Origin of the sequence: Streptomyces sp. NRRL F-5123, assembly GCF_000721495.1 — a bacterium.
Lineage (GTDB): Bacteria > Actinomycetota > Actinomycetes > Streptomycetales > Streptomycetaceae > Actinacidiphila.
In genome coordinates this window covers 1-54094 of the sequence record NZ_JOHY01000053.1, presented here as the reverse complement: position 1 = coordinate 54094, position 54094 = coordinate 1, and the positions used below count along the sequence as shown (strand labels likewise).

50 protein-coding genes, 2 tRNA genes and 1 pseudogene are annotated in these 54094 nt (G+C 72.8%); 28 read left to right on the top strand and 25 right to left on the bottom strand.

Annotation, left to right across the window (positions count from 1 at the left end):
- The coding region (locus tag IH54_RS0130900) for a GAF and ANTAR domain-containing protein (RefSeq protein WP_234344070.1) at positions 1-871 on the top strand (871 nt) is incomplete at its 5' end.
- Positions 872-928: 57 nt separating this feature from the next.
- Here the strand turns inward: IH54_RS0130900 and IH54_RS0130895 are convergent.
- Complete coding sequence (locus tag IH54_RS0130895) at positions 929-1483, bottom strand: DUF6886 family protein (protein ID WP_031523194.1); 555 nt, start codon at positions 1481-1483, stop codon at positions 929-931.
- Between the two features lie 30 nt (positions 1484-1513).
- On the bottom strand, positions 1514-2668 hold the full coding sequence (locus IH54_RS0130890; protein ID WP_052398058.1) for a PP2C family protein-serine/threonine phosphatase: 1155 nt from the start codon (positions 2666-2668) through the stop codon (positions 1514-1516).
- A 267-nt stretch (positions 2669-2935) separates the two neighbouring features.
- Between IH54_RS0130890 and IH54_RS0130885 the strand changes: the two genes are divergently transcribed.
- Together IH54_RS0130885 and IH54_RS0130880 are read left to right on the top strand one after the other, a co-directional pair.
- The gene (locus IH54_RS0130885) at positions 2936-4345 is read left to right on the top strand and encodes a M1 family aminopeptidase (RefSeq protein WP_031523190.1); all 1410 of its coding nucleotides are present in this window, start codon (positions 2936-2938) and stop codon (positions 4343-4345) included.
- A gap of 428 nt (positions 4346-4773) precedes the next feature.
- A complete protein-coding gene (locus tag IH54_RS0130880; protein WP_031523188.1) occupies positions 4774-5601 on the top strand; it encodes a pentapeptide repeat-containing protein in 828 nt (275 codons plus the stop codon).
- A 74-nt stretch (positions 5602-5675) separates the two neighbouring features.
- Here IH54_RS0130880 and IH54_RS0130875 read toward each other — a convergent pair.
- Positions 5676-5752, bottom strand: a tRNA-Lys gene (locus IH54_RS0130875).
- Between the two features lie 70 nt (positions 5753-5822).
- Positions 5823-6581 carry an IclR family transcriptional regulator gene (locus IH54_RS0130870; protein ID WP_031523186.1) on the bottom strand — a complete coding sequence of 253 codons (759 nt, stop codon included), beginning with the start codon at positions 6579-6581 and terminating at the stop codon, positions 5823-5825.
- Positions 6582-7032: 451 nt separating this feature from the next.
- Between IH54_RS0130870 and IH54_RS0130865 the strand changes: the two genes are divergently transcribed.
- Entirely contained in the window at positions 7033-8118 is a 1086-nt protein-coding gene (locus IH54_RS0130865) for an LLM class flavin-dependent oxidoreductase (RefSeq protein ID WP_031523184.1), read from the top strand.
- A gap of 179 nt (positions 8119-8297) precedes the next feature.
- A pseudogene (locus IH54_RS0130860) lies at positions 8298-9788 on the top strand (glycoside hydrolase family 18 protein); the annotation flags it as partial.
- Here IH54_RS0130860 and IH54_RS48165 read toward each other — a convergent pair.
- Both IH54_RS48165 and IH54_RS0130855 read right to left on the bottom strand, forming a co-directional pair.
- Positions 9755-9955, bottom strand: coding sequence for a hypothetical protein (locus tag IH54_RS48165; protein ID WP_420711810.1), 201 nt, complete (start codon positions 9953-9955; stop codon positions 9755-9757). The pseudogene IH54_RS0130860 and the gene IH54_RS48165 sit on opposite strands and share 34 nt — an antisense overlap.
- Before the next feature lie 358 nt (positions 9956-10313).
- On the bottom strand, positions 10314-12095 hold the full coding sequence (locus IH54_RS0130855) for a putative bifunctional diguanylate cyclase/phosphodiesterase (protein WP_031523179.1): 1782 nt from the start codon (positions 12093-12095) through the stop codon (positions 10314-10316).
- A gap of 322 nt (positions 12096-12417) precedes the next feature.
- Here IH54_RS0130855 and IH54_RS0130850 point away from each other — a divergent pair, with 322 nt between their 5' ends.
- Positions 12418-13761, top strand: a complete 1344-nt coding sequence (locus IH54_RS0130850) for a M6 family metalloprotease domain-containing protein (RefSeq protein WP_078862656.1) — start codon at positions 12418-12420, stop codon at positions 13759-13761.
- The gene (locus IH54_RS0130845) at positions 13754-15070 is read left to right on the top strand and encodes a M6 family metalloprotease domain-containing protein (protein WP_234344068.1); all 1317 of its coding nucleotides are present in this window, start codon (positions 13754-13756) and stop codon (positions 15068-15070) included. Before IH54_RS0130850 ends, IH54_RS0130845 begins: the two co-directional genes overlap by 8 nt.
- 9 nt (positions 15071-15079) lie before the next feature.
- Here the strand turns inward: IH54_RS0130845 and IH54_RS0130840 are convergent, their stop codons facing one another.
- From IH54_RS0130840 to IH54_RS0130830, 3 genes are all read right to left on the bottom strand, one after another.
- A complete protein-coding gene (locus IH54_RS0130840; protein ID WP_031523176.1) occupies positions 15080-15508 on the bottom strand; it encodes an OsmC family protein in 429 nt (142 codons plus the stop codon).
- A 128-nt stretch (positions 15509-15636) separates the two neighbouring features.
- Positions 15637-16230 (bottom strand): histidine phosphatase family protein, encoded by a 594-nt coding sequence (locus IH54_RS0130835; protein ID WP_031523175.1) that lies wholly within the window; start codon positions 16228-16230, stop codon positions 15637-15639.
- 173 nt (positions 16231-16403) lie between these two features.
- Complete coding sequence (locus IH54_RS0130830) at positions 16404-17093, bottom strand: TetR/AcrR family transcriptional regulator (RefSeq protein WP_031523174.1); 690 nt, start codon at positions 17091-17093, stop codon at positions 16404-16406.
- A 267-nt stretch (positions 17094-17360) separates the two neighbouring features.
- Between IH54_RS0130830 and IH54_RS40485 the strand changes: the two genes are divergently transcribed.
- From IH54_RS40485 to IH54_RS0130790, 8 genes are all read left to right on the top strand, one after another.
- Positions 17361-18365: a phosphatase PAP2 family protein gene (locus tag IH54_RS40485; RefSeq protein WP_052398057.1), complete on the top strand. Its 1005-nt coding sequence runs from the start codon at positions 17361-17363 to the stop codon at positions 18363-18365.
- 254 nt (positions 18366-18619) lie between these two features.
- Positions 18620-19696 carry a hypothetical protein gene (locus IH54_RS0130820; protein WP_234344065.1) on the top strand — a complete coding sequence of 359 codons (1077 nt, stop codon included), beginning with the start codon at positions 18620-18622 and terminating at the stop codon, positions 19694-19696.
- A 118-nt stretch (positions 19697-19814) separates the two neighbouring features.
- On the top strand, positions 19815-21431 hold the full coding sequence (locus tag IH54_RS0130815; RefSeq protein ID WP_031523171.1) for a hypothetical protein: 1617 nt from the start codon (positions 19815-19817) through the stop codon (positions 21429-21431).
- Positions 21428-22798, top strand: a complete 1371-nt coding sequence (locus IH54_RS0130810) for an AAA family ATPase (RefSeq protein ID WP_031523169.1) — start codon at positions 21428-21430, stop codon at positions 22796-22798. The genes IH54_RS0130815 and IH54_RS0130810 overlap by 4 nt, the downstream gene beginning before the upstream one ends.
- 230 nt (positions 22799-23028) lie before the next feature.
- Positions 23029-23421 carry a hypothetical protein gene (locus tag IH54_RS0130805; protein WP_031523167.1) on the top strand — a complete coding sequence of 131 codons (393 nt, stop codon included), beginning with the start codon at positions 23029-23031 and terminating at the stop codon, positions 23419-23421.
- Positions 23422-23532: 111 nt separating this feature from the next.
- Positions 23533-24165: a bifunctional DNA primase/polymerase gene (locus IH54_RS0130800; RefSeq protein WP_078862655.1), complete on the top strand. Its 633-nt coding sequence runs from the start codon at positions 23533-23535 to the stop codon at positions 24163-24165.
- Positions 24166-24221: 56 nt separating this feature from the next.
- Positions 24222-24295 (top strand) — tRNA-Lys (locus IH54_RS0130795).
- Positions 24296-24402: 107 nt separating this feature from the next.
- Complete coding sequence (locus IH54_RS0130790) at positions 24403-26886, top strand: phosphatidylglycerol lysyltransferase domain-containing protein (RefSeq protein ID WP_031523163.1); 2484 nt, start codon at positions 24403-24405, stop codon at positions 26884-26886.
- 19 nt (positions 26887-26905) lie between these two features.
- Here the strand turns inward: IH54_RS0130790 and IH54_RS0130785 are convergent, their stop codons facing one another.
- A complete protein-coding gene (locus IH54_RS0130785) occupies positions 26906-28441 on the bottom strand; it encodes an alpha/beta hydrolase (RefSeq protein ID WP_031523161.1) in 1536 nt (511 codons plus the stop codon).
- Positions 28442-28949: 508 nt separating this feature from the next.
- On the opposite strand from IH54_RS0130785, the gene IH54_RS0130780 reads away from it, so the two are divergent.
- The 3 genes from IH54_RS0130780 (at position 28950) to IH54_RS0130770 (ending at position 31098) form a co-directional block, all read left to right on the top strand.
- Positions 28950-29336, top strand: a complete 387-nt coding sequence (locus IH54_RS0130780) for a hypothetical protein (RefSeq protein WP_234344062.1) — start codon at positions 28950-28952, stop codon at positions 29334-29336.
- A 24-nt stretch (positions 29337-29360) separates the two neighbouring features.
- Complete coding sequence (locus tag IH54_RS0130775; RefSeq protein WP_031523155.1) at positions 29361-30230, top strand: spermidine synthase; 870 nt, start codon at positions 29361-29363, stop codon at positions 30228-30230.
- A 181-nt stretch (positions 30231-30411) separates the two neighbouring features.
- Positions 30412-31098 carry a response regulator transcription factor gene (locus tag IH54_RS0130770; protein WP_031523153.1) on the top strand — a complete coding sequence of 229 codons (687 nt, stop codon included), beginning with the start codon at positions 30412-30414 and terminating at the stop codon, positions 31096-31098.
- Between the two features lie 79 nt (positions 31099-31177).
- Here the strand turns inward: IH54_RS0130770 and IH54_RS0130765 are convergent, their stop codons facing one another.
- The 4 genes from IH54_RS0130765 to IH54_RS0130750 form a co-directional block, all read right to left on the bottom strand.
- Positions 31178-32659, bottom strand: coding sequence for a glycoside hydrolase family 1 protein (locus IH54_RS0130765; RefSeq protein ID WP_031523150.1), 1482 nt, complete (start codon positions 32657-32659; stop codon positions 31178-31180).
- A gap of 97 nt (positions 32660-32756) precedes the next feature.
- The gene (locus IH54_RS0130760) at positions 32757-33677 is read right to left on the bottom strand and encodes a carbohydrate ABC transporter permease (RefSeq protein WP_031523149.1); all 921 of its coding nucleotides are present in this window, start codon (positions 33675-33677) and stop codon (positions 32757-32759) included.
- Between the two features lie 3 nt (positions 33678-33680).
- Positions 33681-34682: a carbohydrate ABC transporter permease gene (locus IH54_RS0130755; RefSeq protein WP_031523148.1), complete on the bottom strand. Its 1002-nt coding sequence runs from the start codon at positions 34680-34682 to the stop codon at positions 33681-33683.
- Positions 34683-34845: 163 nt separating this feature from the next.
- On the bottom strand, positions 34846-36195 hold the full coding sequence (locus IH54_RS0130750) for an ABC transporter substrate-binding protein (RefSeq protein WP_031523146.1): 1350 nt from the start codon (positions 36193-36195) through the stop codon (positions 34846-34848).
- A 306-nt stretch (positions 36196-36501) separates the two neighbouring features.
- Here IH54_RS0130750 and IH54_RS0130745 point away from each other — a divergent pair, with 306 nt between their 5' ends.
- On the top strand, positions 36502-37524 hold the full coding sequence (locus IH54_RS0130745) for a LacI family DNA-binding transcriptional regulator (RefSeq protein ID WP_031523144.1): 1023 nt from the start codon (positions 36502-36504) through the stop codon (positions 37522-37524).
- A gap of 246 nt (positions 37525-37770) precedes the next feature.
- On the opposite strand, the gene IH54_RS47985 is transcribed toward IH54_RS0130745, so the two are convergent.
- Together IH54_RS47985 and IH54_RS0130735 are read right to left on the bottom strand one after the other, a co-directional pair.
- The gene (locus IH54_RS47985) at positions 37771-39591 is read right to left on the bottom strand and encodes a discoidin domain-containing protein (protein ID WP_078862651.1); all 1821 of its coding nucleotides are present in this window, start codon (positions 39589-39591) and stop codon (positions 37771-37773) included.
- A 347-nt stretch (positions 39592-39938) separates the two neighbouring features.
- Positions 39939-41495 (bottom strand): cellulose binding domain-containing protein, encoded by a 1557-nt coding sequence (locus IH54_RS0130735; RefSeq protein ID WP_031523139.1) that lies wholly within the window; start codon positions 41493-41495, stop codon positions 39939-39941.
- Between the two features lie 345 nt (positions 41496-41840).
- Here IH54_RS0130735 and IH54_RS0130730 point away from each other — a divergent pair, with 345 nt between their 5' ends.
- Positions 41841-44777, top strand: a complete 2937-nt coding sequence (locus tag IH54_RS0130730; protein WP_031523137.1) for a glycoside hydrolase family 48 protein — start codon at positions 41841-41843, stop codon at positions 44775-44777.
- A gap of 262 nt (positions 44778-45039) precedes the next feature.
- Here IH54_RS0130730 and IH54_RS0130725 read toward each other — a convergent pair whose 3' ends face one another.
- Positions 45040-45666 carry an NADPH-dependent F420 reductase gene (locus IH54_RS0130725; protein ID WP_031523135.1) on the bottom strand — a complete coding sequence of 209 codons (627 nt, stop codon included), beginning with the start codon at positions 45664-45666 and terminating at the stop codon, positions 45040-45042.
- Between the two features lie 114 nt (positions 45667-45780).
- Between IH54_RS0130725 and IH54_RS0130720 the strand changes: the two genes are divergently transcribed.
- Positions 45781-46281, top strand: coding sequence for a winged helix-turn-helix transcriptional regulator (locus IH54_RS0130720; RefSeq protein WP_078862650.1), 501 nt, complete (start codon positions 45781-45783; stop codon positions 46279-46281).
- Between the two features lie 6 nt (positions 46282-46287).
- Here the strand turns inward: IH54_RS0130720 and IH54_RS0130715 are convergent, their stop codons facing one another.
- The gene (locus tag IH54_RS0130715; RefSeq protein WP_031523131.1) at positions 46288-46671 is read right to left on the bottom strand and encodes an NUDIX hydrolase; all 384 of its coding nucleotides are present in this window, start codon (positions 46669-46671) and stop codon (positions 46288-46290) included.
- An 87-nt stretch (positions 46672-46758) separates the two neighbouring features.
- Positions 46759-46905: a hypothetical protein gene (locus IH54_RS45835; protein WP_159012182.1), complete on the bottom strand. Its 147-nt coding sequence runs from the start codon at positions 46903-46905 to the stop codon at positions 46759-46761.
- 902 nt (positions 46906-47807) lie between these two features.
- Here IH54_RS45835 and IH54_RS0130705 point away from each other — a divergent pair.
- A complete protein-coding gene (locus IH54_RS0130705) occupies positions 47808-48044 on the top strand; it encodes a helix-turn-helix domain-containing protein (RefSeq protein ID WP_052398059.1) in 237 nt (78 codons plus the stop codon).
- Between the two features lie 639 nt (positions 48045-48683).
- On the opposite strand, the gene IH54_RS0130695 is transcribed toward IH54_RS0130705, so the two are convergent.
- From IH54_RS0130695 to IH54_RS0130675, 4 genes are all read right to left on the bottom strand, one after another.
- Positions 48684-48980, bottom strand: coding sequence for a hypothetical protein (locus tag IH54_RS0130695; RefSeq protein ID WP_031523125.1), 297 nt, complete (start codon positions 48978-48980; stop codon positions 48684-48686).
- A 332-nt stretch (positions 48981-49312) separates the two neighbouring features.
- Positions 49313-50161 carry a helix-turn-helix domain-containing protein gene (locus IH54_RS0130685; protein WP_031523123.1) on the bottom strand — a complete coding sequence of 283 codons (849 nt, stop codon included), beginning with the start codon at positions 50159-50161 and terminating at the stop codon, positions 49313-49315.
- A 16-nt stretch (positions 50162-50177) separates the two neighbouring features.
- A complete protein-coding gene (locus IH54_RS0130680; protein WP_052398056.1) occupies positions 50178-50627 on the bottom strand; it encodes a DUF6879 family protein in 450 nt (149 codons plus the stop codon).
- 22 nt (positions 50628-50649) lie between these two features.
- On the bottom strand, positions 50650-50898 hold the full coding sequence (locus tag IH54_RS0130675) for a hypothetical protein (RefSeq protein WP_031523118.1): 249 nt from the start codon (positions 50896-50898) through the stop codon (positions 50650-50652).
- Positions 50899-51020: 122 nt separating this feature from the next.
- Here IH54_RS0130675 and IH54_RS0130670 point away from each other — a divergent pair, with 122 nt between their 5' ends.
- Genes IH54_RS0130670 through IH54_RS0130660 form a run of 3 tightly spaced genes read left to right on the top strand, consistent with a single transcriptional unit; the run spans position 51021 to position 52002 of the window.
- On the top strand, positions 51021-51200 hold the full coding sequence (locus tag IH54_RS0130670; RefSeq protein WP_159012180.1) for a hypothetical protein: 180 nt from the start codon (positions 51021-51023) through the stop codon (positions 51198-51200).
- 50 nt (positions 51201-51250) lie between these two features.
- Positions 51251-51556 (top strand): hypothetical protein, encoded by a 306-nt coding sequence (locus IH54_RS0130665; protein WP_159012177.1) that lies wholly within the window; start codon positions 51251-51253, stop codon positions 51554-51556.
- 53 nt (positions 51557-51609) lie between these two features.
- On the top strand, positions 51610-52002 hold the full coding sequence (locus tag IH54_RS0130660; RefSeq protein ID WP_031523112.1) for a hypothetical protein: 393 nt from the start codon (positions 51610-51612) through the stop codon (positions 52000-52002).
- A 115-nt stretch (positions 52003-52117) separates the two neighbouring features.
- Here the strand turns inward: IH54_RS0130660 and IH54_RS0130655 are convergent, their stop codons facing one another.
- Both IH54_RS0130655 and IH54_RS0130650 read right to left on the bottom strand, forming a co-directional pair.
- Positions 52118-52459, bottom strand: a complete 342-nt coding sequence (locus IH54_RS0130655) for a hypothetical protein (protein WP_031523110.1) — start codon at positions 52457-52459, stop codon at positions 52118-52120.
- A gap of 3 nt (positions 52460-52462) precedes the next feature.
- A complete protein-coding gene (locus tag IH54_RS0130650; protein WP_031523108.1) occupies positions 52463-52669 on the bottom strand; it encodes a hypothetical protein in 207 nt (68 codons plus the stop codon).
- Positions 52670-52790: 121 nt separating this feature from the next.
- Here IH54_RS0130650 and IH54_RS42060 point away from each other — a divergent pair, with 121 nt between their 5' ends.
- The 3 genes from IH54_RS42060 to IH54_RS0130635 all read left to right on the top strand — a co-directional run.
- Positions 52791-53213: a hypothetical protein gene (locus IH54_RS42060; protein WP_031523106.1), complete on the top strand. Its 423-nt coding sequence runs from the start codon at positions 52791-52793 to the stop codon at positions 53211-53213.
- Between the two features lie 11 nt (positions 53214-53224).
- Entirely contained in the window at positions 53225-53533 is a 309-nt protein-coding gene (locus IH54_RS0130640) for a hypothetical protein (protein ID WP_052398055.1), read from the top strand.
- 164 nt (positions 53534-53697) lie between these two features.
- The coding region (locus tag IH54_RS0130635) for a WYL domain-containing protein (protein WP_031523102.1) at positions 53698-54094 on the top strand (397 nt) is incomplete at its 3' end.

The window sequence follows — 54094 nt, the reverse complement described above, 5'->3', positions numbered from 1 at the left end:
GCAGAAGACGGCATACGATATTTCTGCCTGTCTCGTGGGCTCGGAGATGTGTATAAGAGACAGGGCGGGTACGGGCCAGGTCCCGGCCGCCGGGTTGCCGGAAGCGCGGGCGGGGGACGGCGCGGGCGCGGGCCCGGGGGGTGCCGCGCGGGGCGGGGCCGCCGACGGGGGGCAGCGGGAGCGGTTGCTGGCCGGCACGCTCCTCGGGCTCGGGGACGGCCTCGACGACGAGGCCGAGGACGACGCGCCGCTGCGGGAGCTGGCCGCCCGGCTGCCCCGGCTGGCCCGCGTCGCCGCGGCGGGCGTGCTGCTGGCCGGGGAGGACGGTGAGCTGCGGGTGGTGGGAGCGTCCTGCGAGCCCGCGCGGCTCCTCGCCGGGCAGGGGCCAGGGCCCGGCAGCTACCACGAGGGCGCGGAGACCGGGGCGCCCGACCTGGACCGCGGGCCCGGCGCCCTCCCGCCCGACTACGCCCGGCGGGCGCTCCGCGCCGGTTACCGCGCGGTCTTCGCCCTGCCGCTGCGGCACCGCAAGGAGACGGTGGGCGCGCTCGTCCTCTTCCGGGCGGCGCCCGGACCGCTGGACACGGACCGCGCGGACGTCGTCCGCGCCCTCGCCGACGCCGCCGCGCTCGGCGTCCTCCAGCGCCGGACCCGCCGCCACCACGCCCGGCTCGCCGCCCAGCTCCAGACCGCCCTGGACACCCGGGTGCCGGTCGAGCAGGCGAAGGGGCTGCTGGCCGAGCGGTTCCAGGTGTCCGTGGACGTCGCCTTCGACCTCCTGCGCACCCACGCCCGCGCCCAGCGCCTGAAGGTGGCCGACCTGGCGGCCGGCCTCCTCGACGGGACGGTGTCCGTGCCGGGGCCGTCGTAGGGCCCACGCCCGCGCGGCCCGACCCGTCGGGCCCGGGGGTGGCAGGACGTGGGGGTTCTACACGCTTCCGTTCGGGACCGGCGTCCCGGACGCGTTGTGCATGCGGATCGCGCTGAAGCCGAGTGTCGTGGCCGTCACCGCCGCCCAGAAGGCGTGCAGGGTGGGCAGGACGCGGAGCTGGATCCCGGCGGCCTCGTGGAGGCGGAGGAGGTCGCCGACGGGCTCCGCGGGGCCGAGGGGTTCGACGGGGGTGGTGGCGACATGGGCGTGCGGGACGGGTGAGCCGAAGGGGCGGAAGGCGGCGGCGGGGAGGCGGTAGGCGTAGAGCCGGACGGCCAGGAGGCGCGGGAGCCAGGCGTGCTCGACGGCGTGCACCCGCTCGCCGCCGCCCGGGCCGAGGACGAGGTCCCGGTCGGCGGGGGTGGTCGTCGGGAGCGTCCAGGCCATCGCGCGCGGGCACTGGCGGGGGAACCAGTAGTCGGGGCACCTGGCGTCGTCCACGGCCCAGACGTACGCCTCGGGCTGCTGGGCGGTGGCCGCGACGTGCGGGCGGAACACGGTGATCGTGGGGTCTTCCGAGAAGTGCAGGACTTCTCCGGGGCGAGGGCGCATGGCACCGTTCTACCGCGCGGGCGCGCCGCCTCACCCCGGCAGCGGCGGATCCGGGGGGTGGACCGGCAGGGCGCGGGGCTGGGGGGCCAGCAGCAGGAGGACGACGTCGTCGGAGAGGGAGCCGCCCGCGTGGCGGAGGAGGTCGGCGAAGACGTGCTCGACCGCGGCGTCGAGGTCGTGGTCGGCCGCGGCGACGATGGGGCCCACCCGCTCCGCCAGCGGGTAGAACGTGCCGTCGAGCGGGCTGCGCGCCTCGATCACGCCGTCCGTGCAGAGCACCAGGACGTCCCCCAGGACGAGCGGCACCCGCCAGGCGACGGGCCCGGCGTCGCCGGGGACGAGGTCGGCGAGGCCGAGCGGGGCCCAGGGATCGGGCGGGTCGAGCGTCTCGACCGCCCCGTCGCGGGCGACCCGCAGCGGCGCCACGTGCCCGTAGTGCAGCAGCTCGACCGAGCCGGGCGTGTCGAACTGCGCGAAGAGCGCGGTGATGAAGTCCCCGGTGCTGACATGCCGCCCCACGCTGGTGTCGACCCGCCGGGCGACGGTGTCGAGCCCGCCCTCGTCGAACGCGGCCTCGCGGAAGGCGCCGAGCACGACCGCCGAGGTCTGCACCGCGGCGAGGCCCTTGCCGCGCACGTCGCCGATGAGGGCCCGCACCCCGTGCGGGGTTTCGAGCACCGCGTAGAGGTCGCCGCCGATCTGCGCGGCGTCCGCGGCGGACACGTACCGTACGGCGAGCCGGACCGGGCCGACCCGCGGGGCGGGCGGGCGCATCAGGGCGTGCTGCGCGGCCTCGGCGACGGACGCGATCGCGGTGAAGGCCTTCGCGCCCGTCTCCCGCCGCCACGCGATGTAGACGCTGAAGAGGCTGACGAGCGCGTACGCGAAGGCCTGGCCGAAGAAGACGTCGTGGTCGGGGATGTCGGTGATGCCGTCGTACGGGGCGAGCGCGGCCTGCACGAACAGGCCGAGCACGCCGACGAAGGCCGTCTTGCGCCAGCTGACGGTGATCGCGGCGAGCGGCGGGGCGACCACGATGCCGGGGGTGAGGAAGTGGTCCCGGCCGGCGACCAGGTCCGCGACGACGACCACCGCGATGGAGGCGAGCGGCAGCGAAAGGCCCAGGCGGGCCAGGTACTCGCCCTCCAGCCGCAGGAGGGCCTTCCTCAACCAGACAATCTTCACATGGTGAACCTATCCGCCCGTACCCGTGGCGTCGGTGTTACGCCCGGGTGATCGACACCGCCCCACCCCGGAACGGCCCGGACGGCGGTGGGGTTCCCGCGCCGCGCGGTTGACGGCCCGTCACCTGCGGCCGATGCGGCGCCATGTGTTGCGCCGGGTGAAGTTTCTGCGACAGATGGGGGCGACGGGGTGGCAGGGAACGGGTCCACCTCCCTACGGTCGACGTGTCCCTGTCAGCCCATCACGTCCCGCACGGGAGGACACTCGGTGCGAAAGAGCATGCTCGCGACCGCCACCGCCGCCGTACTCGGCTACCTGCTGGTGATCCCCGCGTCCGCCGCGTCCGCCGGACCCGGCGCCACCGGCATCGGCGACCCGTACTACCCCACGTACGGAAACGGCGGCTACGACGTCTCCCACTACGACCTCGACCTGCGCTACCAGCCCGCGACCGACACCCTCTCCGGCACCGCCACGATCCGGGCCACCGCCACCCAGGGCCTCACCTCCTTCGACCTGGACTTCGCCCTTACGGTCGGCAAGGTCACCGTCGACGGCCGCCCCGCGCGCTTCGCGACCAGCGGCGAGCAGGAACTCGTCGTCACCCCCGCGCGCACCCTCCCGCGCGGCAAGCCCTTCACCGTCACCGTCACGTACTCCGGCGTGCCGTCCGGCGTGCAGCGCTACGGCTTCACGTCCTGGCAGCGCACCGCGGACGGCGGGGTCGCCGCCAACGAGCCCGAGTCGGCCTGGTGGTGGTTCCCCAGCAACGACCACCCGCTGGACAAGGCCACCTACGACGTGACCGTCCGCGTCCCCGAGGGCGAGCAGGCCGTCAGCAACGGCCTGCTCGTGTCGCAGCGCACCGCGGACGGCTGGACCGGCTACCACTGGCGGCAGGACGCGCCCCAGGCCACCTACCTCGCCACGCTCGCCGTCGGCCACTTCGACATCACGCACAGCCGCACCCGCACCGGCGTACCGGTCGTCAACGCGTACAGCACCGCGCTGCCCGCCACCACCGCGGCCAACGCGCGCAAGGGCGTCGAGCAGACCGCGGACATCATCGACTTCCTCAGCACCTGGTTCGGGCCCTACCCCTTCGACGCGGCCGGCGGCTACGTCCCCGACGTCCCGTCGCACTTCTCCCTCGAAGCGCAGACCCGGGTCTTCTACAGCCCCGCGGTCTTCGCGACCGCCGACGGCAACGGCACGGTCGCGCACGAGCTGTCGCACCAGTGGTGGGGCGACGACGTCTCGCTGGAGCGGTGGTCCGACATCTGGCTCAACGAGGGCTTCGCCACGTACGGCAGTTGGCTGTGGTCCGAGCACCAGGGTGTCGCGACGACGCAGCAGATCGCCCGGGAGACGTACGACTCCTACCCGGCGGACGACCCCTTCTGGACGGTGGAGCCCGGGGATCCGGGGCCCGACAAGCAGTTCGACGACGCCGTCTACGACCGCGGCGCCGTCGCCATCCAGGCGCTCCGCACCACGATCGGCGACCCCGCCTTCCGCGCGCTGCTGCGGGCGTGGCCCGCGCAGCACCGCTACGGCAACGGCACGATCGCGCAATTCCGCGCGCTCGCGGAGCAGCTCTCCGGCCGCGACCTCGGCGCCTTCTTCACGACCTGGCTCTACACGCCGTCCAAGCCCAGCGCCCTCCCGGGCGCGTAACACGCCGTCCAAGCCCAGCGCCCTCCCGGGCGCGTAACACGCCGTCCAAGCCCAGCGCCCTCCCGGGCGCACTCCGGGCTGCCCCTGCGGTGGGCGTCGCGACCTTCCCCGGTGCTGGGTTGCGCGCGCAGTTCTCCCCCAGAGCTTCGCCTGGGAGGGACCCCCACGCGCCCCTTTTCGCCCCGGGCTGCCCCTTGAGGTGGCGCTCGCGATCTTCTGCCGGTGGTGGGCCGGTCGCGCAGTTCTCCCCTCGGCCTCGCCCGGGAGGTGCCCCCACGTGCCGCTGGTGCGTGCCCTCTGCACGCAGGGTGAGCGTTTTTGGGGGCGCGGGGAACTGCGCGACCGAGCACGCACCGGGGGAAGGTCCCGCGGCAAGGGACGGGGCAGCCCGTGGGGCAGCGGTCAGCAGACCGCACGGGTGCGGGACCATGGGGGTCGGGCGACGGAAGGGGCCGGGGACGGTGGACGAGCTGCAGGCGGACTGCGCGAAGTGCTTCGGGCTGTGCTGCGTCGCCCTCGCGTTCACACGCTCCGCGGACTTCCCGCGGGACAAGGCCCCCGGCGAGGCGTGCGAACACCTCGACGGCTCGCACCGGTGCGGCATCCACGACCGGCTGCGGGACCGCGGCTACGCCGGCTGCACCGCCTACGACTGCTTCGGGGCCGGGCAGAAGATCTCCCGGCACACCTTCGGCGGGCGCGGCTGGCGCGACGCCGAGGACGGCGGGCGGGCCATGTTCGCCGTGCTGCCGGTGGTGCGGCAGCTGCACGAGCTGCTGCGCTACCTCGCCGACGTCCGCGCCCTGCCCGCCGCCGAGCGGCTGCACCCGGCCGCCGCGGCGGCGGCCGAGCGGGTCGAGGCACTGAGCCTCGGCGGCGCGGACGAGCTGCTCGCGCTGGACGTCGCGGCCGAGCGCGCCCGGGTCGTCCCGGTGCTGCGCGAGGCCTCGGCGCTCGCCCGCGCCCGCTTCCCGCGGGCGCGGGCCCTCGGGGGCGCCGACCTCACGGGGGCGAAGCTGCGCCGCGCCGACCTGCGCGGCGCGGAACTGCGCGGGGCCCTCCTGATGGGCGCGGACCTGCGGGGCGCGGACCTGAGGTCCGCCGACCTCATCGGCGCCGACGTCCGCGGCGCCGACCTGCGCGCGGCGGACCTGCGCGGCGCGCTCTTCGTCACCGCCACCCAGCTCGGCGCGGCCGCCGGCGACGCCGCGACCCGCCTGCCGCCCGGCCTGGCCCGCCCCGGCCACTGGACGTGAGAAGGACAGAGGAGGGCGGGGGAGGACGGGGAGAACGGAAAAGAGGTCCGTACGCTGCTGCGTACGGACCTCGGTGGTGCGCCGCCAGGGACTCGAACCCCGGACCCGCTGATTAAGAGTCAGCTGCTCTAACCAACTGAGCTAGCGGCGCAACGAGGTCAACTATACGTCCTCCCCAGGGGTGCCGATGACCACCCTCCCGGCGGATTGCGCGCGGCGGCTCAGATGCTCATGGAGAGCAGGACGGGCGCGGCCCGCTCGTTGAGCGTGTCGACGGCGGGGCGCAGCCGGTGGGCCTTGGCGAGCGGCATCGACAGGGCCAGGCACGCCACCGTCTTGCCGATCGTGACGGGGATCGCCGCGCACACCGTGCCGACCGCGTACTCCTGGAGGTCGAGTGTCGGGACGCTCGCGGGCTGCCGCTCCAGCTTGGTGAGCAGGGCCCGGTCGTCGATCTCGGTGCGCGAGGTGAGGCGGGCGGGGCGGTGCCGGGACAGGTGCTCCAGCCGCCCGTTGTGGTCGAGCTGCGCGAGCAGGCACTTGCCGACGGCGCTGGCGTGGGCGGCCGAGCGGAAGTCGACCCATTCGTTGACCTTGGGGGCGTCGGGGCCCGCCGCGAAGTCGATGATGTTGACCTCGCCGTCGTCGTAGCGGCTGAAATAGACCGCGGCGCCGACCTCGTCGCGCAGCTCGACGAGAACGGCCTGGAGTTTTTCGGCGAGCGCGTCGTCGTGGTTGGCGGCACCGAGCAGCATCAGGGACTCGCCGACGACGTAGCCGCCGCCGGGCAGGAATCCGAGATAACGCTCACGTCGCAGCATGGCGAGGAGTTGGTTGAGATACCCGACAGGCACCCCGATCTCCTTGGCGAGCTGGTCGGCGGTGACGCCGTGCCGGTGCGAGTCGACGGCCTCCAGCACGCGCAGGGCGTGCCGGACCGCGTAGACCGGTGCGGTCTGTCGATGCTCCTCAAGCGCCACGGTAGCCCCCTGCAGGTGTGACCGTTTGCGTCCCGGTCGTCGCTGCTGGTCACGGCTCGTGCCCGGACGTGGGTGGAGCCGGCAGTTCGACCGGATTCCACGATAGCCCCAAAGCTGTTAAGGGAAGAGGAGGTTGGCGGGTTCTTCCGGGGCCCGCAGGCGTATATGCAGGAAGGGGCCTGTCTGGCATATGCCGACGGCATTGCCCGATTTCCGGGTACGGCGATTTCCGGCCGGGAACAACCCCGCGGGTACTCCGGTTGTGCTTTCCCGGGGTATTCCGCGCGCCCGGCGCGCGGTCGGACGGCAAGTCGAGAGCGACGAGGAGGCACCGGCTGTGGGTGACGAGCAGGCCCGGGCGGACGGCGGTACGAGTGGCGGGACGGACGGCCGTGCGGGCAGTGGCCCGGGCGGCGGCAGGCAGCGGGAGCGCCGCCCCGCCGGGCACGGGATCCGCGGGGTGGCCCGCGGCAGCGCGCCCGTCGTGCTGTCGGTGCTGGACCTCGCGGGGGTCGGGGCCGGGTTCACGGCCGGCGACGCGTTGCGCACCAGCGTGGAGATCGCCAGAACCGCGGAGGCGCGCGGCTACCACCGGATGTGGGTGGCCGAGCACCACTCGATGCCCGGCGTGGCCAGCTCCTCGCCCGCGGTCATCCTGGCCCATCTCGCGGCCCACACCCGCACGCTGCGGCTGGGCTCCGGCGGGGTGATGCTGCCCAACCACGCGCCGCTGGTCATCGCCGAGCAGTTCGGCACCCTGGAGGCGCTCGCGCCCGGGCGGATCGACCTGGGCCTTGGCCGCGCGCCCGGCACGGACGGGGCGACGGCGGCGGCGCTGCGCCGTACCGAGGGACTGCACGAGGGCGCCGACGACTTCCCGCAGCAGCTCGCCGAGCTGACCCGCTTCCTGGACGACGACTTCCCGCCCGGCCACCGCTTCGCGCGGATCCACGCGGTGCCGGGCCCGGTGCAGGGCAGCGCGGAGGGCGGGGTGCAGTCGCCGGACCGGCCGAGCATCTGGCTGCTGGGCTCGTCCGGTTTCAGCGCACAGCTCGCCGGCGCTTTGGGGCTGCCGTTCTCCTTCGCGCACCACTTCTCCGCGCACAACACGATCCCGGCGCTCGCGCTCTACCGCGAGTCCTTCCGGCCCTCGGAGGTGCTGGACCGCCCGTACGCCTCGATCGGGGTGTCGGCGCTGGCGACCGAGGACCCGGAGGAGGCCCGCCGCCAGGTGATGGCCGGCGCGCTGGCGATGCTGCGGCTGCGGACGGGGCGGCCGGGGCTGGTCCCGACGCCGGAGGAGGCGGCGGCGTACCCGTTCAGCCCCATGGAGGAGGAGTTCCTGGGGACCTGGACCGGCAACGTCATCCACGGCGACCCGCAGACGGTGCGGACCGGGCTCGACGAGCTGGCCGCGCGGACCGGCGCGGACGAGCTGGTGATCACCGCGAACGCGCACACGCCGGACGTCCGGCTGCGCTCGTACGACCTCATCGCGGACGCGTACGGGTTCCCCAAGGACATCGCGGCGAGTTAATTGCCGGTTACTCGCGCCCCGGTGGTCCAACGCCGAACCGACCACGGGGCCGAACATCACGCAGGGTCAAAGCCGCTCGTCACCCGCCTGACGAGCGGCTTTGCTCATGCCGTGAACTGTCAGCGGGCCCCGCCGGGCCGGAAATTGGTCTAGTCCTGGCTTTGGTTCAGACCATTGACGTGCACTTGATCAGGGGACTATCCATACCCCGCAGCCCCCTGTTGTTCCTCCCTCTCCCCCCGGAGGTTCTTGTGCAGTCCAGGAAGAGAGCGTTCGTGGCCGCGGCCACGAGCGCCGCGCTCGCCCTCGGCGCGCTCACCGCGCTCGTCGGCGGACTCGGCACCGCCCAGGCGGAGTCGTCGTCGACGGCGGCCCAGCCCGCAGCGGCAGCTGCGGCAGCCTCGTCGACGAGTGGCGGTGTCAACATCGCCTACTACGACCAGTGGAGCATCTACGGCAACGCCTTCTACCCCAAGAACCTCGACACCGCGGGCATCGCCGGCAAGCTCGACATCCTCAACTACTCGTTCGAGAACATCGACCCGACGAACCTCACGTGTTTCGAGGCGACGAAGGCGTCCGACTCCACGAACGAGAGCAACCCCAACGCCGGTGACGGTGCGGGCGACGCGTTCGCCGACTACCAGAAGTCCTTCGGCGCGGACATCAGCGTCGACGGGGTCGCCGACACCTGGAACCAGCCGCTGGTCGGCAACTTCAACCAGCTGAAGAAGCTCAAGGCGAAGTACCCGAACCTGAAGATCGTCGCCTCGATCGGCGGCTGGACCTACTCGAAGTACTTCTCGGACGCCGCCGCGACCGACGCCAGCCGCAAGAAGCTGGTCAGCTCCTGCATCGACATGTTCATCAAGGGCAACCTCCCCGTGCAGGGCGGCTACGGCGGCACCGGCGCGGCCGCGAACATCTTCGACGGCTTCGACCTCGACTGGGAGTACCCCGGCTCGCCGAACGGCCACGTCGGCAACCACTACAGCCCGAACGACAAGGCCAACTTCACCAAGCTGGCCGCCGAGTTCCGCACCGAGCTGGACGCGTACGGCGCGGCCAACGGCGGCAGGAAGATGCTGCTCACCGCGGCGATGCCGTCCGGCCAGGACAAGATCGCGAACATCGAGACCGACAAGATCGGGCAGTACCTCGACTACGCGAACATCATGACGTACGACATGCACGGCGCCTGGGACGCCACCGGGCCCACCAACTTCCAGGACCCGCTGTACCAGTCGGCCGGCGACCCGTCCACGCCGGTCGCACCGGGCACCGAGAAGTACAGCGTCGACCACGCCGTCACGGCCTGGACGGCGGGCAACTCGGCGTACGGCATCCCCGGCGGCTTCCCCGCGAGCAAGATCACCATGGGCTACCCGACGTACTACCGCGGGTGGACCGGTGTGGCCGCGGGCAGCAACCACGGCCTCTACTCGTCGGCTTCCGGGCCGTCGCAGGCACGCGGCATCAGCCAGGTCGCGGGCACCGCGTACTACAAGGAGCTGACCGGCGTCGTCGACAACCCCGCCGACACCTTCTACGACCCGGCCACGCAGTCCAACTGGTTCTACAACGGCAACGAGTTCTGGACCGGCCTCGGCGCCCAGGCCATCCAGGCCAAGGCGGACTACGCGCACTGCCACGGGCTCGCCGGCTCGATGATGTACTCGCTGCTCGACCTGGACCCGGCGGCCACCCTCTTCAACAAGATCGTGGCGGCCACGAAGGGCTCGGCCTCGGGCTGCTCGTCCCCGACGACCCCGCCCACCACCCCGCCGACCACTCCGCCCACGACGCCGCCGACGACCCCGCCGACGACGCCGCCCACCACTCCTCCGACCACTCCGCCGGGCGGCACCTGCACCCTGCCCTCCTGGTCGGCCTCGGCCGTCTACGTCGGCGGCAACCAGGTCTCCTGGAAGAGCCACAAGTGGCAGGCCAAGTGGTGGACCACCAACGAGGAGCCCGGCACGACCGGCGAATGGGGAGTCTGGCAGGACCTCGGCGCCTGCTGACCCCTCCGGGGGCCGGCCGATGAGTGACTGACCCCCCGCCCCTCCGGGGTCCGCGTCCTCCCTCCCCCCGAGGACGTCGACCGAGTAGGCCCACTACGAGGCCGATCCGGCGCCTTGCGACGCACCGCACCGGACGCCGCAAGCTACCGGCAAACCCTCCCGGTCACAGCACTAGCGGATGAGCCCCTCGATCGCCTCCGGCGCGACGGGCCGGGAGTAGTGCCAGCCCTGGCCCGTGTCGCAGCCGATACGGCGGAGCCGTTCCGCCTGCTCCGCGTTCTCGACGCATTCCGCGGTGACCGTCAGGCCGAGGCGGTGGGCGAGTTGGACGAGGGCCTCGACGATCGTCTCGTCCGCGGGGTTGGGGTGTTCGGCGGAGCGGAAGCCCTGGACGAAGGAGCCGTCGAGCTTGAGGGCGGAGACGGGCAGGCGGCTCAGGTAGGCCAGGTTGGAGTAGCCCGTGCCGAAGTCGTCGATGGCGATGCGCACACCCATCTCGTGCAGCGCGTGCAGCGCCTGGAGCGGGCGCCCGGCGGAGCCCATGAGCGCGGACTCGGTCAGCTCCAGCTGGAGCAGCCGCGGCGGCAGGCCGGTCTCGTCGAGGATCGCGGCGACATCGGCGACCAGGTCGGAGTCCCACATCTGGCGCACCGCCACGTTGACGCTGACCGCGGGCGGCGTGTCCGGGTACGCCAGCTGCCACGCGCGCGCCTGCCGGCAGCCCTCGGCGAGCACCCAGCGGCCGAGCTGGACGATCGAGCCGTCCTCCTCGGCGAGCCCGATGAAGCGGTTCGGCGACAGCCGCCCGAAGTGCGGGTGCTCCCAGCGCACGAGCGCCTCGACACCGCGCAGCTCGCCGGTGTCGAGGGCCACCAGCGGTTGGTAGTCCAGCACGAACTCGCCGCGCTCGACGGCCTGCCGCAGGGTGCGGCTGAGCGCCTGGCGGGTCATCCGGTGCTCGTTGCGCTCGGGGTCGAAGAGCGTCCAGCGGGCCTTGCCGTCGGCCTTGGCCCAGTACAGCGTGGTGTCCGCGGCCTGCATGAGCCCGGTGGCTGAGCTTCCGGGCGCCTCGCGCTCGACGACCCCGATGCTCGCGGACACCGCGAGCCGCTGCCCGGCGACGTCGAAGGGCTGCTGGAGGGCCGTCAGCACGGATTCGGCGAGCGCTGTCGCCTGCCCGGTGCCGGTGGAGTCGCGCACCAGCAGCGCGAACTCGTCGCCGCCGAGCCGCGCGACGAGGTGCCCGCCGGTCTCGGCGCAGGTCTGCAGCCGGCGGGCGACGGCGGCGAGCAGCTCGTCGCCGACCCGGTGGCCGAGGGTGTCGTTGACGGCCTTGAAGCCGTCGAGGTCCAGGTAGCACAGGCCGATACGCCCCGTGCCGCGGCCCGCCGCGCTGTCGCACGCGTCGGTGAGGCGCTCGAAGAACAGGGCCCGGTTGGGCAGCCTGGTGACCGGGTCGTGCATCCGCAGATGCCGCAACTGCTCGCGCAGCGCGTCCCGTTCGCTGACGTCCTCGACGGTCAGCAGCAGCGGGCGGGCGCCGGTGCGGGACAGCGTGATCTCGGCCAGGAGCGCGCCGCCGTCGTCCTGCCGGGTGATCCGGCGGGTGCAGCGCAGCTTGTCGCGGCGGCCGGTCAGCACGTCGTGGAAGGCCGCCCGGGCGTGCGGGTCGCCCGCGAGGCCGAGCAGCGGGCCCGCGCCGACGGCGGCCAGCCGCTCGGGCGCGGCGCCCAGCAGGGTGGCGAGCGCCGGATTGGCGGCGAGCACGTCGCCCTCGGGGGAGAGCAGCGCCATCGCGGCCCTCGCCACGGCGAAGGCGGCCCGGTAGTCGCGCAGCTCGGCCTCGTCGCGACCTGCGGTGCCGCGCGGGTGTGGGGCAGACGTGTGACTCTGTGTGATGACCTGTGCTGTGCTGTCGGGGTCGACGCCGGGGCCGCCCGCGGGTCCGCCCATGGCCTGCTCCCCGTGTCGCGCTCGTCTCGCACGCGATCATATGGGCTGGCGGAGCAGGCGATCCAGCGTCGCCGTGGTGATTCTCCGCACGCACTCCGGCGCACCGACCGTTTCTGTGCGAATCGGTGACGGTCCTGACCGAATCACCCCGACCGTTACGGAACGTAATGTCGCTCGCCGTGCGGGTGTTCGGCTCCGGGGGCCCGTGCGCCGCCCCGCGCGCCACCCGGCCGGAGCAGCCGAACTCCGCATATCCGCGCAATAGCCCGCAGAGTGGACGAGGTGTCCCGAACGGGCTCGCGAACCCTCCCCGGAGGTCCATGTGCGGCGGTCAGGCAATCCGGCAGGCGACACGCCGGGCGGCGGCGTCGTCGGCTGCGCGCGTGCCGCGGCGGACGCGCCGGGGCGCTCACGCGGGGCGCGTGCGCTGGCCGCCGGGTCCTGCGTGCTGGGCGCGATCGTCGCCTGGACGCTCGGCACCGGCCCCGCCGCGCACGCCGCTCCCGTCGCCGCGTGCCTGCTGCCGCGTACCGCGGCGCACCACTCCGAGGGCCTGGTGGACCCCGGGGGCGCCACCTGGGCCGGCAGCGCCCCCGCGGGCTACCCGAGGGCCGACGGCGACGTGAACGCGCTCATGGTCTTCCTGTCCTTCCCCGACGCCCCGCCCGCGCTGACCCCGCATGAGGTCGCCGCCGACCACTACCCGGCGACCGCACGGTTCTGGGCCGCGGCCTCCGCCGGGCGCTTCCGGCTGCATCTGCACACCGTGGACCGCTGGCTGACGATGCCCCGCTCGGCCACGGCGTACCGCATCAACCGCGACTGGCGCGCCGCCGACCGTACGGCCTACCTGCGCGACGCGCTGACCGCCGCCGACCCGGCGGTGGACTTCCGCGGCTACGACGTCGTCTACCTCGTCGCCGACCCGGACGCGCCCGGTGTGGACTCCGACGCCACCAAGGTCGTCAACCTCGCCCGGCCCGTCACCCTCGACGGCAACCCGCTCACCCGGCTCGTGACCGTCTTCGAGCGCCACCCGCCCGACCGCAACGTGCTCGCCCACGAGACAGGCCACGTCTTCGACCTGCCCGACCTCTACGACCGCCCGCCGCCCGGCAGCACCGCCGACTGGGACACCCGGGTCGGCGACTGGGACCTGATGGGCAGCCAGTTCGGCCTGGCCCCCGAGCCCTTCGCCTGGCACAAGTGGAAGCTCGGCTGGCTGCGCCCGGAGCAGGTCGGCTGCGTCGCCGGCCCCGGCACGTCCTACTACGACCTCGCCCCAGACGAGTCGCCCGGCGGCGGCACCAAGCTGCTGGTGCTGCGGACGGGCCCGGACAGCGTGCTGGCGATCGAGGCCCGGGCGCGTACCGGCAACGACGCGGAGGCCTGCCGCACCGGCGTGCTGCTCTACCGGGTGCGCTCGGACCGCGAGTCCGGCGACGGGCCCGTCGCCGTGGTCGACGGCCACCCGGGCAGCTCGGCGTGCGCGGCCACCTCCGTCTACCCGCCGCTCGCCGACGCGCCGCTCGGGGTGGGGGAGTCCTACGCCCTGCCGGACGGCACCGCCCGCGTCACCGTCACCGGCCGCGAGCCGGACGGCGACTGGGCCGTCAAGGTCACGCAGCACACGACCGGCGCCGCGGACGCCGGCCGCGATGCCTGACGGGCCCGCCGCGGGCCTCCCGGGCTTCCCTCGCGGCCCCGGCCCTTCCGGCGAAGGGCGGCGGGCCGCGGCGCGCGGGCTGCGGCGCGGGGTGCGGCTCGCGGCGCTGGGGGCCGCGGGGATGCTCGCCGTCGGGAGTTCGGTGCCGGCCGGCGGCCGCCCGCCCGCGCTGCCCGCCTCCCCGCCCGCGGCCCGGCCGTGCGCGCTGCGGGCCGTACCCGGCGTGGCGATGTCCGAGGGCTTCCCGGACTCCACGGCCCGCGGCCCCGACGCCGAGTTCGCCCCGTCCACCGGCACCGTGCACGCCCTGACCCTGCTCATCGACTTCCCCGACACGCCCGCCCAGTACAGCGCGGCCGAGCGCTACGCCGAGTTCTTCCCGGCGGTCAAGCAGTGGTACGCCACCGCCTCGTACGGCCGGCTCGACTACGAGTCCACCCCGGTGCTGCGCTGGATACGCATGCCGCGGCCCTTCAGCGCGTACGGGATAGGCCGCGGCTACGGCTGGGACGCGCACACCGCGATGATGCGCGACCTGGTCAAGGCCGTCGGCGGGAGCATAGATTTCCGCGGCTACGACCTGGTCAACGTCCTGGTCACGCCGAACGCGGGCCCGCCCGCCGACGAGGCGGTGCTGTCGGTCACCTGGACCGGCGCCTCGGCGGCGACCACCGGCGACGGCGCCCGCCTGAACAAGGTCTCACTGATATACGGCCACGACCAGTCCGGCTCGCGCGTCCTCAGCCACGAGAACGGCCACGCCTTCGGACTGCCCGACCTCTACTCCGCCGACGACTTCCCGCGCACCGACCGGCTCGCCGGACAGTGGGACACCATGTCGCTCGACTGGGGCCTGCAGGGTGACCTCTTCGCCTGGCACAAGTGGCGGCTCGGCTGGCTGACCGACCGGCAGATCTCCTGCGTCACCTCGCGCGGCGCGGCCACTTACACGCTCAGCCCGGTGGAGACGCCCGGGGGGCGCAAGGCCGTCATCGTCCCCTACGGCCCGACCCGGGTCTTCGTGCTGGAGGCGCGGGCCGCGGCGGGCGGCGACGACGACGCCTGCCGGCAGGGGGTACTCGCCTACCGCGTGCGCACCGACATCGACTCGGGGAAGGGCCCGGTCACCGTGGTCGACGGCCATCCCGGCACCTCCGCCTGCGACTTCAGCAGCGGCGCCTTCAACTCCCTGAACGACGCGCCCTTCACCGCGGGCCAGAGCTACACCGACAGGGCGTCCGGCGTGACCTTCCGCGTGCAGCGGCGCGACGCGGCGGGTGACTGGACGATACGCGTCACCCGCCGCTGAAAGTCGTGCTCAGCCGAGCAGTTCGGCCTCAAGGGTGATGTTCACGCCCGCCAGCGCCTTGCTGACCGGGCAGTTCTCCTTGGCGTTCTGCGCGGCGGCCGCGAAGTCCTCGGCGGACAGGCCGGGCACGCGGGCCTGCACCTTCAGAACGATGCCGGTGATGCCCTCACCCGGCTGGAAGGTGACGTTCGCCTGCGTCTCCACGCTCTCCGGCGGGGTGCCCGCACCGGCCAGGCCGTGCGAGAGCGCCATCGAGTAGCAGGAGGAGTGGGCCGCGGCGATCAGCTCCTCGGGGCTGGTGTTCCCGTTCGCCTGCTCGGCGCGCGACGGCCAGTTGACATCGAACTTGCCGACGCCCGACGAGTCGAGCGAGACGGTGCCTGCGCCGCCCATCAGCGGGCCCTGCCACTGGGTGGTAGCGGTGCGGGTGGTTGCCATGATCAAGCCTCCATCGGGTACGGACGTCGGTCGCGGCTGCGCCGCCCTGTGAACGCTACCCGGTCCGGCCGGTGTTCCCCCGGCACCCCGGGCGTTCCGCGCCCGGGGGCAGGCCGCCGGCTGCCGCGTCAGCCCAAGTGGCCGGTGTCGTTCCAGCGTTCGACGGCGGGCTGCCCGTAGGCCCAGCCCAGCACCGAGAGCGACGCGGGCTCCAGCCGCAGCGACGCGCCGAAGGACGGCGGCAGGCCGAGCCAGCGCGCGCCCAGCATGCGCAGCACATGGCCGTGTGCGAAGAGCAGCACGTCGTGGTGCCCGGAGCGGACCCGGGCGATCACCTCGTCGACACGCGCGGCCACGTCGTCGGGCGACTCGCCGCCCGGCACCCCGTCGCGCCAGATGAGCCAGCCCGGCCGCAGCGCCTGGATCTCGGCGGGCTTGAGGCCCTCGTAGTCGCCGTAGTGCCACTCCAGGAGCGCGTCCCACTCCTTGGCCTCGTCCCCGAAGCCCGCGAGCTCGCACGTCTCCGACGCCCGCACCAGCGGGCTGGTGCGCACCTCGGTGCCGGGCAGGCCGTGCCAGGGCGCGCCCGCCAGCCGCTCGCCGAGCAGCCGCGCGGTGCGGCGCCCCTCGTCGGTCAGCGGGATGTCGGTGCGTCCGGTGTGGCGGCCGGACAGGGACCATTCCGTCTGGCCGTGCCGGACCAGAAGGATGCGCGCAGCCATGCGGTGCGGCCTCTCGTGTCGTGCGAAGAACGGAAAATCCCATCATCGCTCAGACGTCCGCGGCCCGCCCGCCGGGGGCCGCGGGGTGCGGCGGGGCTCCGGTCCTCGGCTTTCGCCGGGGCGCGGGGGCTCCCGGGATTCCCCGGGCCGCCGGGGGCCCGCGGAAGGGGTGGTCAGACCCGCGGGGCGCGCGGGAGCAGGCCGCAGAGCAGGCCGTCGAGGCCGTACTCGAACTGCCCCGTGCCCTCGTTGCGGTCGCACAGCAGCTCGGGCCCGAGGGCCACCAGCGCGGGGTAGGCGTCCGCGTCCAGCGCCGCGATCCTGGCCAGCACCCGGTCGCGTGCGCCCTCCTTGCCGAGCACGCGCGAGCGCCGGGTGTTCCACAGCGCCGAGCCGACCGTGTACTGCATGAGCGCCACGTGCGCGTGGGCCGCGTCCTGCCGGCTGAGTCCGGCCTGCTGGAGCAGCGCGAGCATCCGGTCGATGAGCCCGATCGCGTCGTCGCCGCGCAGCGGCCGGCCGGCCAGCAGTTCCAGTGCGGACGGATGGTCGGTGAACAGCCGATATACCCCGAGGCACACCTCGCGCAATTCACCGCGCGGATCGCCGGAACGCCCCTGCGGAAGCTCTATGGTGTCCAGCAGCCGCTGGGCGACGGCGTCACTGATCTCGTCCTTGCCCCGGAAGTGCGAGTAGACGGCCATCGTGCCGACTCCGAGCTGCTGGGCGAGGCCGCGCATGGTGAAGGCCTCGGCGCCGTCGCGGTCCAGCAGGGCGAGTGCGGCATCGAGGATACGGTCGGGGTTGAGCGAGTTGCGTGGGGCGCGGCGCCGTGGGGAGCTGACCGGCTGGGTGGCGGACATCGGCTTGTCTTTTTCACGTCCTTTGCGATCACACGGGGCAGGGAGGGCAACCCGGAACGTCCTCACCGCGTCCTCCGCGGTGCATGCATACCCCCGCCGTGGGTGGTTGAACACCGTACGAGCGCTGAACGCCGCATAAACTCGGGGTTTCATCGCTTTGGCCGGGGCGGTGTGCGTACGGTTTACCGTACGTCGTACGGTAGAGGGTACGCCACAAGTCCATGACCGCCGCACGCGGCCTTCGGAGAACCTGGAGAGACGCCCGCAATGACGATCACAGCCGCCGCGCCGCGAGCTGCCGCATACCGCGGCAGGCTGCGCTGGTGGACCGAGCTGCCGTTGATTGCCGTGGTCTACGCGCTGTACTCCGGCGCACGTCTGCTGGTGCGCGGTGACGTGGACGACGCCGTCGAGCACGGTGCGGACATCCTGCACTTCGAACAGCTGACCCATCTCGACCCCGAGCGCTGGTTCAACCGGCTCTTCACGCACCACGCCTTCCTCGGCGTCCCCGCGGACTTCATGTACGCGTCGATGCACTACATCGTCACCCCGGCGATCCTGGTCTGGCTCTGGCTGCGCCGCCCCACGCACTACCGGCAGGCCCGCACCTGGCTGATGATCTCCACGCTCATCGGCCTCGTCGGCTTCACGACCGTGCCCACCGCGCCGCCCCGGCTGCTGCCCGGGGCGCACGGCTTCATGGACACCATGGCCCAGTACGGCAGCTACGGCTGGTGGGGCACCGACGCGAGCGCGCCGCGCGGCCTCGGGCACCTCACCAACGAGTACGCCGCCATGCCCAGCCTGCACGTCGGCTGGTCGCTGTGGTGCGGCATCATGCTCTTCCGGTACGGCCGCAACAGCGTCGTCCGCGTCCTCGGCGTGCTCTACCCGCTGATCACCGCGATGGTCGTCATGGGCACCGCCAACCACTACCTGATGGACGCGGCGGCGGGCGTCGCCACGATGGGCGTCGGCTTCCTGCTCGCCAGGCCCGCGCTGCGGCTGCTGGACCGCTACCACGCCAGGGTCCGCCCGGCCGCGGCCGCCGCCGCTCCCGCGGGTGCCCCGGAGCCCGCGGCCGGGCCCGCCGCCCTCGCCGCCGGGACGGCCGTGGCGGCGAAGGTCCCGGCCCCGCGCCCGCCCGCGTCCGCGGAAGCCCCGGCCGCCCACGACGCGACGGAACCCCCGGACACCCCGGCGGAGGCCGCCGCGGCGGATCCGGACGGCACGGAGGCGCAGGGGCGCAACGAGCCCAGCAGAGCGTAGGAGGCACCTCCCGCAGGGCCCGCCGGACGGGATCGTCCGGCGGGCCCTGCGGCGTGTCCGGGGCCGCGTGTCCGGACACCGCCGCGGACCGGGCGGGTACGGCCGGCCGGTGCGGCCGGCTGCCGCCCCGCGTGTGCCGCGGCCGCGCGGACGCCGTGCCCGCAGCGCGCGGCCGGTCGCCGCACGCGGCCGCGGCGACCCGCGCGGTGCGGCACGGGGGACGGTTGTCGTAGCCGGGTGCCACACTTGCGCGGGTGAGCACTACGCACCACACACTGCGGGAGCGGCTGGCCGTGCTGCGCGGACCCGACACCGCCGCCCGGCCGCTCGACGCGCGGGCGCTCGCCGCCCTCGCCGCCAACCCCGGCTGCCGGCGTCGCTCCCTGCTGGACGCCGCGGGCGTCGACAAGGGAGCCGTCGCCGAAGCGCTGGGCGCGCCCGCGCGGTTCGGCCAGTCCCGCTTCGCCTTCTCCCGCGGCCACGCCTTCGAGGCCCGCGTCAAGGCGGACGGCTGCGCCGAGCTGCTGCGGCTGCTGGGCGCCGACGGGGAGCGCGCGGAGGTCCCCGACCTCGGCGCGGCAGGCCCCGAGGGCCGCACCGCCCGCACCCGGCTCGCCCTCGCCGAGGCCCCGCGCGGCCGCTGGACGCTGCTGGACCACCCGCTGCTCGCCCTCGACGTCGCCGGCTCCACGGTCTTCCTGGAGCCCGACGCGGTGGCCGTCGCCCCCGACGGCGCCTGGACGGTCGTCGAGATCAAGTCCTTCCCGATCCTGGACGGCGCCGCCGACGCAATGAAGGTGGGCGCGGCGGCGCGGCAGGCCGCGGTGTACGTCCTCGCGCTCGACGCGGTCGAGCCCGGCCGCACCCGCAGCGACATCCTGCTCGTCTGCCCGAAGGACTTCTCCAACCTCCCCACCGCGGACAGCGTCGACGTCCGCAAGCAGCTCGCCGTCACCCGGCGCCAGCTGACCCGTCTCACCCGGATCGAGGAGATCGCGGCGCTGCTCCCCGAGGGCACGACCTTCGACCCCGCCGCCCCCCGCCCCGCCCTCGCCGCCTCCGTCGACGCCGTCCCCGCCGCGTACGCCCCCGAGTGCCTGTCCAGCTGCGAGCTGGCCTTCCACTGCCGCGAGCGCGCCCGCGCGGCGGACTCCGTCGAGGCGCTGGGCCGCGCCCTGCGCGCCGACCTCGGAGCGCTCACCACCCTTGAGGCCGTCCGCGCCGCCGCCCTCGCCCCGCCGGGCGCGCCCACGGACGACCCCGCCGTCCTCGCCCTCCGTCGCGCCGCCGCCCTCCGCGCGGAGGCCCTCGCGACGGCGGAGGCGTCATGACCCCCTCCCCGCCCGCCGCACGTGCCGCGGGTGGCAGCCCCTCAGGGTCGCGACACGTGCCCGCACACCCGCAGGCAAGCCCCCGCCGCAAGGCGCAGCCTCCGCGCGGGGAGGCCGCGTGAGCCTCATGAACGTGCTGGCCCGGGCCGAAGCGGCGGGCAAGGGGCGCGCGGCCCCGGCCGCGACGGTACGCCACCGGCACCTGGCGCAGAGCCCCGTCGTCTTCGTGCCGCTCACGACGGCCGGCGAGGCCGGCGCGCCGCTGGGCGCGATGGTGGGCACCGACCGTGCCGAGCCGACGCTCCTCGTCGTACCGCAGCCGCTCGACCGCGAGCAGCGGTTCGCCTTCTTCGCCGGTCTCGCCGCCGCCCTCCTGCCGGTGGTGGACGCGTACGCGGACGACGTGGAGACCGAGCCCGCGACGCGCAACCGCGAGGAGACCGAGGTGTGCGCGGACGCCCCGCAGCTGATCGTGCCGAACGGCGCGGCCCTGGAGTACGTGCGGCTGCTGGGCCGGTCGACGCGCTACCTGCGCACCGTCGAGGACGCGGAGGCCCCGCACCCGGTGCCGGTCCCGGTGCCGCTGCTGGGGCGGTGGCTCACGCATTACGCGGAGCGGGCCCGTACGCCCGGCAGCGCGCTGCTCGTCGCGATGACGGACCTGCTCACCCGGCACTGGGCGACGGGCCAGAGCGCGATGGAGGACCAGCACCTGGGCGCGCTGCTCGGCTGGATCGACCCGCCCGCGGGGATGGACGGCCCGGCGGCCGCGGCCCGCGCGCAGACCGGGCGCGGTGCGGACGGCCTGCTGTTCAGTCCGCCCGCGGGCCCGGCGACGGACCCGGTGTTCGACAACCGCGTGCTCGCCCCGGCGCTGGAGCGCTACGACGCGGCGCGCGCCGCGGGCGCGACCGGCCCGATGCGGGTCGCGGAGGCGGACGTACGGCGGCTGGTCGCGTCGCAGCTGCGGCCGACGTGGGAGGACGTGTGGCGCGGCGTGGACCTGCTGCGGGCGCTCCCGGAGGGCGCGCACGTCGCCGAGCGGTGGAAGCGCGACCGCTGGTCCTTCACCGGCCACCGGGACCGGCTGCGGGCGGGGGAGCCGCCCCAGCCGCGGCGGGACGACGCGGTCACGGCCGCGCAGAAGCTCGCCGGACGGGAGACGGCCCAGGCCCGGCTGTACGCCCAGGAGGCGCTGGACGACCCGCTGGTGATGGCGGCGCGGCGGCTCGCGGGCGAGGCGTTCACCGGCACGGTGCGGGAGGTGGAGATGGCGTACTCGGAGGGGCGCCGCCCCATGCCCCGCCCCCTGGTGACGCTCACGACCTCCGACTTCCCCCAGGCGGAGCCCGGCACACGCGCTTTCCGCGCCGTCCCGGACGCCAGGTCCGCCCAGACCGCCGACCTGGTGGCCGTCACCCCGTCCCGCCCTGTCCCGGCCCCCCGCCCGGGGCCCGAGGACCCCGCCGACGCCCCGGCCCCCGGGGAGTGGCTGGTCACCGTGCGGCTCACCGGCGGCATGGGCGCGGGGAAGACGCCCCGCGAGGGCTCCGTGCCGGTTCCCGGCGACCGGGTGACCTTCACCCTCTTCGCGCACGACCCGCGCGGCGGGCCCGCGTTGCCCGAGGCGGAGGCGACGCCCTGGACGCACGGGGGGCCGCCGGGGCAGGCGGCGGGGCAGCAGGCATTGCCGGCCGAGCCGCCGGACACCGTGACCGCGGAGGACTTCCTGTGACACAGGGCTCCGGTGGCGCCGCCACCGCCGACCGCTTCGACCCCGGAGCGGAGGCCGCGGCGGCGACCGCGGCGATCCTGGCCGGCACCATGAGCGGCACCGCCCGCGGCGTGGTCGTGGACTCCCCGCCGGGCGCGGGCAAGTCCACCCTCGTGGTGCGCGCGGCCCGCGAACTGGCCGCGTCCGGCGAGCAGCTGATGATCGTCGCGCAGACGAACGCGCAGGTCGACGACCTCGCCGACCGCCTCGCGACGGCCGATCCCGAGCTTGCCGTGGGCCGGCTGCACGGCGCGGACTCAGCCCCCGACCCGGTCCTCGACCGGCACCCGCAGATCGCGAAGTCCTCCTCGGTCGCCGAGCTGCGCGACCGCGCCGTGGTGATCGCGACGGCGGCGAAGTGGGCGTACGTCAAGGACGTCGAGCCGTGGCGGCACGCCATCGTCGACGAGGCCTACCAGATGCGGTCGGACGCGCTGCTCCAGGTCGCGGGCCTGTTCGAGCACGCCCTCTTCGTCGGCGACCCGGGCCAGCTGGACCCCTTCAGCGTGGTGGGCGCCGAGCAGTGGGCCGGGCTCAGCTGGGATCCGTCCGCGAGCGCGGTCGTGACGCTGCTGGCCCACAACCCGGGCCTGCCGCAGCACCGCCTGCCGGTGTCCTGGCGGCTGCCCGCGTCGGCGGCGCCGCTGGTCTCCCGCGCGTTCTACCCGTACACCCCCTTCCGCAGCGGCACCGGCCACGGCGACCGGCGGCTGGTCTTCGGGGTGCCGGGGGAGGGCAGCGGGCCCGACCGGGTGCTGGACGAGGCCGCGGAGTCCGGCTGGGGCCTGCTGGAGCTGCCCGCCCGGCACACCCCGCGCACCGACCCGGAGGCGGTACGGGCGGTCGCCGCGGTCGTCCGCCGGCTGCTGGACCGCGGCGGCCTGACGTACTCCGAGCGCGGCCCGGAGCCCGCGCCGCTGACCGCCGACCGGATCGCGGTCGGCACCGCGCACCGCGACCAGGCCGCCGCCGTCCGCTCGGCGCTCGCCGCGGTGGGCGTCCCGGCGGGACCGTCCGGCGTGGCGGTGGACACCGCGAACCGCCTCCAGGGCCGGGAGTTCGACGTCACCGTGGTCCTCCACCCGCTGTCCGGCCGCCCCGACGCCACCGCCTTCCACCTGGAGACCGGCCGCCTGTGCGTGCTGGCCTCCCGCCACCGCCACGCCTGCATCGTCGTCTGCCGCGCGGGCGTCGCCGACCTCCTCGACGAACACCCCTCCTCGGACCCGGTCCGCCTCGGCGTGACGGTGAAGTTCCCCGACGGCTGGGAGGCGAACCATGCGGTGCTGGCGCATCTGGCGGAGCACCGGGTGGCGTGGCGGCCGTGAGGGTGGGGCGTGGTGCCGTGTTCGCCGGACGGAGTCCGGTGCGCCGCCGCCAGGTGGCAGTCGGGTTGCAGTCCGGGCGGTTGGGAGGCGAACCATGCGGTGCTGGCGCATCTGGCGGAGCACCGGGTGGCGTGGCGGCTGTGAGGGGGTACGGGGCCGGGGTCGTGGGTATGGCGCACGCGGGACAATAGGGGGTCGGCAACCGGGAACGGGTCAGCGGAGGTCAGCGTATGTCCGAGGAGCAGCAGGGGAGTTCGGGCCGGGAGGGCGACGGCGGGCGGGACGGGCGGCCGGAGCGGCCCAGGCGCCCCGCGCGGCTTCTCTTCGAGCCGGGGGCGCCCGGCGGCGACGAGGGCGGTGACCGCTTCTTCGAGCTGGAGTCGATGGACGACCCGCGGGAGCTGCTGGCGCGGGCGAGCGAGCTGGAGCAGGCCTTCCGCAGCGCGGCCGACCGGGCGGCGGAGTTCCAGGCCATCGCGGCAGCGCAGCTCACCGATCCGCGCCGCTTCGACCGGCTCGGCGCCGACGAGGTCGCCCGGCAGGTCGGCTGGTCGGAGGACTACGCCCGGAAGATGGCGGAGTGGGGCACGGCCCTGATCGCCGACGGTGGCACCACCCCGTAACGGGCCGGTCGCGCGGTGTGAGGACGGAAGGATACGCCTTCTCTCCGTCGTTGTCCCGTATTCCGCCGATTCACCGGGGCGCGGCCCGCCGGGCGCGTACCTGTAGATGACATGGATGAATGGCAGAGGAACACCCCGGCGGGAAGTGTTGTCGGCATAGTCACCGAGGCCCAGCGGCGCCGGCACACGGCCTGCGTCACCCCGGAAGGCGCCGCCTGGCTGGCCTCCGCGAGCGCCTTCCCGCGCAGCGTCGAGGCCCTGTGGTCCGCCCGGCCGGGCGCCCCGAGCGTCCTGCCGTGCGGCAGGGCCTTCGACGTGGTCAACCTCACCCCGCTGTTCGGCCGCCGGGTGCTGGAGCAGCTGTGGGCGGCGGGCCCGGGCAGCGGCCCGGTCGCCGTGCACCGAGGCCGGGTGCTGCTGCTCGTCGCCCCGGGCACCGCCCAGCGGCTGCCGGCCCTGCTCGGCTGGGAGGAGTGGGCGGGCGCGGTGCCGCCGATGCTCTGCCACGGTGCGGGCGACGCGGTGACCGTGCCGCCGCTCTACGCCTTACCCGCGGACATCGACCCGGCGGGGTCCGCGGATACGGAAGCCGGCCCCGGAATGTCACGCTGGGTCGTCGCGCCCGACACCCGCCACCCCTGGCTGCCGGGCCCGGACGTGCTGCTGTGGGCGTGTCTGCGGGCGGTCCGGGAGGCCCGCCGGGCGGCCCCGCCGGTGCTCGCCGGAGTGCCCGGGAGTGCGTGAGGCTTATCGATTTCCCAGGTCGCCGCAGGGGGTGCTAATGTCTTCCTCGTCAGCAGGCGCCGCTAGCTCAGTTGGTTAGAGCAGCTGACTCTTAATCAGCGGGTCCGGGGTTCGAGTCCCTGGCGGCGCACCTGATCCGAAGGCCCTCCGTGTTCGCGGAGGGCTTTCGGCGTTGCAAGGCATCCACGACCGGCGTGCCCGCTTGGCCGGGTATGCCCCGGAATGCACCCTGGGACGATGGGCCACTGGTCGCTGTCGGACGCCGTCCGCGTACACATCTCCGGCACCGGCGGCCGCACTCCGCTCTTCCTGCTCCTGGCCGGCCTGCTCGGCTCCTTCCTCTTCATCCGCTTCAGCGTCCGGATGATCCGCCGGGGCGTGTCCTGGTGGCCGGGCAACGTCCAGCCCGGCGGCCTGCACATCCACCATGTGGTCTTCGGTCAGGTCATGATGATCGTCGGCGGTGTCGGCTCCTTCGCCGTGCACGGCGGCCCGCTCGCGCACGACATCCTGGCCTTCGTCTTCGGCGCGGGCTGCGGCCTGGTCCTCGACGAGTTCGCGCTCGTGCTGCACCTGGAGGACGTGTACTGGCGCGAGGAGGGCCGCAGGTCGGTCGACGCGGTGATCCTCGCGGTGTGCGTCATCGGCCTGCTGCTCATCGGCCAGGCCCCGCTCGGCGGCTACGTCGGCGGCACCTCCTGGACCCCCTACCTGGCCGCCGCCGTGCTGCTCGGCTTCGTCGTGGTGTGTCTGGCCAAGGGCAAGGTGTGGACCGGGCTGCTCGGCGTCATGCTGCCCTTCCTCGCCGTCGTCGGCGCCCTGCGGCTGGCCCGCCCCGGCAGCCCCTGGGCGCGCTGGCGCTACGGCAGCAGGCCGCGCCGGATGGCCCGCTCCGAGCGCCGCGAGGAGCGCATCCACCGCCGGCTCGTCGCCTGGAAGACCCGCGCGATGGACGCGGTCGCGGGCGCGCCCAGCCCGGTGTCGCTCACCAAGACCGAGCCGCACCGGCCCACCATCGTCGACATCCCGCCCTCCCGCCTCGAAGTGCTGCTCGCCCGGGTGCTGCGCCCGCTGCGCGCGCCCGGCGCGACCGGCGCCGTCTGGTACCTGCGGCTGGCGACCGCCGTCAACGTCGTCACCGGCCTCGTCACCCCCTTCCGCCAGCGGGTGCGGGCCGCCACCGACGGCGAGTACGTCACGGCCTTCCTGGTCAGCCCCGGCTTCACCGGCGCGGTGCTCGCGCTGCTGCTCTCGGTCAGCCTGCGCCGCCGCAAGCGCGCCGCCTGGATCCTCACCACCGTGCTCGCCGCGGGCTACACGCTGATCCTGCTGGGCACCCTCGGCGCCGTGCCCGCCTCCCGCGGCCACGCCGTCAACTGGCTCGCGCTCGCCGTCACCGTCGCCTTCCTGCTCGCCCTGCTGGTCTCCCGCCCCGTCTTCAACGTGCGCGGCGAGCGCGGCAACGTCGCCCTCGGCCTGACCAGCCTGGTGATCGGCGCGGTCGTCGCCGTCGGCGTCGGCACCCTGCTGGTGCACGCCACCGACCGCAACCCGCCGCGCGAGTGGGCCGCGAGCCTGCGCTACGCCTCCGTACGCGTCCTGACCGTCTCCGGGCTGTTCGACCTGCCCGGCATCACCGTGCCCGGCTGGACCGACCTGGCGATCAACGTCCTCAGCGTCGCCCTCATGCTCGTCGTCCTGCTCGCCTTCTTCCGCTCCCCCCGCGGCCGCGCCCGCCTCCAGCCCGCCGACGAGCGCCGGCTGCGCGAGCTGTTGCGCGCGTACGGGCGGCGCGACTCCTTCGGCTACTTCGCGCTGCGCCGCGACAAGTCCGTGTGCTGGGCCCCCGACCGCGAAGCCGCCATCCTCTACCGTGTCGTCAACGGCGTCGCCCTCGCCTCCGGCGACCCCGTCGGCCCGCCCTCCGCCTGGCCCGCGGCCGTCACCGCCTGGCTCGACCTCGCCGGCGCACACGCCTGGGTCCCCGCCGTCACCAACGCCGGCACCGAAGCGGCCGCGGCCTACAAGTCGGAGGGCTTCCACGCGTATGTCTCCGGCGGCGAGGCCGTCGTCTCACCCCGCGACTTCGCCGCCGCCGAGGCCCCCTCCCTGCGCAACGCCCACGACCTGCTCTCCGGCGCGGGCTACACCGTACGGATCCGCGCCCAGCGCGACGTCCCGCCCGAGGACTGGCGCCGCCTGCGCCAGCTCGCCGACGCCTGGCGCCGCCACCCCGCGGAACGCGGCTTCGCCGTCGCCCTCGGCCGCCTCGGCGACTGCCTGCTCGCCGAATGCCTCGACCCCAACGGCCGCACCTGCGCCCTCCTGGGCTTCGTCCCCTGGGGTCCGGACGGCCTCACCCTCGACCTCGTCCGCCACGACCGCGACTCCGGCCGCGCCCCCGCGGACCTCCTCCTCACCGACCTCCTCCTCGCCGCCGCGCACGCCGCTCCCGGCCCCCTCGCCGCCGTCACCCGCGTCTCCCTCAACACCACCGCGTTCCGCTCCGCGGCCACCTCCCGCGGCCCCCTCCGCCTGCTGGCGCGGCACTGGCACATCGCCGAACGCGACCGCACGTACTCCGCCTACGCGCCCACCTGGCACCCCCGCCACCTCCTCTGCGAACGCCGCCCCGACCTCCCCCGCGTCGCCGCCGCCACCGCCGTGGCCGAGGGCTTCCTCCTGCCCGGCCGCTTCCGGCGCTTCACCGGCCGCGCCTGAGCACGCCGGGCCCGGAGCGTCAGCACACCGCGCCGGAAGCGGGAAGCGTCCCGTCCACCAGATACGCCTCCACCGAGGCGCGTACGCAATGGCTGTGCGCGAAGTACGCCCCGTGCCCGTCCCCCCGGAACGTCAGCACCCGGCTCCCGTTCCCGAGCGCCGCGGCCATGTGCGCCGCCCCCGGGTACGGCGTCGCCGGATCCGCCGTCGTGCCGACCAGCAGCGCCTGCGGAGCCGTCCGGGCGGAGACCTCGCGGGACGCCCGGTCGCCGGGCGGCCACCCGGTGCAGGCGAGGAGCGTCGCCTCGATGGAGGGCCCGAACACGCTGGACGCAGCCGTGAAGCGCCCGTCCAGGCGGTGCACGCCCGCGACCGTGCGCCGCTCCGGTGTGTCCTGGCAGTCGATCGCGAGCTTGGCCATCTCGTAGTTGTCGGGCACGGCCCAGTCGGGTCCGGTGCCCGCGCCGCCGGGGCCCAGCGGCGGGAGCCCGGCGCGGCCGAGCATGCCGTTGCCGCTCAGCTGGCCCATCTGCCCGGGGTAGGCGAGCTGCATCATGGGCTCGCCGTCACCCGTGCGCAGGGCACGCAGCGCGTCCCGCAGGTCGGACCAGTCGTCCTTCGAGTAGAGCGCGTTCTGCACGCCCTGCACGAAGCCCTCGTGGTCGAGCTGCCCGGTCACGGTGGCCAGCCCGCCCCCGTCGAGGGCGTGCCCCTGCTCCGCGATGCCCGCCACGACCTCCTTCGCCGTGTGCCCCGCGATCGGGCAGGAGCGCGCCGCGCAGTCCGCGGCGAAGTCGTTCAGCGCGTGCTGGAAGGCCGCGCTCTGCGCGAGCGCCGTCCCGACGTCGTCGAGCGTCGGGTCCGGCACCCCGTCCAGCACCATCCGCCCGGTGCGCTGCGGGAATTCGTGCGCGTAGACGGAGCCGAGCCGGCCGCCGTACGAGAACCCGAGGTAGGTCAGCCGGTCGTCGCCGAGGGCCGAACGGATGACGTCCAGGTCGTGCGCGGCGTTGCGCGTGCCGATGTACGGGAGCAGGCCGCCGGAGTGCGCGCGGCAGGCTCGGGCCACCTGGCGCGCCTGGGAGGCGGCGTCGGTGGACGTCACGCCGGCGAGGTCGCCGCAGTCCACGGGGGTGCTGCGGCCGACCCCGCGGGGGTCGAAGCCGACGAGGTCGTAGCGCTGGTTGAGCCGGGCGAGGCCGCCGTTCGCGGCCACCGCGGCGAGTTCCGGGATGCCGGGGAGGCCGGGGCCGCCGAAGTTCACCAGGAGTGAGCCGAGGCGCGGGCCGGGGCCCGTCGCCGGGATGCGGCTGATCGCGAGGTCCAGCTCACCCGCGCCGGGGCGGGCGTAGTCGCGGGGGACGCTGAGGGTGGCGCACTCCATGTGCTGCGGGGCTCCGCCCGGGCGGGGGGCGGGGACGTTGGGGCAGCCGGCCCAGGTGGCGGTCCGGTCGTACGGGGTGCGGGTGGCGGAGCCGTCCGCCGGGTGCGGGGCGCCGAGGAGGGTCGCCGTCAGGGCCGCGGCGAGGGCGGCGACGATGCGCAGGCGGGGCATGCTTTTACGCTAGGGCGGGTGGGGTTGTTGTGCCCTCCCGCCCACCCGTGCGGGTGATCGGCCGTCTGCCGGTGCCACCTGTGGGGGGGGCGGGTGCCACCCCCCGGATCGTCCCCCTCCAGCCGCGTCGGCGGCGTTCCGCGCGGTGGGGGTGGGGGAAGGACGGGCGAGTGCGGGTCAGCCCCCGACGGCGGTGCAGCCCCACAGGTGGACAGAAAGCCGACGTCCGAGTCGCACGGGTGGTGGGAGTGGGAATCCCCGCCGGAGGCGCCGCACGCCGGGCGCGGTCAGGGGTGGGGCTCACGCCGCAGGCGTACCGCACGCCGGGCGCGGGGACGTCGGGGGCTCAGCCCCGTACCCCCCAACGCCCCCGGAGGGCAGCGCATCGTACAAAACGGATATCCCACGCACCATTCGCCAGGCAACGCCACCCCTGGCGAAGCGAATCCGCGCCCGGGTCCCGCGTTGTACGGGTGTGGCACATCCCGTCGTGAGAGGAGTGTTTGCCGTGGCGGACACGAGCGGTACGCACAGGTCGGGCCCCAGCCCGGAAGGCAGCGAGTTGCCGGCACCCTGCGAGCTGGTGACGGTGCCGGCCCGGCAGGGCCTCGAAGCGGTCGACCTGCTGCGCCACGGCAGCGGAGTCGGCCCCGTGCTGCACGCCGGCGACGGGGCCAGCCTCGGCTTCCTCGTGCCGCCCGGGACGGCCGACGGCTGGGACGTGCCGGGGAGCTCGTGCACGAGCGCGGTCGCGCCCGGCGTGGACGGCGGGTGGCTGGTGCCGCCGCGCGAGGAGACCGCGGTGACGGACCCCGCGGTGCTGCGGGACGCGCTCGGCCGGGCGGCGCGCACGATCGAGCTGGCCGACGGTTACCTGGGGTTGCGCGCGAGGTAGCCGCCGGGCCCGGATAATCGGCGCATGGCAGGCAGAAGAGAGCGCGGCGGCCGTGGGCGCACCCCCGAGGCGGTGACCGCGCAGGTCGGCGGCGGGGCCGCGGCCCTCGTACCGGACCGGGAGCGCCCGCAGGCGTGGGCGCTGGTCGTGGAGGGGGCGCCGCAGTCGCATGTCGACCTCGCCGCGCCGGACCACCTGGGCTTCTCCTACCAGCGCAGGCTGGGCCACGTCATCGACCTGACCGCGCCGCCGGGCGCGCCGCTGCGGGTCGTCCACCTCGGCGGCGGGGCGCTGACGCTCGCGCGGTACACCGCGTACACCCGGCCGCGGTCGACGCAGCAGGTCATCGAGCTGGACACCGCGCTGGTGGAGCTGGTGCGGGCGCATCTGCCGTGGGAGCGCGGCTGGCGGATCAAGGTGCGCGGCGGTGATGCCCGCGCGGGCCTGGCGAAGGTACCGGACGGCTGGGCGGACCTGGTCATCGCCGACGTCTTCGGCGGCGCCCGCACCCCCGCGCACCTCACGAGCGCGGAATTCCTGGCGGACGTGCGCCGGGTGCTGCGGCCCGACGGCTCGTACGCCGCGAACCTCACGGACGGCGGCGCCCTCGCCTTCCTGCGCGGCCAGATCGCCACGGCGGGCGCCGCCTTCGCGGAGGTCTGCCTCGCCGCCGACCCCGCGGTCCTGCGGGGGAAGCGTTTCGGCAACGCGGTCCTGTGGGCCGCCGACCACCCCCTGCCCGTGGCCGATCTGACCCGCCGCGTCGCGACCGACCCGCACCCGGGCCGCGTCGAGTCCGGTTCCTCGCTGGCCGCCTTCACCGCCGGCGCCCCGGTGGTGACCGACGCGACCGCCGTCCCGTCCCCGGCACCGCCGCCACACGCTTTCGGCTGACGGCGCGTCAGTTTGTCGGGCAAGCGTTTCTCAGGGGCGCGTGGGGGTACCTCCCGGCGGATCCCGGGGGAGAACGGAGCGCCCAGCCTCCACCGGCGGAAGGTCGCCCGGCCGCCGCAAGTGGCACCCCGGAGCGTCACAACCGGCGAACCCGCGGAGCCGGACGCGCTAAGTTGCCGGGATGGCCGGTGTGCTGGTCGTCGAGGACGACACCTTTCTGCGCTCCACGGTGATCCGTCACCTGACGGACGCCTCGTACAGCGTGCGCAGCGCCGGGACCGCCCTGGAGGCGTTACGGGAAGTGGGGCGCGGGCGGTTCGACGCCGTCGTGCTGGATCTGGGGCTGCCGGATCTGGACGGCGCGGAGGTGCTGCGGATGCTGCGCGGGTTCAGCGATGTGCCGGTGCTGGTGACCGTGACGGGGCGGGAGGAGCCGCGGGCCGTGCGGCTGCTGCACTCGGGGGCGGACGACTACGTCGTCAAGCCGTACGCGGTGGAGCTGCTGACCGCCCGGCTGGCGGCGGTGTTACGGAGGGCGCGGGGGCGCGCGGTGCCGGCCGCGGAGGCAGTGGTCCGGGTCGGGGGGCTGACGATCGACGCCCGCCGCAGGCTCGCCGCGCTGGACGGGGTGGCGCTGGCGCTGAGCCGGCGGGAGTTCGATCTGCTGAGCTTCCTGGCGGAGCGGCCGGGCGTGGTGGTGGCGCGGCGGGAGCTGCTCGCGGAGGTGTGGCGGCAGTCGTACGGGGACGACCGGACGATCGACGTGCATCTGTCGTGGCTGCGCCGGAAGCTGGGGGAGTCGGCGGCGCGGCCGCGGTATCTGCACACGCTGCGCGGGGTGGGTGTCAAGCTGGAGCCGCCCCCGTGAGGGGGAAGGCGGCGGAAAGACGAAAGGAGCGGTACGGCAGCACCCTCGAACTGCCGTACCGCTCCTTTTTCCCGTCCCCTCAGGACTTCCCGTCCTCCTCCGGGAGGTCCGGAAGGACGTTTGACCGCGCCACCTGGGAGTACCAGTGGGCGCTCTGCTTCGGGATCCGGCGCTGCGTGCCGAAGTCGACGTAGATCGCGCCGAAGCGCTTGCTGTAGCCGTAGGCCCACTCGAAGTTGTCCATGAGGGACCACAGGAAGTAGCCGCGGACGTCCGCGCCGCCGGCGATGGTCTCGTGGACGGCGGCGAGGTGGCTGTGCACGTACGCGATCCGCTCGGGGTCGTTGACCTGGCCCTCGGGCGAGACGTAGTCGTCGTACGCGGCGCCGTTCTCGGTGATCATCATCGGCAGGCCCGGGTGCTCGCGGGCGATGCGGTTGATGAGGTCGCGCAGGCCGGTCGCGTCGATGGACCAGCGCATCGCGGTGGTCTCGCCGGGCGACAGGTGGAAGGCGACGTGCTCGGAGCCGGGCCACGGGGAGTATTCGCTGTCGCCGTGGCCGTCGTTGCGCGGCGCCTGGGCGCCCTCGGTGTGCGCGCGGCCGTCGGAGACCAGCGTCGGGGTGTAGTAGTTGATGCCGAGCAGATCGATCGGGCGGCCGATCTCGGCGAGGTCGCCGTCCTTGACCAGGCTCTCCCAGTCGACGATGTGGGCGGTGTCGTCGAGCAGGTCGGCGGGGTAGCCGTCGCCGAGGATCGGACCGAGGAAGACCCGGTTGCCGACCGCGTCGATGCGGCGGGCCGCGTCGAGGTCGGCGGCGGAGTCGGTGAGCGGGCGGACCTGGTGCAGGTTGAGGGTGATCGAGGTCTGCGCTGTAGCGGGGAGAACGGAACGCAGAACCCCGATCGCCCGGCCATGGGCGAGGTTGAGGTGGTGGGCGGCCTTGAGGGCGGACTCCGGCTCGGTGCGCCCGGGGGCGTGCACGCCGGAGCCGTAGCCCAGGTAGGCCGAGCACCACGGCTCGTTGAGCGTCGTCCAGTACGGCACCCGGTCGCCGAGCGCGCTCGCGACGATCTCGGCGTATTCGGCGAAGCGCTCGGTGGTGTCGCGGACGGTCCAGCCGCCGACGTCCTCCAGGTCCTGGGGCAGGTCCCAGTGGTAGAGGGTGGCGACCGGGGTGATGCCCTTGTCGAGCAGTTCGTCGGTCAGCCGGCGGTAGAAGTCCAGCCCGCGCTGGACGGCGGGGCCGCGCCCGGTGGGCTGGACCCGCGACCAGGAAACGGAGAAGCGGTACGCGCCCAGGCCCAGGTCGGACATCAGGGCGACGTCGTCGCGGTAGCGGTGGTAGTGGTCGGCGGCGATGTCACCGGTGTCCCCGTTGCGGACCCGGCCAGGCGTGTGGCTGAACGTGTCCCAGATCGAAGGCGTCCGGCCGTCCTCGGCTGCGGCGCCCTCGATCTGGTAGGCGGCCGTCGCCGACCCCCAGACGAAGCCGGGGGGGAAGCGGAGTGAGGCAGAGCCGGGGGAAAGCTCGGTGCCCTCTGAATGGACAGCTGTCATGACGGGGGACTCCAGGGGAATCAGGGGGTAGTCGGGGGAAGGGGGCTCTCACGGGCCCGTACGGCGCAGGGGGTGGTCGCCGTACGGGCGCATGAGGTCAGCTCTTGACGGCGCCCGCGGTGATACCGCCGACGATCTGCTTGCCCAGCACGGCGAAGACGATGAGCAGCGGCAGCGTCGCGACCAGGGCGGCGGTCACGACCACGGCGTGGTCCACGCTGTGGTTGCCGGAGCCGACACCGGCCAGTGCGACCTGCACCGTCGGGTTCTGCTCGCTCAGGGCGATGAGGGGCCAGAAGAAGTCGTTCCACGCCTGGACGAAGACGAGCATGCCCAGGACGGCCATCGCGGGGCGGGCGATGGGGAAGACGACGTGCCACAGGATGCGCAGGCTGTGCGCTCCGTCGACGCGGGCGGCCTCGATCAGCTCGATCGGCAGCGCCTCGGAGAGGTACTGCCGCATGAAGAACACGCCGAACGCGGCGACCAGCGAGGGCAGGATGACCGACTGCAGGTGGTTGACCCAGCCCACGTTGGTGATGATCTGGTAGAGCGGGATGACGCTGAGCTGCGGCGGGATCGTCATGGTGGCGACGACGACCGTCAGCAGCGCGTTGCGGCCGCGGAACTGCAGCTTGGCGAAGGCGAAGCCGGCCAGCGTCGCGAACAGCACGGTGCTGAGGGCCACCAGGCCCGCCACGATCGTCGAGTTGATGAGGGCCTTGGTCATGTCGACCTGGTCCCAGACGATCTTCATGTTGTCGATCAGGTGGCTGCTCGGGAGCAGCAGCGACGGGTGCGCGTCGATGATGTCCTGGTCCGTGTGGGACGCGGCGCTGACCGTCCAGTACAGCGGGAAGAGCGACACCAGCGCGGCGAAGATCAGCAGCAGGTACGCGATCGGTCCGGCGTTCTGCTGCTTGCCCGGCGCTCCGGCCTTGCCGCGGCGGCGGCGCGGGACGGCGGCGGTGGAGTGGCGCGGACCTGAGGTCCGTGCGGTCTCGGCGATCTGAGCCATGGGTCAGCCCCCCAGCTTCTTGCGGTTGGAGCGCGCGATCAGCAGGTTGGCGGCACCGATGAGCAGCAGGATCAGCAGCATGACCCAGGCCACGGCGGAGGCCCGGCCGAGCTCGCCGACGTTCCAGCCCTGGTCGTACATGTAGAGGCTGAGCGTCTGGTACTGGTGGTCGGTGCCGCCGGTGATGCCGACGCCACCGCCGTACATCATCGGCTCACCGAACAGCTGGGTCGCGCCGATGGTGGAGACGATGATCGTGAAGAGGATCGTCGGGCGGATCGACGGGATCGTGACGTTGACGAACTGCCGCCAGCGCGAGGCTCCGTCGAGCGCCGCCGCCTCGTACAGGTCGGACGGGACGGCCTGCATCGCGGCCAGGTAGATCAGCGCGTTGTAGCCGGTCCAGCGCCAGGTCACGATCGACGAGATGGCGATCTGCGCGGGCCACTTGGACGACTCCCAGTCGATGTGCGGGAAGCCGACCTTGCCCAGCACCTCGTTCACGATGCCGTAGTCGGGGTTGTACATCTGGACGAAGACCAGCGTGGCCGCGGCGACCGAGGTCGCGTACGGGGCCAGGACCGCGACCCGGAAGAAGGAGCGGCCGCGCATCTTGTAGTTGAGCAGGTGCGCGATGCCGAGCGCCATCAGCAGCTGCGGCACCGTGGAGATCACCGCGAGCGTGAAGGTGTTGCGCAGCGCCTTCCAGAAGAACGGGCTGTCCCACAGCGCGGTGTAGTTGTCGAAACCGACCCACGATCCGTGCGATCCCAGCTCGACCTGGTGCAGCGAGAGCCAGCCGGTGTAGATCAGCGGGAACAGGCCGAAGGCGGCGAAGACGATGAAGAACGGGGCGACGTAGGCGTACGGCGACGCCTTGGTGTCGATGCGGTAGAGCCTGGCGCGCCAGCCGGGAGGTCGGCTGCCGTCCTGGGATGTGGAGCGCGGGGCGGGCCTGGAAGACGGCGGGCTGCCGTCGGACGTCGCCCTGACGGAGGTGGCCACGAGTGGCGTCCTTCCCGTAGGGGTGCGGGCGGTGAACCGGGGGAGGGGGGAGGGTTGTTCAGAACTTGTAGGGGCCTCGGCCGGATGGCTTCACTACTCGCAGCCGGCCGTATGACGGGCCGCCCGGCAGGTGGGAGACACTGCCGGGCGGCCCCGCCGGGGGTTACTGAACGACCTTGTCCTTGATCTGGGAGACCACGTTCTGCCACGCCTTGTCCTTGGACGTGCCGCGCTTCTCCATGTCCATGATGCCGTTCTTGGTGATGATGTCCTTCACGTTGCCGTCCCACGGGCCGATCGGGGCCGGGGTGATGGTCTTGGCCGCCCCCGCGAAGATCTTGCCGATCGGGGTGCCCGGGAAGTACGGGTTCGTGAGGCTCTGGACCGCGGGGTCGTCAAGGGCCGCGACGTTCGAGGGGATGTTCCCGAACTTCTGGAAGACCTTGACCTCCTGCTCCTTCGCGGTCAGCCACTGGGCCAGCGCGGTGGCCTCCTTGACGTGCTTGCCGGACTTCGGCACCGCCAGGAAGGAACCGCCCCAGTTGCCGACCTGCGGCGGCGTGGCGACGTCCCACTTGCCCTTGCCTGCGTCACCGGAGTTGGTCTGCACGAGGCCGACCATCCAGCTCGGGCAGGTCACGGTCGCGAACTTGCCGGTCTTGAAGGCGGCCGACCACGCGTTCTGCGGGTCCAGCTGCTGGTAGCCGGCGGTGATGCCGGCCTCCACGGCCTCCGTCGACAGGTCCCAGGCGGTCTTGACACCCGGGCTGCTGTCGTAGATCAGCTTGCCGTTGGCGTCCGAGTACTGGTCCTTCTGGCTGGCCAGGATCGCGTTGAACAGGCCGCTGCCGGAGTCGGAGAACTTCATGCCCTTGGGAGCGTTCTTCTGGAACTGCTTGCCCAGGTCGATGAACTTCTGCCAGTCGCCGTTCCAGGCCGCCGCGAGCTGGTCGCGGTCGGTGGGCAGGCCCGCCTTGGCGAAGGCGTCCTTGTTGTAGCAGATCGCCGTCGGGCCGGCGTCCGTGCCCACGCCGATGACCTTGCCGTCACCGGTGGTGGCCTGCGTCTCCTTGTAGGGGAGCCACGCGTTGGCGTCGAAGCCCTGGACCGTCTTGAAGTCCACGAACTTGTTCGCCAGGTTCGGCTGGATCGCCAGACCGATGTAGCCGACCTCGATCGCCTGGATGTCGGACAGGCCGCTGTTCTGGGTCAGGTGCAGCTTGAGCTTGTCCCAGTACTGCTGGCCGTCGGAGACGTTGTCCTCGACGATCGTGATGTTCGGGTGCAGCTTGTGGTACTCGGCGTAGAGAGCGGCGCCGTTCTTGTCGTCGTAGCCGAACGAGCCGAAGTCGCCGACGTGCAGCGTGATCTTCTCGTTGGACGAGCCGCCCTTCGAGTCGTCCTTGCTGCCGCCGTCACTGTCGCTGCTGCAGCCGGTGATCAGGGTCGCGCAGGCTGCGAGACCCGCGACCGCGATGACGGCGGCCTTGCGGGTTCTGCCGGAAGTGCGCATTCCACTCTCCTTGTCAGGGTGGGTCAGCGTGCTGGTGGTGCGTGGTCCCCGGGGTGTTACGAAAGTTGGCGCTGTGGGAGCGCTCCCACGTAGGCTTTCCGGAACATTCACGCCTCGGAGGGGTCAGTGTCAAGATGTGAAGTCCATTTCGTTGCCGGAACGTGTCCGGAGCTGACTCGCGATTACTTCTTGAACGGAAGCCCCTGCCTGGGGCTTGTAGTGTGGGAGCGCTCTCAGGTGTCGCTCCTGCGGGGAAGGACCGGGCGCTAAGGTGGCGCGAAATGAGTACAGGAGGCGGCAGTGGCCATGAACGGACGGCACAGCGGACGTCCCACCCTTGAGGAGGTGGCGCTGCGCGCCGGTGTCGGGCGGGGCACGGTCTCCCGGGTGATCAACGGATCACCCAGAGTCAGCGACCGCGCCAAGGCCGCCGTCGAGGCCGCCATCGCCGAGCTGGGGTACGTGCCCAACCGCGCGGCCCGCGCGCTGGCCGGCAACCGCACCGACGCGATCGCCCTGGTCATCCCGGAGCCGGAGACCCGGCTGTTCGCCGAGCCCTACTTCTCCGACATCATCCGCGGCATCGGCGCCGAGTTGGCCGACACCGACATGCAGCTGCTGCTCACCCTGATCCGCACGCCCAAGGAGCGCACCAGGTTCGCACAGTACCTGGCCGCCCACCGGGTCGACGGCGTGCTGCTGGTGTCCGTGCACGAGGACGACCCGCTGCCGGACCTGCTGGAGCAGCTGGAGATGCCGGCGGTCCTCAACGGCCGCCGCAGCGACCTGGAGTCGGTCTCCTACGTCGACGCCGACAACGTCGGCGGCGCGCGCGCCGCGGTCGCCCACCTCATCGCCCGCGGCCGCCGCCAGGTCGCCACCATCACCGGCCCGCCGGACATGTACGTGGCCCGCAGCCGCCTCGACGGCTACCGGCAGGCGGTCGAGGCCGCCTCCGGCGGCTTCGACAGCGCCCTCGTCGCACGCGGCGACTTCACCGAGGAGGGCGGCCGCCGCGCGATGCGCGAGCTGCTGGTGCGCCGCCCGGAGATCGACGGGGTGTTCGCCGCCTCCGACGTGATGGCGGCCGGCGCCCGGGCGGTGCTGCGCGAGGCGGGCCGCCGGGTGCCCGAGGACGTGGCGCTCGTCGGCTTCGAGGACTCCGCGATCGCCCGCCACATGGACCCGGCGCTCACCAGCGTCCGCCAGCCCACCGAGGAGATGGGCCGCACCATGGCCCGGGTGCTGCTGGAGGAGATCGCCGAGCGCAAGTCCGTGCGCCGCCACGTCGTGCTGTCGACGGAGCTGGTGCAGCGGGAGTCCGTATGACCGCCGTGAGTGCGGCACGTCAGGCCGTGGCGGCCGCCGGACGCCGTGGGGGGCGTCCGGCGGCGGGGCGGTGGGGCGGCGCGCAGGCCGTGTCCGGCACATGACGTCGTCCGCCCGCGAGGGACGGACCGCCGGGGGCGGGGACGGTGCACATGGCGTGCGCACCGTCCCCGCCCCCGGCGGCCTTGTGGGGGGATGTGGGGGGATTCCGGGGAACTCCTGGGCAGCCGCGGGGCGCGGGGCCGGCTAGAAGCCGACCGCGACCTCCATCCACTGCGGGTTCTGCTGCGAGGCGTACGCGGCCTGGCCGGCCACGTCGTCGTACGGGAAGCCGTACGCGAGGTGGTTGATGCCGTGGTCGTGCCAGTACTTGGCGTACCAGTTGGCCGGGTCGCCGCCGTAGAACTTGGTCGGGTCCTGCTGCTGGTCGGCGGGCAGCGTCGCGGTGTGCCGGTTGAGCGCGGCGCACTTGGCGGCGTCGGCGCCCATGGAGCCGGCGCAGCCGAAGATGTTCGAGGTGGGCTCGTTGACGCCGACCGACTGGGCGTACGCGGTGAAGTAGTTCGCGTTCACCCCGCCCGCACGGAAGCTCGGGTCGCTGCCCGGGGCGATGATCCGGTAGGGCGCCTGGGTCTGCGCGAGCACCTTGAACTGCTGCGGCACCGCGTTCTGGAAGGACTGGAAGACCTGGTCGCGGCTCATGGTGAACAGGTCCTGGCTGTCGCCGAGCTGGATGTCCTGGCCGTCGTGCGAGTGCAGCCGGATGGCCAGCGGCAGCGCCCAGGCGTCGACCCGGGTGGTGTTGCCGTTGAAGACGTTCGGGCCGATCGTGAACTCGATGAAGTCGTTGTACTGGCTGTTCGGCGAGCCCACGTAGAAGTACATCCGGCCCGAGGAGTTCGCCGGCATGTCGAAGTACGGCTGCTCGGCGATGGAGTGCACCTGGCCGTTGAAGCTCCAGTAGACCTGGCTGTCCGGGTAGGCGCCGTTGGTCCGGTTGAGGATCTTCAGCTCCATGACGTTGTGCGCGGCCGGGATGTCGTCGGTGGTGCCCCAGAAGTCGTCGGGCGGGGTCGTGCCGCCGGTGGTGCCTCCCGTGGTGCCGCCGTCGGTCGTGCCGCCGGTGGTGGTGAAGACCTGGAACTCCCAGAGCGACACGCCGTACGCGGTGGCCCGCGCGGTGGTGTTGACCCGGACGTAGCGGCCGGTGCCGGTCACGTCCGGCTTCTGCACGCCGCCGGTCGCGGTGGTCGTGGAGTAGACGTTCGTCCACGGGCCGTCGGCGCCGTCGGAGACCTGGATCTGGTACGCGGTCGCGTAGGCCGCCTCCCAGTTCAGCCCGACGCCGCAGATCTGCTGCGACGAGCCGAGGTCGACCCGCAGCCACTGCGGGTCGCTGAAGGCGCTCGACCAGCGGGTGCCGGTGTTGCCGTCGACCGCAGCGGAGGCCGGGGTGCCGGCGTTCTCGGTGGAGGACGCCGCGGCCGGCTTGCCCTGCGCGACGTTCGTGGTGGTGCAGGCGCCGGGCTGGGTGCCGCCACCGCCGTAGACCTGGAACTCCCACAGCGAGTAGCCCCACTGCGTGGCCCGTACGGTGCCGTTGATCCGGACATAGCGGCCGGAACCGTTTACGGCGAGGTTCTGCACGCCACCGGTACCGGTGGTGGTGGAGTAGACCGTGGTCCAGTTCGTGCCGTCGGCGGACGTCTGGACGGTGAACGCCTTGGCGTACGCCGCCTCCCAGTTGAGCGTCACCTGGCTGACGGCCTGGCTGCTGCCGAGGTCCACCTGGAGCCACTGGGGGTCGGCCGCCGCGCTGGACCAGCGGGTGCCGGTGTTGCCGTCCACGGCCGCGGAGGCCGGGGTGCCGGCGTTCTCGGTCGACGACGCGGTGGCCGGCCTGCCCTGCGAGAGCAGGGTGCCCGCCGCGCGGGCCGGCGACTGCGAGCCGACCACCAGGACGAGCCCGGCCAGCAGGGCGAGCAGGGCGGTCAGTACGAGATACGGCTGGCGCCCGCGACGGCGCCCCGCCGGCCTGCGCACCAGCAGGGATGTGCTGCCTGACATGTGTTCTCCTCAACCGGGTGGGGGGTCCGTGCCGGAGGCCGGCAGAGCGGGATGAGAGCGCTCTCTCGGCGAGGTGATGTATACAAGGAGCCCATGGGCGCGTCAATAAGTTGTTCAATAATGGCCGGTTGGCGCCTGCAACGGGTACGAGACTCGAACGGATGCGCCCGGTCAGGGAATTGGCGTTCAGGCGCAGTTCAGGGGCGGCCCGGGCGCCGGTCCGCTGCCGCCGGCCGCCCGTCCGGCGCTTTGTCCGGCGCCCCTTCGGGCCCCGGGAACGCGGGAGGGGCGGGCCCGTGCACGCCATCCATGCACGGGACCGCCCCCGTTCTCGGGGTGCCGCCGGGTCAGCCCAGTGACGCCAGGTGGTTCTTCAGGCCGAGGCCGTACGCCGTCGCGGTGCCGTCGTAGCCGGAGATCAGCGACGGACCGGACGAGCAGTCCCAGGTGTTCCACGTCCATCCGAGGTAGCCCACCTGGTGGCTGTCCAGCCAGCTCATGAAGCTGTCGACGAAGGAGTGCCCGCAGGTGTTCTCGCCGATCTCACCGGCCACCAGCGGCACCTTTGCGGCGACCGGCGCCAGCTGGGATTCCCAGCAGGAGCTGTTCGCGCATGAGTTGAAGTTGTAGACGTGCACGGCCGCCGCCAGATTGCCCGTCGGGTCGGCCGGCTCGTGCGCCAGCCACCCGGTCAGGTCGTTGGAGTAGGCCAGGCCGCCCATCAGGACGACGTTCTGCGCGCCGGTGCCGCGTACGGCGTCCAGCATGTCCTGCATACCCGCCACCTCGTAATTGATGCCGGGGCAGGTGCCGCCGTCCTTCCAGCAGGCCCAGGCCTGGTCGGTGGTGGACGTCGCGCGGTCCGGGTAGGGCTCGTTGAACAGGTCGAAGACGATCGACGTGTTCGACTTGAAGGTGTTGGCCACGCTGGTCCAGAACGGGATCGCGTACTGCGCGTCCGGCATCGGCTTCTGGCAGGTGGCGTTGACGTCGGTGCAGCCCGCCGAGTTGCCGGTGTAGAGGCCGTGTGTCCAGTGCAGCTCGACGATCGGCGTGATGCCGTGCGCGACCAGCCGGTTCACCCAGCCGGTGATCGCCGCAACGTAGTTGGCGCCGCCGTCGGCCGCGGGGACGTAGCTCAAGCCCTCCCAGCAGTCCTCGTTGAGCGGCACGCGGACCGCGGTGACGCCCTTCCAGCTGGTGATGGCGTCGATCGCGGCGTCGTCGACCGGACCGTCGAAGATGCCCTTGCCCTGCGCGCAGGCGAATTCGGTGCCGGAGCGGTTCACGCCGTGCAGCACGACCTGCTTGCCGGTCGAGTCCAGCAGCTTGTTGCCGGACACGTGCACCTTGGGCGGAGCCGTGTCGCCGCCGGGCGGCGTGGTCGGAGGCGTCGTGGGCGGCGTGGTCGGAGGCGTCGTCGGGGGAGTGGTCGGCGGCGTGGTGGGGGGTGTGGTGGGCGGGGTCGCGCTGCCGCCGCCGTTCACGTTGCAGATGGTGCCGTTGAGGGTGAAGCTCGCCGGCGCCGGGTTGCTGCCCGACCAGCTGCCGAGGAAGCCGGCGCTGACGGTGCCGCCGGTGGCGATCACGCCGTTGTAGGACTCGGAGGCCGCGGTCACGGCGGTGCCCGACTGGGTCCAGGCGGCGTTCCAGCCCTGGGTGACCTTCTGGCCGCCGGGGAAGGTGAAGCCGAGGGTCCAGCTGGTGGTGGGGGCGGCATTGTTGGTGATGACAACGTTGCCCTGGAAGCCCGAATCCCACTGGTTCGTCACCGAGTAGGACACGGCGCAGGCCGGTGCGGCTCCTGCCGCGGCTGCGCCGAGCGTGGGGAGCAGGGCGGCGGCTGCCGCCGCCGTGCTCACGGCAGCGACGGCGAGCGCCGCGGTGCGCGTGGGTCGTCGCATGAGCGACTCCTCGTGAGGTGGGGGGATCGAGGAATGCCGTGCGTCGTCCGCGGTGCCCCGCCACGGGCGCCGGTGGACGTCACAAGAAGTGGACGCGCTCCCACTGGTCCGGCGCACGACCCTAGCGTCAAGTGCCGTCCGAGGGTAGGGGGAACATACCGGCCATCGGTCGGCCGTGCGCCGCGCACGCCGACTAGTGCACATCGCAGGCCCCTCAGCAGGGCTTTGTGCTTCACCTCTTGACAGGTATTCGGCAACGCCTTGATGGTGGGAGCGCTCCCACTGGTTCACAGCTCAAGAAGCACCACCCATCCCCCCACAACCCAGCGCGAGGAGAGCTCCCGCATGGCAAGAGGAAGACCGATCCTGAGAAGGCCGGGACGGCGCGTCACGAAGCTGCTGACGGCCCTGGCCGCCGCGCTCGCCCTGCCGCTCGGTATGACGGTGGCCGCGGGCGGTTCCGCGCACGCCGCGGGCCTGTCGTGCAGCGTCGACTACACCACCCAGGACTGGGGCTCCGGCTTCACCGCCAACGCCAAGATCACCAACCTGGGCAGCTCCGCGATCAGCGGCTGGACGCTGACGTACTCCTACACCGGCAACCAGACGCTGCAGAGCGGCTGGAACGGCACCTGGTCGCAGTCCGGCAAGGCCGTCACCGTGAAGTCGCTCGACTGGAACGGGACGATCGCCGCCAACGCGAACGTCACCACCAGCGCCAACTTCAACTACAGCGGCACCAACACCGCGCCGACGTCCTTCAGCGTCAACGGCACGGTGTGCGGTGGCGCGCACCAGCCGCCGCTGCCGGTGCTCACCAGCCCGTCGGCCGGTGCCACCTACAGCGCGGGCGCCACGATCCCGCTGGCCGCGACCGCGGTCGCCGCGGACAGCGCGACGATCACCAAGGTGGAGTTCTACAACAACACCACGCTGCTGGGCACCGACACCACCTCGCCGTACACGTTCGACTGGGCGAGCGTCCCGGCCGGTGACTACTCGGTCTACGCCAAGGCGTACGACAGCCTGGGCGCGTCCGCCGAGTCGACCCCGGTGGGCGTGCACGTCGCGAGCGGCCCGGCGATCGTGGCCTCGCCCACGACGCTGTCCGTCCAGCAGGGCAAGACCGGCACGTTCGGCCTGAAGCTCTCCGGTGCCCCGGCGTCCAACGTGACGGTCGCCGTCGCGCGGACCGCGGGCAACAGCGGGCTGAGCGTCCAGTCCGGGGCGAGCCTGACCTTCACCCCGAGCAACTGGTCGACCGCGCAGAACGTGACCGTCGCCGCGGACGCCTCCGGCAGCGGCTCGGCCACCTTCTCGGCCACCGCCACCGGGTACAGCACCGCGACGGTCTCGGTCAGCGAGATCGCCGCGACCGGTGACTACGCGGCGCGCTTCCTGTCGCTCTACACCAAGATCACCGACCCGTCGAGCGGCTACTTCTCGACCGACGGCATCCCGTACCACTCGGTCGAGACGCTCATGGCCGAGGCCCCGGACTACGGTCACGAGACCACGTCCGAGGCGTACTCGTACATGATCTGGCTGCAGGCCATGTACGGGCAGGTCAGCGGTGACTGGAGCAAGTTCAACGCGGCCTGGGGCACCATGGAGAAGTACATGATCCCCACGCACGCGGACCAGCCGTCCGGCAGTTCGTACAACCCCAGCTCGCCGGCCACCTACGCGCCCGAGCACCCGCTGCCGAGCGACTACCCGTCGCAGCTCGACAGCAGCATCAAGGTCGGTGTGGACCCGATCGCGGGTGAGCTGAAGTCGGCCTACGGCTCGGACGACATCTACGGCATGCACTGGCTGGAGGATGTGGACAACATCTACGGCTACGGTGACACGCCCGGTGGCGGCTGCGAGCTCGGCCCGACCGCGAAGGGCCCGTCGTACATCAACACCTTCCAGCGCGGTGCGCAGGAGTCGGTGTGGGAGACCATCCCGCAGCCGACCTGCGACGCGTTCAAGTACGGCGGCAAGAACGGTTACCTGGACCTCTTCACGGGTGACTCGAACTACGCGCAGCAGTGGAAGTACACCGACGCCCCCGACGCCGACGCGCGTGCGATCCAGGCCGCCTACTGGGCGGACCAGTGGGCCACCGCGCAGGGCAAGAAGGCGGACGTCTCGGCGACCGTCGCCAAGGCCGGCAAGATGGGCGACTACCTGCGGTACTCGTTCTTCGACAAGTACTTCAAGAAGATCGGCAACTGCACCAACCCGAGCACCTGCGCGGCCGGCACCGGCAAGGACAGCGAGCACTACCTGCTGTCCTGGTACTACGCCTGGGGCGGCTCCTCCGGCTCCGGCGGCGGCTGGTCCTGGCGCATCGGTGACGGCGCCTCGCACTTCGGCTACCAGAACCCGCTGGCGGCCTACGCGCTGACCACCGACGCGGCCATGGCCCCGAAGTCCGCGACCGGCAAGCAGGACTGGACCACCAGCCTCAGCCGGCAGCTCGAGTTCTACCAGTGGCTCCAGTCCTCCGAGGGCGCCATCGCCGGTGGCGCCACCAACAGCTGGGACGGCGCCTACGCCCAGCCCCCGGCCGGCACGCCCACCTTCTACGGGATGGCGTACGACTGGGAGCCCGTTTACCACGACCCGCCGTCGAACCAGTGGTTCGGCATGCAGGCCTGGTCGATGGAGCGGGTCGCGGAGTACTACCAGCAGACCGGTGACGCCAAGGCCAAGAAGATCCTCGACAAGTGGGTCACCTGGGCCATGTCCCAGACCACGATCAACGCGGACGGCACCTTCAAGATCCCGTCCGACCTCCAGTGGTCCGGTCAGCCGGACACCTGGAACGCGTCCAGCCCGGGCAGCAACGCCGGTCTGCACGTGACGGTCTCGGCCTACGGCACCGACCTGGGCGTCACGGCGGCCTACGCCAAGACGCTGTCCTACTACGCCGCCAAGTCCGGCAGCACGGCCGCCAAGACCATGGCCAAGCAGCTGCTCGACGGCATGTGGACCAACTACCAGGACCCGCTGGGCATCGCGACCCCGGAGACCCGGACCGACTACAACCGGTTCGACGACCCGGTCTACGTGCCGTCCAGCTTCTCCGGCACGATGCCCAACGGCGACAAGATCGACTCCAACTCGACCTTCATCGAGCTGCGGTCCTTCTACAAGAACGACCCGAACTGGTCCAAGGTGCAGGCCTACCTCAACGGTGGCGCCGCGCCCGTCTTCACCTATCACCGCTTCTGGGCCCAGGCCGACATCGCGATGGCGATGGGAGCCTACGGTCTGCTCTTCGGCGCGTGATCCGAACCCCCGGTGGGAGCCGGGGCGGGAGATGACCCGGGTTTCCTGACAGTTGCCCGGCCGCCCCGCTCCCTCCGGGACCCCGGCCGCGGCCCCGCACCTCCCTGGGCACTGGGAGGGTGCGGGGCCGCGGTGTCGGCCTCACGGCCTGACGCTTTCAGGCCTTTACGCTCTTACGTTTTCACGCCGCCGGGAACGCACGGGGAGTGCTCCCGGCGGCGTGCGTGCGGCCGGCGCCGTGCGGGGACCCGCGCGGGGAGCCCTACGCCGGGACGCTCGGCACCGCGGAGGACGGGTCGACGCCCGCGAAGACCAGGCCGATGACGAATCCGGCCACCTCCTCCAGCTGCCGGGCCCGGCGCAGCGGCCCGAGCACGGCGGGCCGCCCGCCCGCGTCCTCCACCAGCTTCGAGGCCGCGGCGAGCGCCCCGGCGTCGTCCCCGGCCAGGGCCACGGTGACCGGCTCGCGCCCGCCGCTCCACTGGTCGGAGGCGAAGAGGTGGAAGCCCTTGACGACGTGAGCGCCCGGCGCGAGGTCCGCGATGCGCTCGGCGGCGGAGCGCCCGTCGCCGGTGAGGAGTTCGCCGACGCCGTGCGCGACCGCGTTGGTGGGGTCGATCAGCGGCGTGCCGGCCAGCGTCCCGTCCGCCGCGCCCGCGAGCCCGAGGATGTCCGCGAGCCCCTCCCAGGCGACGGCGACGAGCACCGCGTCCGCTCCGTCGACCGCCTCCCGGGGCTCAACGGCGGCCGCCGCGCCGCCCATCGCCGCCGCCGCTCCCGCGGCCCGCTCCCGCGACCGCCCCCCGACCCGTACCTCGTGCCCTGCGCGCCCCCACGCCGCGCCCAGCGCGACCGCGAGCGTGCCCGTGCCCAGAATGCCGATCCGCATGGCCCTGCTCCCCTCTGACGGTTCCTGACCCGCCCCTGCCCTGATCTGTCAGCAGGACGGTAGGCGGGCCGATACGCACCGCCCGGTAGGGAACGGCTGCGGCACGATAGGGGGATGACACGTGCGACGAAGGACCCGGCGGGGGCGGCGGGGCCCGAGGTGCGGGCCCCTTCGGTGAACGGCCCGGCGGGGGCGGTGGAGCGGGAGCCTTCGGTGAACGGCCCGGCCGGCTCGTGCCCCGAGAGCGCGCCGCCGCCGCTCCCGCCGGGGCCGCCGTTCCTGGCGGACTGCGGGCTGCGGGCGGCGACCGACCTGCTGGCGCACACCTGGGACGCGGTGGTGCTGGCCGGCCTGCGCCCGGGACCGCGCCGCCGCCGCGACCTGCTGGCGTGGCTGGGCGGCGCGAGCGACAAGGCGCTGACGGAGACCCTGCGCCGCCTCCAGGGGAACGGCCTGGTCGCCCGCCAGGCCCACCCCGCGGCCCCGCCCCACGTCGACTACGCCCTCACCCCGCTCGGCGTGACCTTCGTCGACGGCCCCCTGCACGCCCTGGCCGCCTGGACGCTGGCCCACGCCGACGACCTGCTGGCCGCCCAGGAGTCCGCCGCGGGCTGAGCGGGCTCAGACCAGCAGCCCGGCGTCCCTGAGGTCGTCGAAGAGCAACTGGTCGACGGGCGGGACGAGTTCCCGGTGGGCGTAGCCGAACCAGGCGATCTCCTCGATCTCGCTGCTGGGCGTCAGCTCCCCCCGGTAGTCCGCGGTGTAGCAGGCCATCCGTACGAGGCCGCCGTCCACGCCCGCCTCGTACGTCCCGGTGTGCGCGGCCGTCCCCGGATCGAGCACGACGTCCAGCTCCTCCCGGATCTCCCGCACGAGCGTCTCCAGGTCGCTCTCCGCCCCCTCCCGCTTGCCGCCCGGGACGTAGAAGACCCCCTTCCCCCGCGGCCGCGCACACAGCACCCGCCCGCCCTCGGTCCGCACCCACGCCACCGTGTCGATCAGCACCGCCGCACCCTCTTCTCGCCGCCTCCGTCGCCGTGCCCCCCGACCGTACGTTGCCGGGGAGTATGGGGCGTCAGGGCCTCGGGCCGCTCATGCGAAGAACCCCACGACGCCGCGGATGCGGTCCCCGCCGAACTCGGCCACGTCGTAACCCATGGCCACGGTGCCCAGCTGCCAGGTGAACAGCGCCCGGTCGTGGTGGACGCCGATCACGGCGCCGAGGCTGCGGCCGTCCACCCGGCGGTGTGCAGACCGACACAGCACGTGACCGACGCAGGGACAGGACCGGGGGCGGGAATCGGAGCCCGCGAGCCGGCGGGAGCGGATGCGCGCCCGGACCACCGCCGAGATCGAGGCGGTCGCGCTCAGGCTCATGGCCGACGGCGGCCCCGACGCCATCTCGCCGCGGGCCATCGCCCGCGACGTGGGAATGACGGCCGACGCGATCCGCAGCTGCTTCCGCACCCGCGACGACCTGGCCACCGCGCTGCCCGGCGACATCTGCACCGCAGCGGTGGAGGCCGCGGAATCCGCCCGCGACGCCGTCCCGGCGGACCGGCCGGGCGCCCGGATCCCGGCGTGGGCGCATGTAATGCGCGCGCGGGCGCACGGCCCGCTTCCGGCACCGCCCTTAGCGCCTTCCTCTGGACCGTGCCACCCGCGGGAGCGTTTTCCGGCCCTTCTCCGCCGGCCCGGAGGTCACGCGCTGTCCGGGCGGGGAGGGGTATCCGGGGCGGCAGCGTATACGTGCAGGCGCCCGGTATGTCGAAGCCCCGGACCGCTTGCGCGGGCCGGGGCCTCGGTGGGGTGAGTGACGGGACTCGAACCCGCTTGGAATCCACATTGTGACCTGCGGTGATTCCGAAAACCCGGACAAACCCCACCAGTTCATTGACGCCCATTGACGCTGAGTGTACTTCGGCGACGCTCACACCCCGGATCCGTTCCCATGGGAACAGGCCTGACCGACGGTCACCCAGCCCCCGCAGTACCTGAGTAGAAACGCCCCTGCCCGCAAAGCAGAGACCGCCGACGGCACGCCTGGGGGGCAGTACCGCCGGCGGCCGACTAGGGGCACACCGTGAAGTGTGGCGTTGACGCTACAGACTTTTGATCTTGTTGCCCAGAGCGTTGATCGGGTGCCGACCGACCCCATCCCCGCGCAGGTGCTCGCGCGCCGCCGGGCGATCGGGGTGCAGATCCGCCAAGCCCGCGAAGGGGCCGAGCTGACGCAGGAGCGTCTGGCTGAGCGGGCGGATCTGGACCGGGTCACCATCGTCAGGATCGAGACGGGGGTGACATCTCCGCGGCTCGACCATCTGCTGATGATCGCCGATGCGTTGGGCGTAGCGCTGAGCTACCTGGTACGGGAGTGAGCCTGGACAGGGTTCAGGTTGTCGCCTACCAATCAACCGGGGCAACTATGCATCCGTCACTCGAACGAGTGAAGTGCGTTCGCCGAGCTACATGAAAATCTTGTGTGACGGCGGCAGGCCCAGGGGAGTCTCCTCCGTCTGCTGCTCGTCGTTCTGGTCGTCAGGCTCCGGCTCGGATGCGGGCTCGTCGTCCATGCTCGTCTCCTCGTAGCGATCGGTGGGTGGGGTGCCTGCGCGGCCCGGCACGGGGGAGCTGGGCCACGCAGGCGAAGGGGCCCGGCAAGTCGGCGACCGCCGGGCCCGGTCTCAACGGCGCCCCGCGGGCGCAGGCCACGTGCGGGGCTGCTGGCTGGCCCGCCGGGTCTCCCCGCACGAGCGCATGTCCTGACACCAGACGATCTCGACCTTGCCGTGGTCGGCGTGGCGGTCCCACACCATCCACGCGGTGGTGATGCGCCCGCAGTGGTCGCAACGGCGCGGCGCGGACGTTGTGGTGGGCGGTAGTTCGGGTGGGGCGTCACGCCGCCCTATCAGTGGGGCGCCGCTCACCGCGGACGGCCGGCCGGTGTCGGCGCCGGGCCGGTGGTGCAGCCGCCCTTACGGCAGCCCTCGGTCGGACAAGACATGGTGGACCTCCTCTCACACATGGGTGGTGGTGCCGCGCCGGGCGAGCGCACGGCCCACCTCAGCGCGGAGTCTCCGGGTCTCGGGGATCGTCGCCCCGTGCCGGTGGTACAGGTGGCTGATCAGGATGTGCAGGCGCCGATGCGCCTCGATGTCGATCCCGGCCCGCAGCGCGGTGCGGAGGTCGGCAACCGTGGCCTCCAGGGGCCGGGCCGAGACCAACACGGTCAGCTCACCGAGGTGCGCAGTGCGCCGGCCGGGCGCGAGGGGCGCGTGCAGGTACTCCCGCACCGTGTACGGCCGGGCGGTCACCGCGTGGCCGCGGGGTGGCAGGAGCAGCCGCAGACGTACGTCAGCACCGGCGTCGTCACCCGGGGCACGCGGACCACGGTGTTGCCGGCGCACCGGTGGTGCAGCTCGGGCTCGCCGAGGGTCTCGGCGCCCGCACATTCGGTGGATACCTGTGCAGGGCGCACATTCTGTGGCGTAGCGGTCTGATGGGACGATAGTGTCCCCATGTCGCGCCCCTTCCGGCGTGGCCACACCCCGGGCCGTGGCGCGGCCGCGGGGCATTCTGCTGTCCACTTCGACCGTAGGGAGAGGGCACCGCTGGCTTCTACGAACGTGCACGAACTTGCACGGCGTCACCCGAGAGCATCAATGGCAGACGTGATGAGCGACCTTGCCCGCGCCCCGTAAGCAGCGATACCGGCAAGCTCCGCGAACGCCCGCGCATACTCAGCGATCTCGCGTGGCTGGGTAACCGTCAAATGCGCCGACACCAACTCGACCGCGACCTGGGCATCGTCGTACATGGTGAACGACTCCGTAGGCCAGCCAGCCCCACGCGGCGTGCCCATGGGAATCACACCCAGGCTCACCGAGGGTAGAGACGCAACCGCGATCAGATGCCCCAGCTGCCCCGCCATGATCTCGGCGTCGCCAATGACGGTCCTCAGGACCCACTCCTCGACCAGCATCGCGAACCGATGTCGGCCGGTGTGCAGGATGCGTTGACGTTCCATCCGCACCGCCACGGCAGCGTCGATGTCGTCCCGAACGTCCCGCAGTTCGGCGATGGTCCGCAGCACTGCCTGCGTGTACGCGGCTGTTTGCAGCAGGCCTGGCACAACCCAGGACTGGTAGGCGCGGAACGTCTGGGTGCGATCGAACAACGGCTGCACGGACTCCTGAACCCGCTTCAACCCGGATCGCTCCATACGCCGCCACTCGACGTACTGGCCGTCGATCCCGCGAGCTGTGGCGATCAAGTCCGGGGCCTGTCCCACCGCCCCGCAGTGCGCAGTCCACGCGCGGATGTCCGCGTCGGAAGGAGGCGTACGGCCATGCTCCAGCCGGGAACACTTCGACTCGTGCCAGCCGGCGCGCTTGGCCAGCTCCCTCGCAGTGATCCCGGCATCCTTGCGGATCTCGCGTAGGCGCTGGCCAAGCGCTTGCCGTGCCTGCTGGACGTTCGAAGCTGGCGAGGACACGGACGTTCTGCCGTCGCTACAGCAGGTGGTAATCGGCGTGAGCTACCCCACGGACCCAAGCGGCCTCGAACGCCGCGGCGCAGGAGTCCACGACACCCGGGTCGGTGACTTCTTCCTCGTCGTCTGGCGCCAACTCGCCGTCCCCGTCGAAGTGGAGGAACAGGGCGACCTCGTCGTCGAACAGCCAGTAGTCGTTGCCCGGCAGGAGAAGGTCAGACGCCTGTCGTCGAGGTAGCCACCGGACGTGTTCACCAGCGTCAACGTTGGCATCCGTGAGGGAATGCTCCCAGCGGATGTAGTCGCTGGCGGGTTCGGAGATGATGCGTACCCTGCGGACGGCGACCCCTGCTGCTGTGACCTCGGAGATGAGGTCGAGCCAAGGTCGGTGGCTGGTGTCCGCCGCTTCCTGAGCACCGGTCTGCCAGGCGATGAACCGGGGGTCCGACCGCATGTAGCCGTCGCGCATTTCGAGGTGGACGGCAGAGCGCTTACTGCGCCGTAGACGGTCCTCGATCGTCGGTGCCGGCACGGTCTTTTACCTCCGGGAAGAACTGCATCATGCGGCGCGGGAACTCGATGACGGTCTCGTAGTCCGGGACGTCCATCTGGGCCAGACGCGCGGGGTCTGTGACCTTTCGACCTTGCAGAATGTAGTGGTTGGTCTCGTCGTCCAGGTAGACGGTCGCGGATTTCCCCTCCGGGCTCTCCGGGTCCTTGCCGAGTTTGTGCAGCGTCATGGTGCCCTCCATGGTGGTGGGTGACGAGCGGTGTGGTCGAGTGTGCACTAAGTCACGGGGTGGTACCACAAACTTGCGCAGACTTGCGCGATAAGAGTGGAGGGTGCCGCGTGGTGCGGCTGGTGAGGTACGTGGATGGTCCGCTGGACGGCGCAGAGTTGGACGTGACCGACTGGGCCGACGAGGACGTGCGCGGCGGCGTGTACCAGGTCGTCGACGGCTGGGAAGACCGGGCCGCGTACGAGCCCGACGAGGACGGCGACCCGCTGGTCTGGCGGTACCGCGGGCCCGTACCCGGGTAGCCGCGCGCCCAGGCGCACGTGTGTCCGAGCCGGGCCGTATGCTCCGGCGCATGGACATCCCCGAGACCGTTGCCGCAGCTCAGCGCGCCGTGAACGCCGCATGGCAGGCCGTAGAGGACCACCGCAAGACCGTGCAGGCCGCCCGCGACGCCGACCCCCGCGTCGAGCTGAAGCCCGGGGTCCTGGTCGTCCGGCCGTGGGCAGCGGATGAGGAGTCGACGTACGCGCGTCTCCACCAGGCCGCGGTCGAGGCGGCCGAGGAGCGGGCCCGGGTCATGCGGGAGTCCGGAATCGTGTCCACGTACGACAACGAGGTTGCGATTCGGACCGCGGCCCGCGACGCCCCGGAGGTGTAGCCGCAGCGCACCCCCAGGTGCCCGGACCGAGCCCCGCGCCTAGTATCGAACGTATGTCCGATCAGTCGCCCCGTGTCCGCGTCCACCTCCCCGGTGACGCGCCCGCCCGCCTGCAGCGGTGGAGACAGGGGCCGGACGGCCGGTGGTGGGCAGAGGTCACCCTCTACGCCCCCGCCACGGCCCTGCAGCAGATCCCCGGCGAGGACTACAGCAGCGTGCCGCGCGAAACCGCCACCGGCCCGGACGTCCAGTACGTGATCGTCGCGCCGAAACTCCCACCCGACCAGCCCGTCCGCGCCGAACTCCACCGCGCCGGCTGCTGGACCATCCCCCGCGCAGAGACCAGCACCCTCCGCGTCACCCCCGTCGAGAGCGCCGAGCAGGCCCGCGGCCTGCTGGGGTTCCAGGACACCACCGCGTGCACCGCCTGCCAGCCGGAGCCGTGACGTGACGGCGCCCCGCCGCGGAGGGGAGATGCGGCGGGGCGCCTCGGGGGGTGGGGCAAGACTGCGCCGCCGGGGGCGGGTGGGCCATACGACATTCGGCGTAGACCAGGACGACTCAGCCGCTACCCGCATTCAGCTTGTCCACGTACGTCTGCACGGCCGCGACCACCTGGGGGTCGAAGCAGTCCTGGTTTTCCAGGACCAGGTTCGCGGTCGTCCGGAGCGCGTCCGTGTCCGAAGGGCTGGCGTCGGTTGTTGCGTTCTGCCGGGTGAGGGCGGCCTGGGCCTTCGCGCAGCGCGACGAGGAGGCCGGCCGATCGTCCCCGCTGGCGCCTTGGCTGTGTCCAATGGTGTAGGCAGCAACGCCAACCACGGCCGCGGCGACGATGGCTAAGGCGAGAGGCACACGGAGGTGCCAGCGTCTCGGCGCCGGCGAGTCTTCGGGGGTGTCCGTCATGCCTTAATCCTCCTCTCCGGCGGGTGCGGCGGGGGCGGGTTTCGCCGGGCGTTCGCGGTGCTTCTTCTTCACGAGGTCGTGCAGTGCCTCAATGACCAGCTCGGAGGCGGCTCGTCCTTCGGCGTCGGCGATGGTCTTGACCTCGGCCCATAGAGGCGCGGGTGGTCGGAAGGTCTTGACCGGCGTCTGGCCGGTGGCGGGGCGGGCCATGGCGTCTCCCTGGGGTCTGTATTACAGGAACAGGGTCCCATCTGCGCTCGGGACTTGACAAGCACGCCTTGGTGCGAGCATTCTTGTATTACAGAAACGAGCGGCGAGCAGGGAGACGACCATGAAGGTCTACGAGCGCACCGAGAACGGCGTCACCACCCGCGTGACCGTCCGCGAGGCCCTTGCCGAGGCCAACACGGCGATGATGGAGGGCAGGCGCCAGGTCAAGACGATGTCCTCGCAGCACGGGCGCCACGACATCGCCTACAAGGACGGCCGCCACGTCCTCCTGGTCATGGTCGACGTGGAGCCGGAGCCGGAGGAGTGGGGTAGCGCGGCCGCCAGCATGCTCCTGCACAAGTTCCAGGGCGACGGCCCGGCGGACGGGAGCGCCGACTACCGGGCGAAGTGCAACCGGGGCATCCGCTGGTATGCCCGTCCGCTGTCTCAGACGGAGGGTCCCCGTCTCCAGACCCGCACGGAGCTGGAGGCCAGCAAGTACGCCCACCTCCACACCTTCTGCCCGCGCTGCGACGCGAAGTGAGGAGCCTGGTCATGGCTTGCACGAACCGCGACCACCGTCCCGCGTGGCGAGTGGAAGTCAGGAAGGCCAACTACAGCGCCTTCAACGGCGGCCGCCGAACGCCCTCGGACTACTCGCAGGTTCGCTGCGGGGAGTGCGGGGCCAGGTGGCGCACCAAGGCGGCGTATGTCGCGAAGACGCCCGACGCCGAGGCGTGCGCGGGTCGCTGCGGCTACCTCGCCGAGACGGCGTGCCGCATCTGCCGACGCCCGTACTGCCGCGAGTGCCTGACCGACCACCACCACGAGGGCTACGGCACGCCGGCCGCCGACACCCGCTGACGGGCCGGCCGGACCGGTTGAGCCCCCACCTGACACCTCGGGTGGGGGCTTTGTCGCGCCTGCGTATTACAGAAACCCGCATCGATCTGCTCTGCGGTATTGACAGCGCGGCCGCGGGGGTGCATTCTCGTAATACAGAAACCGCGCACGGCCAGGGGGTCGCAGTGAAGCTCACCAAGAACCAGACCGCACAGGCCACCCTCGCCGCCATGCTCCGCGCCGCCGACCGCCACCACCCCGTCACCATCACCTACACCAAGGCAGACGGCACCGAGACGATCCGCACCATCGAGATCCACGACATCCGCACCACCAAGCAGGGCCACGTCATACTCCGTGCCGCCGACCGCACCACCGGCGAGATGCGCACCTGGCGGCTCGACCGGATCGTCTCCTACACCACCCACAGGACCGCGTATGTCGTGGCCCTCCCCACCACCGAGACGCCCGCCGTCGCCCCCGTCCCGACCACCCCCGCCGCCCTGGTCGCGCTGGAACTCGGCCGCGACGAGGCGACGGTGCTGCACCTGTCTCTTATACACATCTCCGAGCCCACGAGAC

Bases quoted from the DNA above. Each gene is read 5' to 3' on its own strand.
- IH54_RS0130745 (WP_031523144.1), top strand. From the start codon at position 36,502: ATGAACGGACGGCACAGCGGACGTCCCACCCTTGAGGAGGTGGCGCTG.
- IH54_RS0130655 (WP_031523110.1), bottom strand. From the start codon at position 52,459: ATGACGGACACCCCCGAAGACTCGCCGGCGCCGAGACGCTGGCACCTC.
- IH54_RS0130855 (WP_031523179.1), bottom strand. From the start codon at position 12,095: ATGGGCGGACCCGCGGGCGGCCCCGGCGTCGACCCCGACAGCACAGCA.
- IH54_RS0130760 (WP_031523149.1), bottom strand. From the start codon at position 33,677: ATGGCTCAGATCGCCGAGACCGCACGGACCTCAGGTCCGCGCCACTCC.
- IH54_RS0130845 (WP_234344068.1), top strand. From the start codon at position 13,754: ATGCCTGACGGGCCCGCCGCGGGCCTCCCGGGCTTCCCTCGCGGCCCC.
- IH54_RS0130895 (WP_031523194.1), bottom strand. From the start codon at position 1,483: ATGCGCCCTCGCCCCGGAGAAGTCCTGCACTTCTCGGAAGACCCCACG.
- IH54_RS0130640 (WP_052398055.1), top strand. From the start codon at position 53,225: ATGGCTTGCACGAACCGCGACCACCGTCCCGCGTGGCGAGTGGAAGTC.
- IH54_RS0130735 (WP_031523139.1), bottom strand. From the start codon at position 41,495: ATGCGACGACCCACGCGCACCGCGGCGCTCGCCGTCGCTGCCGTGAGC.
- IH54_RS40485 (WP_052398057.1), top strand. From the start codon at position 17,361: ATGACGATCACAGCCGCCGCGCCGCGAGCTGCCGCATACCGCGGCAGG.
- IH54_RS42060 (WP_031523106.1), top strand. From the start codon at position 52,791: ATGAAGGTCTACGAGCGCACCGAGAACGGCGTCACCACCCGCGTGACC.
- IH54_RS0130680 (WP_052398056.1), bottom strand. From the start codon at position 50,627: ATGCGCGACGGCTACATGCGGTCGGACCCCCGGTTCATCGCCTGGCAG.
- IH54_RS0130775 (WP_031523155.1), top strand. From the start codon at position 29,361: ATGGCAGGCAGAAGAGAGCGCGGCGGCCGTGGGCGCACCCCCGAGGCG.
- IH54_RS0130830 (WP_031523174.1), bottom strand. From the start codon at position 17,093: ATGTCCGCCACCCAGCCGGTCAGCTCCCCACGGCGCCGCGCCCCACGC.
- IH54_RS47985 (WP_078862651.1), bottom strand. From the start codon at position 39,591: ATGTCAGGCAGCACATCCCTGCTGGTGCGCAGGCCGGCGGGGCGCCGT.
- IH54_RS0130750 (WP_031523146.1), bottom strand. From the start codon at position 36,195: ATGCGCACTTCCGGCAGAACCCGCAAGGCCGCCGTCATCGCGGTCGCG.
- IH54_RS0130790 (WP_031523163.1), top strand. From the start codon at position 24,403: ATGGGCCACTGGTCGCTGTCGGACGCCGTCCGCGTACACATCTCCGGC.
- IH54_RS0130835 (WP_031523175.1), bottom strand. From the start codon at position 16,230: ATGGCTGCGCGCATCCTTCTGGTCCGGCACGGCCAGACGGAATGGTCC.
- IH54_RS0130765 (WP_031523150.1), bottom strand. From the start codon at position 32,659: ATGACAGCTGTCCATTCAGAGGGCACCGAGCTTTCCCCCGGCTCTGCC.
- IH54_RS0130880 (WP_031523188.1), top strand. From the start codon at position 4,774: ATGGGGGTCGGGCGACGGAAGGGGCCGGGGACGGTGGACGAGCTGCAG.
- IH54_RS0130675 (WP_031523118.1), bottom strand. From the start codon at position 50,898: ATGACGCTGCACAAACTCGGCAAGGACCCGGAGAGCCCGGAGGGGAAA.
- IH54_RS0130800 (WP_078862655.1), top strand. From the start codon at position 23,533: ATGGATGAATGGCAGAGGAACACCCCGGCGGGAAGTGTTGTCGGCATA.
- IH54_RS0130730 (WP_031523137.1), top strand. From the start codon at position 41,841: ATGGCAAGAGGAAGACCGATCCTGAGAAGGCCGGGACGGCGCGTCACG.
- IH54_RS0130805 (WP_031523167.1), top strand. From the start codon at position 23,029: ATGTCCGAGGAGCAGCAGGGGAGTTCGGGCCGGGAGGGCGACGGCGGG.
- IH54_RS0130770 (WP_031523153.1), top strand. From the start codon at position 30,412: ATGGCCGGTGTGCTGGTCGTCGAGGACGACACCTTTCTGCGCTCCACG.
- IH54_RS0130840 (WP_031523176.1), bottom strand. From the start codon at position 15,508: ATGGCAACCACCCGCACCGCTACCACCCAGTGGCAGGGCCCGCTGATG.
- IH54_RS0130785 (WP_031523161.1), bottom strand. From the start codon at position 28,441: ATGCCCCGCCTGCGCATCGTCGCCGCCCTCGCCGCGGCCCTGACGGCG.
- IH54_RS0130720 (WP_078862650.1), top strand. From the start codon at position 45,781: ATGACACGTGCGACGAAGGACCCGGCGGGGGCGGCGGGGCCCGAGGTG.
- IH54_RS0130650 (WP_031523108.1), bottom strand. From the start codon at position 52,669: ATGGCCCGCCCCGCCACCGGCCAGACGCCGGTCAAGACCTTCCGACCA.
- IH54_RS0130725 (WP_031523135.1), bottom strand. From the start codon at position 45,666: ATGCGGATCGGCATTCTGGGCACGGGCACGCTCGCGGTCGCGCTGGGC.
- IH54_RS0130660 (WP_031523112.1), top strand. From the start codon at position 51,610: ATGTCCGATCAGTCGCCCCGTGTCCGCGTCCACCTCCCCGGTGACGCG.
- IH54_RS0130665 (WP_159012177.1), top strand. From the start codon at position 51,251: ATGGACATCCCCGAGACCGTTGCCGCAGCTCAGCGCGCCGTGAACGCC.